51 protein-coding genes and 1 riboswitch (1 of these 52 cut by a window edge) are annotated in these 57,671 nt (G+C 45.1%); of the genes, 46 read left to right on the forward strand and 5 right to left on the reverse strand.

What is annotated here, in order from left to right; all coding sequences use genetic code 11:
• Nucleotides 1–984: the end of an S-layer homology domain-containing protein gene (locus tag MKX60_RS05715; RefSeq protein WP_341059272.1), read on the forward strand. It extends 2,439 nt beyond the left edge of the window; only the last 984 of its 3,423 coding nucleotides appear in the window; its start codon lies beyond the left edge, outside the window; the stop codon is at nucleotides 982–984.
• Between the two features lie 91 nt (nucleotides 985–1,075).
• Here MKX60_RS05715 and moaA read toward each other — a convergent pair whose 3' ends face one another.
• Nucleotides 1,076–2,077 (reverse strand): GTP 3',8-cyclase MoaA, encoded by a 1,002-nt coding sequence (moaA, locus tag MKX60_RS05720; protein ID WP_076285640.1) that lies wholly within the window; start codon nucleotides 2,075–2,077, stop codon nucleotides 1,076–1,078.
• Between the two features lie 415 nt (nucleotides 2,078–2,492).
• On the opposite strand from moaA, the gene MKX60_RS05725 reads away from it, so the two are divergent.
• Nucleotides 2,493–3,185 (forward strand): TorD/DmsD family molecular chaperone, encoded by a 693-nt coding sequence (locus MKX60_RS05725; protein ID WP_042192508.1) that lies wholly within the window; start codon nucleotides 2,493–2,495, stop codon nucleotides 3,183–3,185.
• Between the two features lie 383 nt (nucleotides 3,186–3,568).
• Here MKX60_RS05725 and MKX60_RS05730 read toward each other — a convergent pair whose 3' ends face one another.
• From MKX60_RS05730 to MKX60_RS05740, 3 genes are all read right to left on the reverse strand, one after another.
• Entirely contained in the window at nucleotides 3,569–3,766 is a 198-nt protein-coding gene (locus tag MKX60_RS05730) for a hypothetical protein (RefSeq protein ID WP_341059273.1), read from the reverse strand.
• Nucleotides 3,759–6,914 (reverse strand): efflux RND transporter permease subunit, encoded by a 3,156-nt coding sequence (locus MKX60_RS05735; protein ID WP_341059275.1) that lies wholly within the window; start codon nucleotides 6,912–6,914, stop codon nucleotides 3,759–3,761. The genes MKX60_RS05730 and MKX60_RS05735 overlap by 8 nt, the downstream gene beginning before the upstream one ends.
• Nucleotides 6,915–7,028: 114 nt before the next feature.
• Complete coding sequence (locus tag MKX60_RS05740; RefSeq protein ID WP_341059276.1) at nucleotides 7,029–7,946, reverse strand: TetR/AcrR family transcriptional regulator; 918 nt, start codon at nucleotides 7,944–7,946, stop codon at nucleotides 7,029–7,031.
• A 227-nt stretch (nucleotides 7,947–8,173) separates the two neighbouring features.
• On the opposite strand from MKX60_RS05740, the gene cls reads away from it, so the two are divergent.
• A complete protein-coding gene (cls, locus tag MKX60_RS05745; protein ID WP_076285643.1) occupies nucleotides 8,174–9,682 on the forward strand; it encodes a cardiolipin synthase in 1,509 nt (502 codons plus the stop codon).
• A 57-nt stretch (nucleotides 9,683–9,739) separates the two neighbouring features.
• On the opposite strand, the gene MKX60_RS05750 is transcribed toward cls, so the two are convergent.
• Nucleotides 9,740–11,269, reverse strand: a complete 1,530-nt coding sequence (locus MKX60_RS05750) for a phospholipase D family protein (protein WP_341059277.1) — start codon at nucleotides 11,267–11,269, stop codon at nucleotides 9,740–9,742.
• Nucleotides 11,270–11,456: 187 nt separating this feature from the next.
• On the opposite strand from MKX60_RS05750, the gene fni reads away from it, so the two are divergent.
• From fni to MKX60_RS05965, 43 genes are all read left to right on the forward strand, one after another.
• A complete protein-coding gene (gene fni, locus MKX60_RS05755) occupies nucleotides 11,457–12,596 on the forward strand; it encodes a type 2 isopentenyl-diphosphate Delta-isomerase (protein ID WP_341059278.1) in 1,140 nt (379 codons plus the stop codon).
• Nucleotides 12,597–12,635: 39 nt separating this feature from the next.
• The gene (locus MKX60_RS05760; protein WP_231573354.1) at nucleotides 12,636–13,109 is read left to right on the forward strand and encodes a GNAT family N-acetyltransferase; all 474 of its coding nucleotides are present in this window, start codon (nucleotides 12,636–12,638) and stop codon (nucleotides 13,107–13,109) included.
• Between the two features lie 168 nt (nucleotides 13,110–13,277).
• Nucleotides 13,278–14,630 (forward strand): S41 family peptidase, encoded by a 1,353-nt coding sequence (locus MKX60_RS05765; protein WP_341059279.1) that lies wholly within the window; start codon nucleotides 13,278–13,280, stop codon nucleotides 14,628–14,630.
• A 143-nt stretch (nucleotides 14,631–14,773) separates the two neighbouring features.
• Nucleotides 14,774–15,874: a redox-regulated ATPase YchF gene (gene ychF / locus MKX60_RS05770; RefSeq protein WP_060625988.1), complete on the forward strand. Its 1,101-nt coding sequence runs from the start codon at nucleotides 14,774–14,776 to the stop codon at nucleotides 15,872–15,874.
• Nucleotides 15,875–16,109: 235 nt separating this feature from the next.
• A complete protein-coding gene (gene prfA / locus MKX60_RS05775; RefSeq protein ID WP_042192496.1) occupies nucleotides 16,110–17,183 on the forward strand; it encodes a peptide chain release factor 1 in 1,074 nt (357 codons plus the stop codon).
• Nucleotides 17,176–18,174, forward strand: a complete 999-nt coding sequence (gene prmC, locus MKX60_RS05780) for a peptide chain release factor N(5)-glutamine methyltransferase (RefSeq protein WP_341059280.1) — start codon at nucleotides 17,176–17,178, stop codon at nucleotides 18,172–18,174. The genes prfA and prmC overlap by 8 nt, the downstream gene beginning before the upstream one ends.
• 140 nt (nucleotides 18,175–18,314) lie before the next feature.
• The gene (locus MKX60_RS05785; protein ID WP_076285646.1) at nucleotides 18,315–19,499 is read left to right on the forward strand and encodes an FtsW/RodA/SpoVE family cell cycle protein; all 1,185 of its coding nucleotides are present in this window, start codon (nucleotides 18,315–18,317) and stop codon (nucleotides 19,497–19,499) included.
• A gap of 199 nt (nucleotides 19,500–19,698) precedes the next feature.
• On the forward strand, nucleotides 19,699–20,883 hold the full coding sequence (locus MKX60_RS05790) for an FtsW/RodA/SpoVE family cell cycle protein (RefSeq protein ID WP_076285647.1): 1,185 nt from the start codon (nucleotides 19,699–19,701) through the stop codon (nucleotides 20,881–20,883).
• Nucleotides 20,884–20,966: 83 nt separating this feature from the next.
• On the forward strand, nucleotides 20,967–21,722 hold the full coding sequence (gene spoIIR / locus MKX60_RS05795) for a stage II sporulation protein R (protein WP_081382658.1): 756 nt from the start codon (nucleotides 20,967–20,969) through the stop codon (nucleotides 21,720–21,722).
• Nucleotides 21,723–21,929: 207 nt separating this feature from the next.
• Complete coding sequence (locus tag MKX60_RS05800; protein WP_341060273.1) at nucleotides 21,930–23,171, forward strand: L-threonylcarbamoyladenylate synthase; 1,242 nt, start codon at nucleotides 21,930–21,932, stop codon at nucleotides 23,169–23,171.
• A 127-nt stretch (nucleotides 23,172–23,298) separates the two neighbouring features.
• Nucleotides 23,299–23,871: a manganese efflux pump MntP gene (locus MKX60_RS05805; RefSeq protein WP_042192488.1), complete on the forward strand. Its 573-nt coding sequence runs from the start codon at nucleotides 23,299–23,301 to the stop codon at nucleotides 23,869–23,871.
• 47 nt (nucleotides 23,872–23,918) lie between these two features.
• A complete protein-coding gene (locus MKX60_RS05810) occupies nucleotides 23,919–24,506 on the forward strand; it encodes a low molecular weight protein arginine phosphatase (RefSeq protein WP_076297917.1) in 588 nt (195 codons plus the stop codon).
• 48 nt (nucleotides 24,507–24,554) lie between these two features.
• Nucleotides 24,555–24,637: riboswitch (ZMP/ZTP riboswitch) on the forward strand.
• 74 nt (nucleotides 24,638–24,711) lie between these two features.
• Nucleotides 24,712–25,296 (forward strand): TIGR01440 family protein, encoded by a 585-nt coding sequence (locus MKX60_RS05815; protein WP_149645348.1) that lies wholly within the window; start codon nucleotides 24,712–24,714, stop codon nucleotides 25,294–25,296.
• Between the two features lie 113 nt (nucleotides 25,297–25,409).
• Nucleotides 25,410–26,657: a serine hydroxymethyltransferase gene (glyA, locus tag MKX60_RS05820; protein WP_341059281.1), complete on the forward strand. Its 1,248-nt coding sequence runs from the start codon at nucleotides 25,410–25,412 to the stop codon at nucleotides 26,655–26,657.
• Nucleotides 26,658–27,078: 421 nt separating this feature from the next.
• Nucleotides 27,079–27,708 (forward strand): uracil phosphoribosyltransferase, encoded by a 630-nt coding sequence (gene upp, locus MKX60_RS05825; RefSeq protein WP_042131376.1) that lies wholly within the window; start codon nucleotides 27,079–27,081, stop codon nucleotides 27,706–27,708.
• Nucleotides 27,709–27,768: 60 nt separating this feature from the next.
• Nucleotides 27,769–28,929 carry a non-hydrolyzing UDP-N-acetylglucosamine 2-epimerase gene (gene wecB, locus MKX60_RS05830; protein WP_042192480.1) on the forward strand — a complete coding sequence of 387 codons (1,161 nt, stop codon included), beginning with the start codon at nucleotides 27,769–27,771 and terminating at the stop codon, nucleotides 28,927–28,929.
• A gap of 177 nt (nucleotides 28,930–29,106) precedes the next feature.
• Nucleotides 29,107–29,340, forward strand: a complete 234-nt coding sequence (locus MKX60_RS05835; RefSeq protein WP_042192476.1) for an AtpZ/AtpI family protein — start codon at nucleotides 29,107–29,109, stop codon at nucleotides 29,338–29,340.
• A complete protein-coding gene (locus MKX60_RS05840) occupies nucleotides 29,333–29,710 on the forward strand; it encodes an ATP synthase subunit I (protein WP_076285650.1) in 378 nt (125 codons plus the stop codon). Before MKX60_RS05835 ends, MKX60_RS05840 begins: the two co-directional genes overlap by 8 nt.
• A 29-nt stretch (nucleotides 29,711–29,739) precedes the next feature.
• Nucleotides 29,740–30,507, forward strand: coding sequence for a F0F1 ATP synthase subunit A (atpB, locus tag MKX60_RS05845; RefSeq protein ID WP_042192471.1), 768 nt, complete (start codon nucleotides 29,740–29,742; stop codon nucleotides 30,505–30,507).
• Between the two features lie 104 nt (nucleotides 30,508–30,611).
• Entirely contained in the window at nucleotides 30,612–30,827 is a 216-nt protein-coding gene (gene atpE / locus MKX60_RS05850; RefSeq protein WP_060625974.1) for a F0F1 ATP synthase subunit C, read from the forward strand.
• Nucleotides 30,828–30,924: 97 nt separating this feature from the next.
• A complete protein-coding gene (atpF, locus tag MKX60_RS05855) occupies nucleotides 30,925–31,413 on the forward strand; it encodes a F0F1 ATP synthase subunit B (RefSeq protein ID WP_060625973.1) in 489 nt (162 codons plus the stop codon).
• A complete protein-coding gene (locus MKX60_RS05860; RefSeq protein ID WP_042192468.1) occupies nucleotides 31,410–31,961 on the forward strand; it encodes a F0F1 ATP synthase subunit delta in 552 nt (183 codons plus the stop codon). The genes atpF and MKX60_RS05860 overlap by 4 nt, the downstream gene beginning before the upstream one ends.
• Before the next feature lie 11 nt (nucleotides 31,962–31,972).
• Nucleotides 31,973–33,484, forward strand: coding sequence for a F0F1 ATP synthase subunit alpha (gene atpA / locus MKX60_RS05865; protein ID WP_042131369.1), 1,512 nt, complete (start codon nucleotides 31,973–31,975; stop codon nucleotides 33,482–33,484).
• 153 nt (nucleotides 33,485–33,637) lie between these two features.
• Complete coding sequence (gene atpG / locus MKX60_RS05870) at nucleotides 33,638–34,507, forward strand: ATP synthase F1 subunit gamma (RefSeq protein ID WP_042131368.1); 870 nt, start codon at nucleotides 33,638–33,640, stop codon at nucleotides 34,505–34,507.
• 261 nt (nucleotides 34,508–34,768) lie between these two features.
• Entirely contained in the window at nucleotides 34,769–36,169 is a 1,401-nt protein-coding gene (gene atpD, locus MKX60_RS05875; protein WP_042192466.1) for a F0F1 ATP synthase subunit beta, read from the forward strand.
• Between the two features lie 103 nt (nucleotides 36,170–36,272).
• Complete coding sequence (locus MKX60_RS05880) at nucleotides 36,273–36,689, forward strand: F0F1 ATP synthase subunit epsilon (protein WP_042131365.1); 417 nt, start codon at nucleotides 36,273–36,275, stop codon at nucleotides 36,687–36,689.
• Between the two features lie 196 nt (nucleotides 36,690–36,885).
• Nucleotides 36,886–37,143, forward strand: coding sequence for a DUF1146 family protein (locus MKX60_RS05885; protein WP_076285651.1), 258 nt, complete (start codon nucleotides 36,886–36,888; stop codon nucleotides 37,141–37,143).
• Nucleotides 37,144–37,343: 200 nt separating this feature from the next.
• Nucleotides 37,344–38,720, forward strand: coding sequence for a UDP-N-acetylglucosamine 1-carboxyvinyltransferase (gene murA, locus MKX60_RS05890; protein WP_042192464.1), 1,377 nt, complete (start codon nucleotides 37,344–37,346; stop codon nucleotides 38,718–38,720).
• A 334-nt stretch (nucleotides 38,721–39,054) separates the two neighbouring features.
• A complete protein-coding gene (spoIID, locus tag MKX60_RS05895) occupies nucleotides 39,055–40,206 on the forward strand; it encodes a stage II sporulation protein D (protein WP_341059282.1) in 1,152 nt (383 codons plus the stop codon).
• A 61-nt stretch (nucleotides 40,207–40,267) separates the two neighbouring features.
• The gene (locus MKX60_RS05900) at nucleotides 40,268–41,002 is read left to right on the forward strand and encodes a M23 family metallopeptidase (protein ID WP_042192459.1); all 735 of its coding nucleotides are present in this window, start codon (nucleotides 40,268–40,270) and stop codon (nucleotides 41,000–41,002) included.
• Nucleotides 41,003–41,273: 271 nt separating this feature from the next.
• The gene (gene spoIIID, locus MKX60_RS05905; protein ID WP_019915029.1) at nucleotides 41,274–41,561 is read left to right on the forward strand and encodes a sporulation transcriptional regulator SpoIIID; all 288 of its coding nucleotides are present in this window, start codon (nucleotides 41,274–41,276) and stop codon (nucleotides 41,559–41,561) included.
• 129 nt (nucleotides 41,562–41,690) lie between these two features.
• Nucleotides 41,691–42,689 carry a rod shape-determining protein gene (locus MKX60_RS05910; RefSeq protein WP_042192456.1) on the forward strand — a complete coding sequence of 333 codons (999 nt, stop codon included), beginning with the start codon at nucleotides 41,691–41,693 and terminating at the stop codon, nucleotides 42,687–42,689.
• A gap of 47 nt (nucleotides 42,690–42,736) precedes the next feature.
• Complete coding sequence (locus tag MKX60_RS05915; protein WP_076285653.1) at nucleotides 42,737–43,615, forward strand: flagellar hook-basal body protein; 879 nt, start codon at nucleotides 42,737–42,739, stop codon at nucleotides 43,613–43,615.
• Nucleotides 43,616–43,667: 52 nt separating this feature from the next.
• Nucleotides 43,668–44,489, forward strand: coding sequence for a flagellar hook-basal body protein (locus MKX60_RS05920; RefSeq protein ID WP_076285654.1), 822 nt, complete (start codon nucleotides 43,668–43,670; stop codon nucleotides 44,487–44,489).
• A 10-nt stretch (nucleotides 44,490–44,499) separates the two neighbouring features.
• A complete protein-coding gene (locus MKX60_RS05925) occupies nucleotides 44,500–44,736 on the forward strand; it encodes a DNA-directed RNA polymerase subunit beta (RefSeq protein ID WP_042192450.1) in 237 nt (78 codons plus the stop codon).
• A gap of 257 nt (nucleotides 44,737–44,993) precedes the next feature.
• Nucleotides 44,994–45,416 carry a 3-hydroxyacyl-ACP dehydratase FabZ gene (gene fabZ, locus MKX60_RS05930; protein WP_076285655.1) on the forward strand — a complete coding sequence of 141 codons (423 nt, stop codon included), beginning with the start codon at nucleotides 44,994–44,996 and terminating at the stop codon, nucleotides 45,414–45,416.
• A gap of 47 nt (nucleotides 45,417–45,463) precedes the next feature.
• Nucleotides 45,464–47,185: a phospho-sugar mutase gene (locus MKX60_RS05935; protein WP_341059283.1), complete on the forward strand. Its 1,722-nt coding sequence runs from the start codon at nucleotides 45,464–45,466 to the stop codon at nucleotides 47,183–47,185.
• Nucleotides 47,186–47,319: 134 nt separating this feature from the next.
• Nucleotides 47,320–49,356 (forward strand): DUF5693 family protein, encoded by a 2,037-nt coding sequence (locus MKX60_RS05940; RefSeq protein ID WP_341059284.1) that lies wholly within the window; start codon nucleotides 47,320–47,322, stop codon nucleotides 49,354–49,356.
• Complete coding sequence (csaB, locus tag MKX60_RS05945; protein WP_341051395.1) at nucleotides 49,332–50,468, forward strand: polysaccharide pyruvyl transferase CsaB; 1,137 nt, start codon at nucleotides 49,332–49,334, stop codon at nucleotides 50,466–50,468. Before MKX60_RS05940 ends, csaB begins: the two co-directional genes overlap by 25 nt.
• 6 nt (nucleotides 50,469–50,474) lie before the next feature.
• On the forward strand, nucleotides 50,475–51,230 hold the full coding sequence (locus tag MKX60_RS05950; RefSeq protein WP_042192439.1) for a WecB/TagA/CpsF family glycosyltransferase: 756 nt from the start codon (nucleotides 50,475–50,477) through the stop codon (nucleotides 51,228–51,230).
• A gap of 116 nt (nucleotides 51,231–51,346) precedes the next feature.
• Nucleotides 51,347–52,474 (forward strand): glycosyltransferase family 4 protein, encoded by a 1,128-nt coding sequence (locus MKX60_RS05955; protein WP_042131352.1) that lies wholly within the window; start codon nucleotides 51,347–51,349, stop codon nucleotides 52,472–52,474.
• Between the two features lie 159 nt (nucleotides 52,475–52,633).
• Nucleotides 52,634–56,596: an S-layer homology domain-containing protein gene (locus MKX60_RS05960; RefSeq protein ID WP_341059286.1), complete on the forward strand. Its 3,963-nt coding sequence runs from the start codon at nucleotides 52,634–52,636 to the stop codon at nucleotides 56,594–56,596.
• Nucleotides 56,597–56,815: 219 nt separating this feature from the next.
• The gene (locus MKX60_RS05965; RefSeq protein WP_042131350.1) at nucleotides 56,816–57,157 is read left to right on the forward strand and encodes a hypothetical protein; all 342 of its coding nucleotides are present in this window, start codon (nucleotides 56,816–56,818) and stop codon (nucleotides 57,155–57,157) included.
• The last annotated feature ends 514 nt before the right edge of the window (nucleotides 57,158–57,671 follow it).

Raw genomic sequence — 57,671 nt, forward strand, 5'->3', positions numbered from 1 at the left:
GCGCCATCTCCTACAGAGCAGCCTTCTACAACTCCGCGTGTGGAATTGGAGGTAAAAGCACAGCAGGGAGGAACGGGCACACTTAAAGACGTGGGCAGCTTTACGATTCCGGCTGGAGCGTTGTCTGGTAACAGCGAAATTGCCTTTTCGGTTATTGCTGCTGATGAGACACCAGCAATGGGCGCTCTTCAGGCTGTGAGTACAGCAGTAGAGCTTACTAGTGACAAGGCAGGCATGCTCAATAAGCCTGTGGAACTGTCCCTCAATTACGATGCGGCCAAGATTACATCGGGGAATAAAGCAGCTATCTACTATTACAACGAGCAGCTTAAAAAGTGGATTTATGTTGGTGGTCAGAGTCAAACGGGTGGAACTATAACTGCAAGCTTAAATCAGCTTGCCAAATATGCTGTGTTTAATTATCAGGCCCCATCGATTACCGATTTGAATACTCATTGGTCCACGGCGTTTACAGACCGTCTAATCGGTATGGGCGTCATGAAAGGGTACGAGGATCATACCTTCCGCCCGAATGAGGATGTTACTCGGACACAGTTCGCTTCTATGATTGTACGGGCGCTTGGTTTGCAATCAACAGGTAGCACAGTGAAATTCGCGGATCAAAGTGCGATTCCAGCTTGGGCTGCAGATGATGTAGCAGCGGCGGTAAATGCCGGAATCCTTCGTGGATATGATGTGAACGGCAAAATGTTCTTCGAGCCTTCAGAAAAGATTACCCGTGCCGAAATGTCAGTTATGCTCGCGAATGCTTTGAAGGCTAATGCCCATAAGCAAACGGATAAAGAGGGGGACTTCGCGGATCTTACCTCCATTCCACAATGGGCACAGGCATCTGTAAAAGCGGGTGTTGAAGCGGGTATTTTGGGTGGATTCGAGGATAACACATTCAGATCTGAGAACAATGCTACAAGAGCGGAGGCAGCAACGACGCTTTACAAGCTGCTCGAGGCTCTATATCTATAATAGTGGATGGTGAAGGCTATCCTTTAATCTCTAAATGAAACGCCGCTTTTCCCAGATGGCTTGGGGAAAGCGGCGTTTTTAATGAGACGGACTAGCCTCCAATTTGAGACATACGCCGAGCCGTCGGCGTGTGGCTTTGTGCTTTTTTCTCCAAGGCTAATGCCATTTCGTGGTTATGTGGCTTGTTACCCAGAGCTTTGCGGAATAAGGCCTGCACTGCTGCGGGATCGCTTATTAGGGGACGGACATTGTACTCATCTTCCCAATATAGACAAGCTTTGATATGGCCATCTGCTGTTAGTCTTAGACGATTGCAGTTATCGCAAAAGTGATCGCTTACGGGATGGATTAATCCAAACGTTCCTTGCGCTCCAATAACCCGCCGATTCTGGGAAGGGCCATTACCAGATGGCATCTCAGCTTCCTCGGTTTCCCAACCAGCTGCAGTACAAGCTTCTATAACAGTTTCCAGCGGCAGATAGGATTGGCGCCAAGAATCAGTAGCACTTCCGATGGGCATATATTCAATAAAACGTACATTTAGTGGACTGTTCAACGTAAGGGAGATGAAGTCTTTGATCTCGTCATCATTAATCCCTTTCATCAATACAACGTTAAGCTTGATCGGCTCCAGCCCGGCAGCTTGTGCTGCCTCGATCCCCTTTAGTACCTTGGAGACCTCACCGCCGCGTGTAATCATAGAGAAGCGATCTTGCCGTAAAGAGTCCAGACTGATATTCACCCGTGACAACCCGGCTTCTTTTAGCAGCGCTGCTTTAGCTGGAAGCATTAATCCGTTCGTAGTCAGTGAAATATCGTCGATCCCCGGAATGGCGGATATCATAGTTACTAGCTTCTCCAGGTCTTTGCGTACAAGAGGTTCTCCACCTGTTAGCCGTACCTTGCGTAATCCAAGTGGTGCTAGCGATTCCACAACTGCGGTGATTTCCTCATAGCTCAGAATCTCGTCCTGCGGCTGGAATTCCATCCCTTCCGCTGGCATACAATAAATGCAACGCAGGTTGCAGCGGTCGGTAACCGAAATGCGGATGTAGTCATGTAAACGTCCAAAAGGGTCCGTCAGCGGCTCCATAGCGTTGCTCCCTTCATTTGTTGGTGTTTTGAATGCTTCCCGCCTTAAGAGGAGGCGAAGGTGTTTATACTTGTTTAGAATTTTAAAGATCGCTCGCGGGTACGTCAATGATCAAACTATTGAACGGGTTAAACTCCCCCTATTTGAATAAGGAGGGTTGTGATTTAATTGCATAATAATGGACAAACTAAATAGAATGACAAAGCCGAAATAGACTTGCAAAAATGTGACAAAAGTACGACAAATGAAGAGATTAGTCATAGAATGCTCACGGAAAGCGTTTTTAATATCCGATATAATCTAGGTGCGGATTACTTTTACGTTCACTTTTGCGAAAACAGAAAGGATACCGGAAATTGCACGTCGATCATGTGACGGTGTGTGACCGGGAAACCCAATGAGGAGGATTTGCAAAATGACTATGCAAACTGTTCCATCGCTCGCCGTGCCGGAGGCATTTAGCCATTGGTTGGAAAGTCGGGGATTAATATATCAGCTTTTAGTGGATTTTTTGGGTAGAAAACCATCACTCTCACTTGTGGCTCAGTGGAGCCGCAATCGCAAGATGAGTGTTGCTGCAGAGATGACGGAAGGTGGACGGGAACTGAAGCGCTATCTGAGTCAGGAACCGAATAAGCTACCCCATATATGTGAGAAAGAGACCCAAGAGTATAAACGGCTTATGCACGAACAGACAGTAAGCTCTTTTAAATTACGTGAAGCTGCTATTCTGGGTCGTTCTGAAGATTTCTGCAACGTGCTTGCTGATGTGTATACTTCCGCAGGAATTGTATTTAACAAATGTAATGGTGAAGCTGATGATCATATTGCTATTGAGCTGGAATTTATGGCAGTAATGCATGAGCGGATGTTGTACAATAGCTTCTCAATTAGAAGTGCTATGGATCTACTTGATATTCAGGTAGCCTTTTTGGAAGATCATTTACTGCAATGGACTCCACAGTTCTGTGAGAAGTTAAATGCAGCAACGAATAGTACGTTGTATTTGGGGCTTTCCCATATGCTCGCTGAGTTTCTACCCCTTGATCTGCAGATGCTGCGTTCCTGGAGAGCTTCGCTGGAGAGCAGTGCAACAGCAATGGTATAACAACACTATAATGCAGAGCCCGGCCTATAAATTAGGTCGGGTTTTTCTTGCTGTGGAAGTGTAAATAGTGATTTAATTTAAGCTCAAAGTGGAGCGATGAAATGAAGATCTGAGTGAAGTCCCAAATGACGATCCAAGTGAAGCTCTAGAAGAATAATTAGGGAATTTCTCCCTAAAACTCTGAAATTATTGGTCATAAGACATGTGATTAGGGAAAACCTCCCTATAATTCACCTGATGTGGCGCTAAATCAGGTGAATTAGCTATTTTTTAGGGAGGAATTCCCTAATTTCGTACATTTAGAGTGATTATCGGAAATTTTTAGGGAGTTTTTCCCTAATTAGTTTAGACCTACTGTCCACCGCACAACTACCCATCGCAAATCATGCACCGCCTACCGCACAACCGCCTATCGTCAATGCCCCGCCCGTCCAACCACTCGTCACCCACCTACAAAAGTCTAATGGGTTACTTTGCCCATTCCATAAAAAAGAAGCTGCCCCATAAGTAGTATTCACTACTTTGTAGACAGCTTCTTCATTTAGCATGTTTACTTGATATGCATCAAGTGTTCTAGTCAATTACCTTTTTACTGCGGAATTTCATCAGGAATTCATACACGACTGGCACTACTACAAGTGTCAGTAGCGTGGAGCTGATCAAGCCGCCGATAACGGTAACGCCTAGCCCCTTGGAGATGATCCCTGCACTGTTTTCAAGTCCTGTAACCAGTGGCAGTAATGCACCAATCGTTGCAAGTGCAGTCATCAGGATTGGACGTAAACGTGTGCCGCCTGCTTCAAGCAAGGCTTGACGTGTGGTCATTCCTTCTTTTTCCTTATGAATAACGCGGTCGATGAGGACAATGGCATTCGTGACTACGATACCAATCAACATCAGCGCACCCATGAGGGAGGAGACGTTTAAGGTTTCCCCAGCGATCAGAAGGGCTACGAGTACCCCGATAATGGTGAAAGGAAGTGAGAACAGGATAGCAAATGGAGCTAATCCACCGCCAAACGTAACCACAAGCACGAAGTATACGATGGCAATAGCAGCCGCCATAGCAATACCTAATTGACCAAATGTGTCATTGATCTGCTCGGTTACACCACCGAAGCTAACCGTCACGCCATCTGGTAATTCCATAGCATCTATTTTTTCCTTCACGAGGTTTGAAGCACTATTGACGTCACTTGAAATAATCTCGGCAGTGACATCAACCTTCATCTTACCGTCCATCCGAGTAATCGAGTCAGGGGAAGAGCCGTTTTCAATTTTAGCGACTTGCCCGATTGGCACGGAAATGCCTAGTGGTGAAGTCAATGTAGCCTCTTCCATTTCTTTAATGCTCTTATACGTTTCTTTATCAGTTTCGATATAGACTTTGTAGTTCTTGCCGTCCATTTCTACTTCTGTGAGTACTGGACGTGTACCTGCAGGAGCAAGCTTCATCGCAATTTGTCCCGCTGTAAGTCCAAGGGAGCTAAGCTTTTCTTGATCCGCTACAATCGTATATTGATCGTAAGCTTCTTTGAGACTTGTTTCGCCATCCTTGAAATTAGTGGTGTCAGCCTGTACGATCTTGGCGATCTCATCCGCTACCGGCTTAATTTGATCTAGTTCGTCTCCGAATACATTCACGGTTAACGTGCTTCCACCCATACCTCCGCTCATCATCGCGGACATATCGCCCCACACACCATCTGGGACTTCTGCGGTTAAACCTTCGATCAACTTCTCTTTTACATTTTCAAAATCAGGAGTATTACTATCGTAAACGATGAAAAAGAGTCCTGAGTTGCTGGATCCGCCCATACCCATCGGGCCGCCGCCACCAATGGAATATTGCATTTTATCTACATGCTGCTGCGCTAAAATATATTTCTCAGCTTTCAGGCCTTGTTCTTGAACTTCTTCAGTTCTTTGTCCAGCCTTCGGTGAGTAGGTTAGCATAACCGTTTTATCCTCTTGGGAAGGCATAAAGCTAACGCCGATAGGCTTGATCAGGAACAAGCTGCCCGCCAGGAGCAGAACCGCTACTCCGAATGTAACGAGTTTATGGGAAAGACACCAGTTCAGAATCTTTTGGTAACCGGCAGACATTCTGTCTGGTTTCTCACTATGGGTCTTCTTACCTTTCAATCCGTTGCGGAACAGGGAGTGCGCCATTGCAGGAACCAGGGTAATCGCAACTACCAATGAAGCGAGCAGGGCGAAGACCATGGTTAAAGCGAAAGGCAAGAACAGCTCTCCAACCATACCACTTACTAGAGCAAGCGGTAAGAACACCGCGATGGTTACAATCGTAGAGGACATGATTGGTACGAACATTTCACGAGTGGCTGCACTGATTAATTCCCGGCCTTTTAGCTTCTCGCCAGATAACGAGAGACGCCGGTATATGTTCTCTATGACTACAATCGAGTCATCGACTACCCGTCCAATGGCAACGGTCATCGCACCAAGGGTCATCATATTAAGCGTAATGTCCATTTGACGCAGACATAACACTGCGATCAGCAATGATAAAGGAATAGAGATGATAGAAATGATCGTCGAACGAATATTCCGCAGGAAGACCAAAATGATAATTACTGCGAAAAGGGCGCCAAATACAGCTTTGGACAACATTGTATTTACGGAGTCCTCAATCGGCTTACCTTGGTCAAGCAGAACTGTAAGGTCAATGCCTTTATATTGTGCTTTTAATTCTTCAGTTTTGTCCTTAACACCATTTACGACATCAACAGTGTTGGCATCGTTGGCTTTGACAATCTGGATACCGATCGATTCTTTACCATTCGTACGGGAGATCGATTCAGAATTACCAACAACCTCAATTGTAGCAAGCTCTCCCAGCTTCACGGTTGGCAATCCCATATTTGCAGCTCCGCCAGCAGCGCCTGCACCAGCAGCACTTCCAGCACCTGCATCGGCAGCGCCAGCTCCAGGAGCCCCAGCAGCGCTCGCTGCACCAGTTGGCATAACTGGAATGGTCACGTTTTTAAGATCTTCAACGGTGGTGATGTTGCCATCCACGACAACTGCCTTTTGAGCTTTGTCCATCTCGAACAGTCCTAGTGGAACACGGAGGGAAGAGCCTTGAATGATCCCTTTAACCGTATCTTCGGTCAGTCCGTATTGCTTGAGCTTCTCTTGATTGAACTTAAGCGAAACTTCTTTGACGTATTGTCCAGAGATTTGAATAGAAGCAACACCCTCAACATCTTCAAGGGCAGGGCGAATATCGTTCTCGGCAATACGGGTTAGTTCCTCGAGATCTTCTGAATCCCCATTCGATAAACTAAGGGAGACGACAGGCATTGAGCTAAGGCTAAAACGGGAAATGGAAGGCTTTTGCACATTGTCTGGCAATGAGACCTCATTTAGCGCTTCGCGAACTGCTGCTGTAGCATTATCCAGATTCGTTCCATAATCAAACTCGATTTGGATACTGGAGGCATTCTCCAGAGAAGTGGAGGTGATTGTTTTTACACCATCCACATTGCGTAGCCTTTGCTCCAACGGTTTACTGACGTCATTAACGACGCCTTCTGGTGCAGCCCCCGGATAAATAGTTGTTACGCTAAGATAGGGTATACTAATATTAGGTAAGGTTTCTTGCTTCATTGTCAGTCCGCTATACAAACCGGCAAATACAATAATTATCGTCAGAAGCCAAATGGCAAATTTGTTCCTGAGCGAGAAATTAATTAAGCTTTTCATAAGTGTTGTTTCTGCTCCTCTCGGGCCTTTTCTTTACGAAATAGGGCGCCATTTTGAAAATTTATAATACTCGCTATCCATGTTCTTCTCTCTCACGAACTCTTTATAGAGCAATTAACGAAATAAGCATGAATGATTTGAAAAAGAAGTAACCAGCTTTCTCAATTCTTCCAATGGTGTAGTGAGCTCTGAGCAGGATTGGAGGTTGGACAACATCCCCTGTATGATTGCTTTGCGTGGGTGTGGTAAGAGAACTTCACCTTCTAGAATGTTGAGTGATTCCAGCAAATCGGCTGACTCTTCGGGTGCTATACTATCTAATTTACTGACCGCAGTCTTCATGTCCTTAATGATCTGCAGTGGATTCTTGCGCTTACTCGCCTCATTCTCCTCCATCCAGCTTGCAAGAATGGTAGAGTTGATGAGAGGAGCCTGCTTACTTTTAAGAAGACCAGCTACAATAATATCTAGCAGATTCATTAGATGATCAGCCATAACGGCAAGGGACAAGTGGGTATCCTGACGAAAAATAACCGCAATATATGACTTGATTAGTCCATGACCTACAATACATAAATCTCCGGTATAGGGGATGATGTCTTTTCCATAAAGGGTCTCCATCTTCACCTGAAACCAGCGCAAGAAGGAAGCATTGTTTCTACGCAGCCATTCCGGTACTTCAGTATCAAATCCTTTTCCGGCAACTTCCTGAATTTGACGCTGTAAGAACTCACGTAATTCGTACACATGACTCAGTAGAATTTCTATTTGATTCCTAAGCTTCTCACGCGGTGTTCTTTGGGTTTCTTGTTCTTCACGTAATAAGGGATCACGAATCATTCGGTAACAATAGAGAAAAATACTGCGTTCCAGTTCTTCTTTGGATTTGAATACTAGATACAAGCTTCCCTTCGAAATTCCACATAATTCGGCGATCTCTTGCATGGACGTGGAAGAGGAGCCTTTCACAGCGAATAATTGCATGGCGATCTTAATAATCTGTTCCTGCTTGTCCACAGTTTTATCGCTCATTGGGGGGATAACCTCCTTTCTGACTACCTAGTTCTATAATTGACTAATCGGTCAAAATAATTATATTCGATCCATCTTGTCATTACAAATTTCAGAACAGAAGGGTTACAGTTTTGTTGTAAATAGATTTTTACACAGTAATTGTCTAGGAAGATATAGGTTCTTCATGTAATATATAAAATGTGTCATTTTGGTGTTGCTTTTATGAATAAGAAGGTAGGTACAATATGAGAAGAGGACTTCAATCTATAATTATTATTGGGGCTTTCATAGCATTTTATTATTTTGGTTTTGGTATTTTTGGGAGTACTGCTGGAACAATTATTAGTATTTTCTCCACACTGACAGTCGTTTCAATTAGCTTAGCTATTTTTATGGAGAATCGTAATCCTTCTACTACGATGTCATGGATTCTTTTGCTTGCGTTGATCCCGGTGCTCGGTTTGGTCTTTTATTTTCTATTTGGACAGAATGTATTTAAACGTCGTAAATATGATAAAAAAGCACAAAGAGATCTTATGGCCTATGAGCGGATTGAGAATGACGCTTTGCGTACGCATCAAGATTGGTCGGTCTTTGACCCCTCGCGTCAAAAACTACTATTATTATCCAAGACACTAGCACGTACCCCTATTTCCTTTGCTTCAGAGACGCGTATCCTAACCAATGGTGAAGAGACATTTGGGACATTACTGCTAGAGCTGCGACAAGCGAAGCACCATATACATATGGAGTATTACATCTTCCGTGCAGATCACATTGGAACGCGTATTCAACAGATTCTGATCGCAAAGGCGCGTGCGGGAGTATCTGTCCGATTTATGTATGATGCTGTAGGTAGCTTTCAACTCTCCAGAGCCTTTTTGAAGGAGTTAGTTGACGCTGGAGTACAAGTGGCATCGTACGGTAATTCCACCTCCTTTTTCTCTAGCCGGGTTAATTACCGGAATCACCGAAAAATCGTCGTTATCGACGGTGATGTCGGGTTCATGGGTGGACTGAATGTGGGGGATGAATATTTAAGCCGCAGCAAAACTTATGGATTCTGGCGTGACACCCATATGTTAGTTAGAGGTGAAGCGGTACGGACGATGCAAATCATCTTCTTGCAAGATTGGATGCATACTACAGGTGAAAAAATACTGGAGCAGGATTATCTAACACCACAGCTACACTTTATGACAGGGGACGGAGCAGTACAGATCATAGCGAGTGGGCCGGACAATGAACGCCGTGCACTCAAAAATATATTTTTCTCCATGATCACCTCAGCTGAGAAATCAGTTTGGATTGCCAGCCCTTATTTCATTCCGGACGAGGATATCCTGACTGCGATACGTGTAGCGGCTATATCTGGTTTAGATGTTCGCTTGTTATTCCCTGCTAAGCCAGATAAATGGATTCCGTTTCTGGCTTCGCATTCTTATTTCCCGGCATTGCTGGAGGCTGGAGTGAAGATTTATGAATACGAGAAGGGCTTTATACACTCTAAGCTGTTAATCGTGGATGGTGAAATAGCGACTATTGGTACAGCAAACATGGACATGCGGAGCTTCCATCTTAACTTTGAGGTAAACGCATTGCTTCTTCAGACAGAGAGCGTTACACGAATTGTTGCTGATTTTGAACGGGATTTATTGTCCACCACTCAGATTGTGCATGAGACCTTTATGAATAAACGCATGGTGGTACGTATACTGGAGTCTGCCGCCAGATTAATGTCTCCATTACTATAACTTCATTACAGATTAAACCACCGCGGAGGGTGCTGCCTTCTCTGCGGTGGTTTTTGTTTAAAAAGTAGTAAAGCCCAGGTTAGTCTGCAGCCGGAACAGGATGTACTTGAACCAGGTCACATCGCTCTGGTAGGCCTCAAAGGGTAAAGTGAACGTATGACCCTCGTTATTCCATAGCCGATTAAAGTAGGCTTCCATATCTTTGAACAGCGGCTGATCTCGCTTCATAGAAATCCACAGATCATTCTCGAGATTGTAGTCATCTAGATTGCGTGTGGTGAAATTGGTGGAACCGCCAAGAACGATGGAGCTGCCGGTTTGTTTGGCGATAAAGAGCAGCTTTGGATGATATTGCTCTTTGGTTGTATTGTACCAACGAATAGAGATTTCACCGTTCGAGCGTTTGTTCAGATCCATGGCAACTGGACGGTTGGGGATCCCGATTTTATCGCGCCCGAAGGCGTTCTGATTTGGATCCAGGATTAGGTTTACCTTAGCCCCGCGTGATGTAGCCTCTACCAACGCATCCAGAATGGCATCATCAGCAAGATAAAACATCCCCATCCATACGGTATCCCCCTTCCGTGCGGACCTAATGCCTTGCAGCGCATATTTGTATACCTTTCCTTCTGTTAAATAGCGAACTTCTAGAGCTTCCGCTGATGGTAGGTTCTTTTCTTGGGTGAAATTGGGCTTATGAAGTAGCAATGGACCTGCATCTGAAAGATTGGCTGCCGCCTGCTCGGTCTGGAGAATATCGGCAATAATTGGACCTTGTACCTCCAAAGCAATATTGGAGTGGTAGGCGCTGGCATCGTGAACATTTCCAGAGGAAATTAGTGCAGTGTTCTCACTGACAATGACTTTGCGATGGTTCGCCTTCACATTCAGCAGCTTCAGATAAGATCGAGCGGTAATATCCGGTCCACCACTGGCCATAAGATTGGGGATAAAGCCCTTACCGGATTGTCCGAACCATTGAATGAAGGTGCGCCAGACGGCTGAATAGGCAGGTGTAGAATCTCGCAGGTCATTAACATCGGTCTTGATGACTCGGATCCCCACCGCCTTCATTTCTTCCAGAAGATGATTGGGCGCTGAGTTGTAATTGGTATTGACCTCATCGGTGATGAAGACAATCTCCATTTCGGGATAGGTTTGCTTTTGTGAGATTAATTTATCTGTCAGCATTCGACTGACTGGAGGGAATGACTGATCTTTATGGGTATAATCATTGAACAGGAACAGGTCGATGACTAAGAACTCCCTTGACTCCTCGATGATATGTAGCATTCTCGGAAGAATTTCACTCTCCTGCTTACCTGTGTCCGTACCGTCTGGATAGGTTAGGTCATGCCAGAAGGATACATTGTTCACTTTGTATATGGGACTTTCATAGGAAATCCCAACGGGTAGAGGTTTATGTGTCTGATATATCATGACGCCGATTAACCAGAGAATTAGAATGACGCAAGCCCATATCACTCGTTTGCGGCGTCGTGAAGAGGTGCGTTTCTTTGGAGCAAAAGCATGGGTTCTATCTTGTATCACTTGGGGCTGAACGGGTTGTTCACGATCTGATCTCATCGGAAGTTCCTCCTGAAAGTATTGCAGAGCACTTCCTTTATAATTATTATGCTCCGGCGTGTACCAACCTATTAACACCTAGTGGGTAGAAATGAAGCATCCCTCGTATTTCACTCACTTCATATTGTAAATTCATCTGAAGGGATATGTTATAATAAGTGCAGTTTAGGAATAGGAGGAACGGAGCATGAATCATACGCCAGAAGAGGCCGGACCATATGATGCGAATAGGCAGTCTGGCGCGGATCATGGCAATGACCTACCGACTGTAGAGGTTTCAGATAAGAAGTCTTTATTGCCTGCATCAAGGACAGGTGAACGCAAAATAGAGCATGTACGCCTTTGTCTAAATGAAGAAGTTGGTGGCGTTGGTGTGACTACGGGGTTTGAACATTACCGATTTCGGCATAATGCTCTTCCAGAGCTGAATTTCGATGATATATCATTGCAGACCACGTTCCTGGAACGTGAACTGCGTACACCGCTGCTGATCAGCTCGATGACAGGCGGCAGTGCAGCTACAGGAGCCATCAATGCCCGACTAGCAGAGGCAGCACAGCGTCGTGGATGGGCGCTGGGGGTTGGTTCTGTGCGAGCGGCGGTGGAGCGCTCTGAGCTAACCGAAACATTTTATGTACGGGACAAAGCACCTGATATACCGGTTATCGCTAATATTGGCGCCGTACAGCTGTCCTATGGTTTCGGGATTGAGGAGTGTCGCCGGGCTGTGGATATTGCTGGTGCGGATTTTCTTGTGCTGCATCTCAATGGTCTTCAAGAGGTCTTCCAACCGGAAGGGAATACTGGCTTTGCTTCCTTACTATCGCAGATAGCAAAAGTATGCCGTGCACTTGAGGTTCCTGTAGGTGTAAAAGAAGTCGGCTGGGGCATTGACGGTGATACAGCAGCACATCTTTATAATGCAGGGGTAGCTTTTGTTGATGTAGCGGGTGCAGGTGGAACATCCTGGAGTCAGGTCGAGAAGTTTCGGAGTAGAGACCCTATACGGCGCGCAGCGGCTGAAGCTTTCGCAGACTGGGGTACTCCAACCGCAGATTGCATTGCGGAGGTACGTGCTGTCTCCCCGAAGGGGGCATTGATTGGCAGCGGCGGCTTGAAGCATGGTGTGGATGCGGCGAAGGCATTGGCCCTCGGTGCTGATTTAGCAGGCTTTGGACGCAATCTTTTAGGACCGGCAGTAGATTCTGAAGAGGCGCTAGACGCTGCACTGGCTCAGGTAGAGCTGGAGCTTAAGATAGCAATGTTCGGCATCGGAGCTCCCGATTTAGCAACTTTACGTGGGACTTCCCGTTTAATACGTAAATAAAAGTATATGGTAAATATAGAAGTGAGGAAGTGAAAAAAGATGATGATTAAATTGGTTCATATGGATGAGTCTGCTTTTCAATTTTTCTTAGGTCAAGCTACTCGTGATTACGCTGAAGATAAGATTAAAGCCGGCGCTTGGGACCCTGAAATCGCGATGAAGCTGTCTGAGGAAGCTATAACACAGTCTTTACCTAAAGGGTTGAGCACAGATGGCGCTTATCTATATTCTATAGTAGAAATAAGTAGTGATATCCAGGTAGGATACATCTGGTTTAATGTAAGTGAAGGCCGCAGCGGCCGAGAAGCTTTCATTTATGATTTCTATGTTTTTGAACCGTATCAGAGTAAAGGCTATGGCAAGCAGGCTATGGTCGCACTCGATGAAGAAGCTCGTGAGATGAACGTCACCAAAATCGGGTTACATGTCTTCGGTCAGAACAATCGTGCATTTGAGCTCTACAAAAAAATGGGATATACCGTAACTGACATTACGATGTCTAAAGATTTGTAATACTTAACGTGGAGACCTCGAAGGAGGTCTTTTTTGTGTTGTTCTAAGAAAACTAATGTAAATAATTGTGATAAATATATTTGAATTAGGAGGAATAGAAAAATATGATTATTAAATAAATTCCTGAAAATGGATTCAGCTATATGGAATATTGGAAGGGGGATTAAGGTGAGACCAAGGTTTGTATTACCAGCGGCTTTATCTGTAGCTGCAATACTGTTACTGGTTAGTTGCAACCGTGGGGATTCGCCAGGGAAAAAGCAATCTGCGTCGGGGCAAGTTCAGGCAAGTCCGGTTGCGCCGGTAGCCTCTTCAAAGGTAGCGGGAAAACAGCTAGAAGCGGCGTTGTCTCCATTGACAGTGGAACAAAGATTAGAGGATTTTGATTATATGTGGAAGATTATTGAGGAGAACTACCCTTTCCTAGAGGTAAATAAGCGTCTAAATGGAGAGGATTGGCTTGCGAACAAAGAGGAGTACCGTAATGAAATTGCAGCAGTGAAGACAGATGATGAGTTTTTTAGACGAATGAAATTCGTACTTAGCAGGTTAAATAATGGGCATACCAATTTTTTATCTAAGGAAGAATATCCATGGTTTCTAAACGCCTATGTTCAGGCAGGTTTTGGTTATGAGCCTTGGATCAACGTGTTTCAACAGCCAAATGTGTTGGCTCGTTACAACCAGAAACCTTTAGCGGAGCAGCAAAGCTCTAATGGCATCGTTAACGATATGAATAGTGGTGAGGCAGGGAGTCAGACAGGAAAGACTTCCGGGAATGTAAAAAAGGTTATTATAGAGCCAGAGCAAATAGCGTATCTAGGCATGCGAAGCTTTGCTGGAAGTCTCATGGAGATGGATAGTTCGGAGATTCGTGATTTTTTAATAGAAGTTAAAGATTATAAGACATTAATTCTAGATATCCGCGGAAATGGCGGAGGAAACAGTAATTACTGGAGAGCTCATATTGCTCCTCTGCTGATCAATAAACCTATCGAATACAATACATACTTACTTTATACAAGAGGTAACTATGCTGAGACCTTTATGCAGGCACGTCAGATCACAAGGGGGCAGCAGCCTATTACCAACATCAAAGACGAACAGTTGCCTAATTTACCATCGGAAGCATTAAAAATGTTCAAGACATATAGTAAAAATACAGATGTAGTAATCCCTCAAGAATCCGTTGGTTTTAAAGGAAAGATCTATTTGCTGGTAGATAGCTCTGTGTATTCAGCGTCGGAAGGTTTTGCAGCATTTGCAAAAGGCACCGGGTTTGCGACGGTTGTTGGTGGCAGAACAGGTGGGGACGGACTAGGGATGGATCCACTTGTCGTTGCATTGCCTAATAGCGGTTATGTATTCAGATTTTCCTTTGAGATGGGACTTAACTCTGATGGAAGCTGCAACGAGGAAGTGAAGACAGTCCCTGATGTGGAGGTTGATCCAGATACTTCTAAGCCCCTATTGGATCAGCCGGCGGTGCAAAAAGTATTGGAACTTGCCAAATCCTATTGAAATGGGTTCGCTTGGATAAGGCTGGATTGACACAACTGTAAGACATCCGGTGTTGCTGGAGAATATGTTCTAATATATAATGGTTTAGATCGTATTACTTATTCGGATGATCAATTTAGCTGAAAATAGGAGTTGTCATATAAATGGCTTTGAAAGCGGGAATCGTCGGTCTTCCTAACGTAGGAAAATCCACATTGTTTAATGCAATAACGCAAGCGGGAGCAGAATCCGCAAACTACCCTTTTTGCACGATTGACCCTAACGTTGGTGTCGTTGAAGTTCCGGACGAACGTCTTGATAAACTGACTGAGCTGGTACAACCTAACAAGACTGTACCTACTGCTTTTGAATTTGTTGATATCGCTGGTCTTGTGCGCGGTGCGAGTAAAGGTGAGGGACTAGGCAACAAGTTCCTAGCTCATATTCGCGAAGTAGACGCTATCGTTCATGTCGTTCGTTGTTTTGAAGATGAGAACGTTACCCACGTGGATGGAAAAGTAAATCCGATCAGCGACATTCAGACCATTAATTTGGAACTGATTCTTGCTGACATTGAGAGCATTGAGAAGCGGATTGAGCGTTCCCGTAAGAACATCAAAGGCGGCGACAAGAAATACGCTCAAGAAGTTGAACTGCTTGAACGCGTCAAAGAAGTGCTCTACGAAGATAAACCTGCACGTAGTATAGAATTGTCCGATGACGAGAAGGTTATTATCCGTGATCTTCATTTGTTAACATTGAAGCCTGTGCTGTATGCAGCGAATGTAAGTGAAGAAGAAGTAGCAAGTGCTGAGAATAATCCTTATGTGCAGCAAGTACGTGAATTTGCAGCAACTGAAGGTGCTGAAGTTGTTCCGATCAGTGCTAAAGTAGAAGCTGAAATTGCCGAGCTTGAGGGCGAAGATAAAGCGATGTTCCTAGAAGAACTTGGGCTAGAAGAATCTGGTCTGAACCGCTTGATCAAAGCGGCTTACAAACTTCTAGGCTTGTATACGTATTTCACGGCAGGCGTTCAGGAAGTTCGTGCGTGGACCATTCGTAAGGGAACTAAAGCACCCGGAGCTGCTGGTGTAATTCACACAGATTTTGAACGTGGATTTATCCGTGCTGAGGTAGTGGCTTACGCAGATCTTTTGGCAGCAGGCTCAATGAATGGTGCCAAAGAACGTGGTCAACTGCGTCTAGAAGGTAAAGAGTATTTGGTGCAGGACGGCGACGTTATGCATTTCCGTTTCAACGTTTAAGAGGACTGAAGCATACTAATGATAAGAGGGTCATCTCAGTCGGTAGAGGGTATCTACTGCTGGGATGATCCTTTTTTTAAAATATAAGACATTTATTAAGGGATTTACGCGTACAGAACTGTAGCCATTTCACAATATCTTTGGTATAATATAAAGTCGTATATCTAATTTTATGACATATGTTTTAATCGCTTTATTTGCGAATTTGAAATTGAACTAGGAGAGGTGAATTCCCTTGTTGGACCGATTGCAATCCCTGGCGGACCGCTATGAGAAGCTCAGTGAACTGCTTTGTGATCCGGATGTTGCAAACGACAGTAAGAAACTGAGGGATTATTCCAAAGAACAATCAGACCTACAGCCTGCATTTGAGGCGTATACTGAATATAAGAGTGTAATGGAAGAGCTTGAAGCTGCTAAGCAGATGCAAGGCGAAAAGCTTGATGATGAGATGAAGGAAATGGTCAAGATGGAAATTGACGACCTTTCCAAACGTCAGGTAGAGCTGGAAGAGCAAATCCGCGTATTGCTACTGCCTAAAGACCCGAATGATGATAAGAACGTAATCGTCGAAATTCGTGGTGCAGCGGGTGGAGATGAAGCTGCATTGTTTGCTTCCGACCTTTATCGGATGTACACCCGGTTTGCAGATTCACAAGGCTGGCGCGTGGAGCTAATGGATGTCAACGCGAGCGATCTTGGTGGATTTAAAGAGGTAATCTTCCTTATTAACGGCCGCGGTGCATACAGTAAGTTGAAATACGAAAGTGGTGCGCATCGCGTACAACGTATCCCAGCGACTGAATCCGGTGGACGTATTCATACCTCTACTTCTACAGTATCGGTGATGCCGGAAGCTGAAGCATTTGAGATTGAAATCCATGATAAAGATATTCGTGTGGATACCTTCTGTTCAAGTGGTGCAGGCGGACAGTCTGTAAATACGACCAAGTCTGCAGTACGTGTAACCCATGTACCTACGGGCATCGTTGCTACCTGTCAGGACGGTAAGTCACAGAACTCCAATAAGGAAAAGGCGCTTCAAGTGCTTCGTGCCCGTATCTCCGATATGAAGCGGCAGGAAGAAGAAGCAAAGTATGCTGGTGAACGGAAGAGCAAAGTAGGTACGGGTGATCGTAGTGAGCGTATCCGGACGTATAACTTCCCGCAGAGCCGGGTTACAGATCATCGCATTGGCTTGACACTGCACCGTCTGGAGCAGGTTATGAACGGAGAAATCACTGAAATTATTTCGGCTCTTTCAATTGCTGAACAAGCTGATTTGATGGATAGTATGGACAATGGATAATAATGCTTTGAACGATGGCGTATTTGTCATGTCGGAAGTGAAAAGCATCCGGGAAGCCTTTGCGGAGGCTTCTTCTTTTTTGAGCCAGAGCGGTTGTAATGAACCGCAACGCAGTGCGCAATTACTGCTTGAGCATGTGCTTGGCTTGTCCGGGGCAGCGTATTATATGGCGCTGGCGGATTCTTTTCCAGCTGCGGTCAAGGAAAAGTGGGAGGCGGGAGTTACCCGCCGGAGTAAGGGTGAGCCGGTGCAATATATCATCGGCGAGCAAGAGTTCTACGGGCGTCCTTTTGAAGTGACGCCTGATGTGCTTATTCCACGGCCGGAGACGGAGCTGCTCGTCGAGGCGATTTTGCGGTACGGCGCGGAGCTTTGGCCGGACGGCACGGTTGCGCCGAGTGAACCGGCGCAGGAAGAAGGCGCTGCTTCGTTAGCAGCAGCGCAAGATCGTGCGGGCGGCGCGGAAAGTGGACGCGCCGTACGGCCGCTGACCGCCGTCGATATCGGCGCCGGCAGCGGAGCGATTTCCGTCACGCTGGCGGCGGAAGCGCCGGCGTGGCGGGTCTGCGCCGGCGACATTTCGCCGGCGGCCCTAGCTGTGGCGAAGCGCAATGCGATGCGCTCCGGCACAGCTGTGGACTTTCGGCTCGGCGATCTGCTCGAGCCGTTCGCGGGGATGGAGACGGATATTCTCGTCTCCAACCCGCCGTACATTCCCGGCGAGGATATCGCCGGGCTGCAGCGTGAGGTGCGCGACCATGAGCCGCGCACTGCGCTGGATGGCGGAGCGGACGGGCTGGACCCGTACCGCCGCATGATGGAGCAGCTGGAGCTGCTCCCCGCGCCGCCGCGCCTGATCGGTTTTGAACTCGGCTTCGGACAAGCCGAGCAGGTGGCTGCGCTACTGGAAGCGGCGGGCCGTTGGAAAGAGATCATCACTATTAATGATCTGGCTGGAATTCCACGTCATGTGCTAGGTATAGCACGATAATACTGCATGCTGTGCAGGGGACTCCTGTTGATCGGGGAGTAAAATTGTATTTTCAACCCGACTTCCTTTACAATAGAATTTAACCGGACTTCTTGGTGAAACATAAAAGAAAGCCCAGATTTAGAGTAGGGAGGCAGAACGTGCTTCAGAAGATTAAAAAAATTGATGGTGCTATCGTAGTCGTTCTGTTATTGCTCATGACTGTCAGCATCTTCGCCATATATAGTGTGACTCATGGAAGAGAAAAGCTGGACGGACATCATATCCGTATGATGATGTATTATGCAATTGGCTTTATTGCTTTTATTGGAATGACCTTTTTAGATTACAGAATTTTAGTGAAATACGCGCTATATATTTATTTGTTTGGAATAGGTATCCTGGTCCTCGTCAGCTTTTTGGGCGAGACCAAGAATAATGCCCAAGGCTGGTTGTCCCTCCCTGGAGGACTGAGCCTTCAGCCTGCCGAGCTATTCAAGCTAATATTGATTCTATTTCTGGCAGCGATGCTTGTTCGTAAGAATAAGAGTAAACTCTTGTTTTGGCGGGATGTTGTGCCGCTCGGCCTCTTAACCTTATTTCCGTTTCTTATTGTCCTTACACAGAATGACCTTGGGAATGCCTTGTCTTACATCGTGATTCTTGCAGGTCTGTTGTGGATTGGAAATATTAAGTACACTCACGCATTAATCGCTTTGGTGATTGTAGCAAGCTCTGCGATTGCCGGAATTATGAGTTATATCCATTATCATGACGAAATTAAAACGTTTCTTAACGATATTGGCCGTTCGCACTGGATTGAACGTTTCGACCCATGGCTTGTTCCGGATAAAGCGACAGCGAAAGCTCTTTATCATACCAAAAACGCCAAGCTTGCGATTGCCTCAGGTGGGATGAGTGGAGAAGGCTATATGAACGGTAGCTCTGTTCAGACAGATCGGGTGCCTTATACGTATTCAGACTCTATCTTTGTGCAGATTGCCGAGGAATTTGGCTTTGTCGGTTCTGCATTTGTGCTGCTACTGTATTTTATCCTGATTCACCGAATGATTCTGATTGCGCTGGAAGCCAGAGATCGAGCAGGTCCATTTCTGATCGTCGGCATTGTCGCGATGATGCTGTATCAGATTTTTGAGAATATCGGTGCGTTTATTGGTCTGATGCCTTTGACAGGTATCACATTGCCATTCATCAGCTTCGGAGGTACCTCCCTGCTTATTAACATGGCCAGCATTGGGCTGGTAATGAGCGTGCGTCTGCATGGTCGAGATGTAGAGGAAGATTTGCCTAAGCCTACTCCTTATGCAGCCGCCAAACAGGTTTAATCACTAAATCAAAAGATAACCGTCAGAAACTCATCTTTTAAGGATGGGAACTGGCGGTTTTTTATTATGGGAAGTGAATCTCTGATATCGGGTGTATTACATAAATTTGGAATTGTGGCCTTGAATGCTCTACAATAGAAAGGAGAGACTTTCCTCAGGTGAGGGTGGTTGGAACCTTAATAGAGTAAGGGGTTTGCGTATGCTTAAAAAGCTCAAGAAGATCGATAGCGTGATTCTTATTGTTCTGGTTATGCTGATGGTTATTAGTATTCTTTCGATATACAGCGTGACTAATGGTAGATTAGTTCAGAAACTAGATGGGTTCCATCTACAAATGCTTAAATACTACATTGTAGGGTTTGTAGCGTTTTTTGTGCTTACCTTCGTGGACTATAGGATATTTGTTAAATATGCTCTTTATATTTACATCTTGGGTATTGGTCTGCTAGTGTCGGTTAGTTTTTTTGGTAAGGTAAAGAACGGTGCGCAATTAGGGCTAGAGATAGGTGGACTTAGCTTTCAACCTGCGGAGCTTTTTAAGTTGATATTGATTCTTTTACTCGCGTCCATACTGGTCCGTAAACAAGGAGCCACGCTAACCTTCTGGAAGGGAGTCGTTCCGCTGGCGCTTCTTACATTGCTCCCTTTTGCCATAGTTATTGTACAGAATGATCTCGGAAATGCGCTAAGCTACATCGTAATATTAATCGGTCTTCTATGGATCGGGAATATCAAAATTTCACATGCACTCATCGGATTACTAATCGTTGGCGGATTGGGTCTTGCAGGAATTCTGAGCTATATTCACTATCATGATGAAGCGGTATATTTTTTTGAGGAGACCCTTGGCAGGAAGCATTTAGTGGATCGTTTTGATCCTTGGCTCGTACCTGATTTGGCGTCAGATGATGCAAGCTATCACACGAAAAATGCTAAAGTGGCTATTGCCTCCGGAGGGATGAGTGGCGAGGGGTACATGCAAGGAAGCTCTGTGCAGAGTAACCGTGTTCCATATACCTATTCGGATGCCATATTCGTACAGGTTGCGGAGGAGTTTGGGTTTGTGGGTTCAGCGCTGCTGCTGTTGCTCTTTTTTATTCTTCTTCATCGGATGATACTGATTGCTCTAGAGAGTAGGGAGCGTAGTGGTCCGTTTTTGATTATTGGAATTACGGCAATGCTGCTATATCAAATCTTAGAGAATATTGGAGCTTTTATCGGCCTAATGCCGCTTACGGGAATTACACTTCCGTTCATCAGTTATGGAGGCACATCTCTTTTAATTAATATGGCATGCATGGGGATTGTAATGAGTGTGCATCTTTATGGTCGGGATGTTGAGGAGGATTTGCAGTTGCCTAAGGCGCTTGCTGTAAAATTATAGATTTAATAGATTCATAGGTTTGCAGTCTCTCATCTCTGGACATACTACTAGCATGAGAGTTAAGAGGAGAGGGGCTGCGACAAATGAACGATAATCATATGGATAAAAGAGATTCCTTACGTGTAACTTTTAAGTATACTGCCATTTTAATTTGTTTTTTTATGATCGTTATCATGGCCTGGGAAGGTCAAAAAACCGATGCAGCAGTAGCTGAAGTATCGATTCCACAGGATTCTATCCGGCTGCGTATTCTGGCGAATTCGGACGGAACACAAGATCAACTAGTGAAGCGGCAAATCCGCGATACAATCGTAGAGCAAATGAACCAGTGGGTAACTGCACTTGAGGACCCACAGAGTTTAGAGCAGGCACGCGCTTTAATTAGAACTCATCTACCAGAGCTTAATGCACTAGTTGGATCGGAGCTAGAGAAACGTGGTATTCAATATTCTTATAAAGTTGAGCTGGGTGTAGTTCCTTTTCCGACCAAATTATACGGTGGAACAGTCTATCCGGCCGGAGAATACGAGGCTGTTCGGGTAACGCTGGGTGAGGGAAAAGGGCAAAATTGGTGGTGCGTACTGTTTCCGCCGTTGTGCTTTATCGATGCGGGTTCTGGAGATGCGGCGGCACCTGCTGCTAACAAAGGGGCGAAGACCGTTTCGGCTGCCGGGGCAGATAGCGGAGTTAAGGCGCAACCAGCAGTAGGAACAGCTGTACAAGCAGATTCTTCGGCAAAGGATGTTGCGGCAGCGGATTCCGCAGAGCCAGAGGTACGGTTCTTCGTTTGGGAACTGTTGCAAAACCTTTGGAACTGGATTAGCGGATTATGGTCGTAATGCTGATGTTAGCCCTTTGGTTTTGTGGAAATGGTCTATAGTTTTGAATCTAGATATGTTACTATTTCATAAGCAGATCGACTGCGGCGCCTTCATTGGGGCCGCTTTTTGGTAAGATTAGAGTTAATGAACCTCCAGAGTATTTATCCTAAGATTGCAAGAAAAGCTATTGTTCAATATATATCCTGTAGAAAGCCTGTGATGAGAATGAATGAACCACACGACCCTTTATTCGCCGTTCAGCGGCGGAGTGGAAATAGAAATGAGACTGTATATTGGGAACTGGATTTGCTGGAAGATGCAGCTTCGGATTCCGGTGTACTTCAGCCAAGTGAGGAGAATAAGTTAGCCATCGTGGAGGCGGCAGCCATGCTTCGTGAAGGTGGAACGGTCGCTTTTCCAACCGAAACGGTCTATGGACTTGGAGCGGATGCACGGAATACTGCGGCAGTTGAGGCTGTTTTTGCGGCAAAAGGGCGACCGTCTGACAATCCCCTAATCGTGCATATTGCTGATCCAGGTGCTTTGGACGAGCTGGTTACAGAAGTGCATCCTACGGCTGCGGTATTGATGGATGCTTATTGGCCAGGACCGCTGACAGTTGTTCTTCCTGTTCGTGAGGGTGTTTTGTCATCCTGTGTAACGGCAGGACTGGACACGGTAGGTATTCGTATGCCTGATCATCCGGTAGCTTTGGCGCTGATCAGTGCAGCGGGCTGTCCCGTTGCGGCACCTAGTGCTAACCGTTCCGGTCGTCCGAGTCCGACCTTAGCTTCACATGTGATGGAAGACTTGGCCGGATACATTGGCGGTGTACTTGATGGCGGCGCGGCTGGAGTTGGACTGGAGTCAACTGTGGTGCAGGTGCAGCCTGATGGAAAGGTTGCAGTGCTTCGTCCTGGTGGGATTACTTTGGAGCAGTTAGCTGCTGTAGTGGGAGCAGAAGCCATTGCTGCTGAGCCAGCTGTGGTTAAAGAATTTGGAACTTCCGCAGCAGCGGAAGCTCCAGTAGCCACTGCACCGAAGGAGTGCCACGGTGCAGAAGCTGTTTCCGACAGCTCGGCGCCACGCGCGCCGGGCATGAAGTACACGCACTACGCGCCGCGCGGCTGGCTCGGTGTGGTGAGCGGATCTTCTCCGCAACGTGTTGCGGATGAAGCCGCGAGTCTACTTCAGGCGGCACAGCTGAACGGCGAAGTGACGGGCTTACTCCTCTTCGAGGAGCATAAGCCCCTCTATCCCGCCGATCCTGCCGCCTGCGTTCTTTCCCTCGGCTCGTTATCCTCACCGGAGGAAGGGGCGCGCTCCCTATATGCCGCGCTGCGGCGCTTCGATGAAGCGGGAGCGACTTACATCTTGGCCGAGGCTTGTCCGTATACGGGCCTCGGCGTAGCTATTATGAACCGGCTTATGAAGGCAGCCGGCGGTTCCGTTATTGATGCCGGATAGCCACGGCGACCTTTCTATCCAGCTATAGTATAGGTTCTTCGAATCTGAAATCTCCTATGAAGTCATGATTACCCCCTTGTCCGCATATCGTTGTTGTACAAGATATTTCGGACTTGGGGGGTTAAGCATGGGCATAGGAGATGTATATGCCGGTTGGGGACAGACAGTTACTATTGCTATAATGGCGATTGCATTAGGGATGGATGCCTTTTCGCTCGGCGTAGGGATCGGGATGAAAGGGATTCGTCTGCTGCATATTCTGCAAATGAGTGTGCTCATTGCTTTTTTTCATATGCTGATGCCTCTTCTAGGTTTATTGACTGGAAGTTATGTCGGACATTTGCTAGGTCAAGTAACAACTTATGCCGCAGGAGGGCTACTTGTGCTGTTAGGCGGACATATGGTGTATAACTCCTTTCGTCCGGAAGTGGTAGGTACGCGAGCTATGAATCACCGAACCTTATGGGGAATGCTGCTTCTATCACTCAGTGTAAGTGTGGATTCTTTTTCCGTTGGGGTATCCTTAGGGATGTTTGTGAATGGTGTACTTCTGACTATACTAGCTTTTGGTGCCTGTGGAGGTCTGATGTCAATTATCGGCCTGCTTCTTGGGCGGCATGTCAGTCGTGGACTCGGGGAATATGGGGAAGCACTGGGCGGGGCTATTTTATTGGGGTTTGGCTTGCTATTCATCTTTTGATACAATAACGGCATTACAATATTTTAATTTCATGGGGGTGCAAAAGCATGCTGCATATTTTATTCGTCTGCACCGGTAACACATGCCGTAGTCCTATGGCTGAGGGGCTTTTACGAAAGCTTGCGAAGGAACGCGGAATCGACCTGGAAGTGCGGTCTGCAGGTGTATCTGCCATTTCTGGTACTTCTATATCGAGACATGCTGCAGCTATTTTGCGAGAAGAAGGCATTCATGATCATTTAGAGTCGTCGCAATTAACAGGGCAATTCGTCGCTTGGGCCGATCTTGTACTTACCTTAACCAGTGGACATAAGCAACATTTGCTACAGTATTTTCCGGATGCCGTAACAAAAACATATACATTGAAGGAATACGTGCATAACGAAGAAGCTGTGACTGAGGATATTAAAGAATTGGACAGCCTTTATGCAGATGCTGAGTTAAGCATAGCTCTAGGTGGTGAACCCAACGCAACGGATCTACAACGAATGATTGAAATCCGCCAGCGTATCCCAAGCTTTGATATTTCTGATCCATTCGGGGGTACGCGTGAAGATTATGAGCTTACTGCTGCTGAGATTCGCACTTCGTTGTTTAGTTTATTAGATAAACTGGAATCCTTACGCCATTTGTAAATGGTTGATTTTCAGTCGGCTTTGCTTTAAGATGAAAGTACAACTAATCGGTTCCGATGTAACTGGCGACAAATGTGGATCAAACCACGATGGAGCATCGGAATAAACGGCCGGTCGCCTGGGCAAAAGAGCAAATCCGCAGCTACCTGCGGACTGCTCTTTTTTGTTTAAATGAAGCTTGTTTGAAGCTTGAGGAGGTAGGGTGATGGACAAAGTTGTGGAGTTATCTTTAACTGAAGCTACTGTCACTGTGTTAAGGGAGTTGGCGGAAGCTGGTAACCTTGGATCTGGTAAAATTGTTGTCCTAGGAGTTAGCACAAGTGAGGTCGCTGGTGTCCGTATTGGAACCGGTGGTGCGCTTGAAGTCGCACAGCAACTGCTTGAAGGGGCTCGTTTGGTCGCAGCGGAAAAAGGATTTCATCTCGTTTATCAGTGCTGCGAGCATCTGAATCGTGCGCTTGTAATGGAACGCTCTTTGCTAGAGTCGCTTGGGCTAAATGAAGTTTCAGCTGTACCTATACCTGGTGCTGGCGGTTCGATGGCTGCGGCTGCCTATCGCTCTATGAAAGATCCTGTTCTGGCGGAAACGATAGAAGCGCATGCTGGCTTAGACATTGGTGAGACTCTTATAGGTATGCATTTGCGCCGCGTGGCAGTTCCTTTTCGACCGACCTTACGGTACATTGGAGCAGCTAGAGTGAACGCAGCATGGGCTAGACCTCCGCTTATTGGCGGCGAACGTGCGGTTTACCGCACTCTTGAACAGAGTGGTTCACAGGTTTGTGATTGATGAACTTAGATTTATGTTTTTGCAGAAACGTAGACCTAAAGCTTTTTCGTGGCGGGCAAATCGTTTCTATTTAAATACAACATATCTACACACACTAGGGAGGAAATAAGAACATGGAACAATTACGTAAGAGTGACCCGGCAGTACTGGAAGCAATGGAACTGGAACTGAAACGTCAGCGTGCCAACATTGAGCTTATTGCCTCAGAGAATATCGTTAGCGAAGCCGTAATGGAAGCCATGGGCTCAGTGCTTACGAACAAATATGCAGAAGGCTATCCAGGCAAACGGTATTATGGTGGCTGTGAAGATGTGGATATCGTTGAGAATCTGGCTCGTGATCGTGCAAAAGAATTGTTCGGTGCGGAACATGTCAACGTACAGCCTCACTCTGGAGCACAAGCGAATATGGCTGTATATCTCGCTGCACTTAACCCGGGCGACACGGTTCTTGGCATGAACTTGGCGCATGGCGGACATTTAACGCATGGTAGTCCAGTAAATGCTTCTGGATTACTCTATAACTTCGTAGCTTATGGTGTACAAGAAGATACTTTCCTAATTGATTATGACGAAGTACGCAAAGCAGCCTTCAAGCACCGTCCTAAGTTGATTGTTGCTGGTGCAAGTGCGTATCCGCGCATTATTGATTTCGAAAAACTTGGTGCTATCGCCAATGATGTCGGCGCGTTGTTTATGGTAGATATGGCCCATATCGCAGGTCTTGTTGCTGCTGGTCTTCATCCGAGCCCGGTTCCTCATGCTCATTTCGTTACAACTACAACACATAAGACTTTACGCGGTCCCCGCGGAGGTATGATTATGTGCAGACAGCCATGGGCGGCTGCTATCGATAAAGCCGTATTCCCTGGTTCCCAAGGTGGACCGCTGATGCATGTCATTGCGTCAAAAGCAGTCGCATTCGGCGAAGCTTTGCTGCCATCCTTTAAGACCTATGCTGAGAATGTAGTGAAGAATGCAAATGTTCTTGCAGAAACACTGATAAGCGAAGGGGTTAACATTGTATCCGGTGGTACAGATAACCACTTGATGTTGCTTGATACACGTAACCTGAACATTACCGGAAAAGATGCGGAAAAAGTACTAGATTCCATCGGAATCACTGTGAATAAAAACGCAATTCCATTTGATCCTACAAGTCCTTTCGTAACAAGCGGTATTCGTATTGGTACACCTGCGGTTACTTCCCGTGGTATGGACGAGCAAGCTATGGTGGTTATTGGCCGCATTATAGCTAATGTTCTGAAGAATCCGAAGGATGAATTGAAATTAGCTGAGGCAGCTCGTCAAGTTGCGGATTTGACGGATCAGTACCCACTTTATCCAGAACTGAAATACTAGTTCCTATTCGTATTCATTAATAAATTCACCTCCACCGAGTCCTGATTTTAGGGTTTGGTGGAGGTTTTTTGTTGTTTATTGTTCACAATATTATATGGGTGAATTGATGGAAAATCATGAAATCAATCATGAAAGTTCATGGAACTTTCATAAACAATAGTGAAAAAAATGTGAATAGTATGAAAAATGCAAATTTGCACAACCTAATCAAGGTTTTATTCCTGAAAAGGCAATGGAATTTCCAATCCTTACCTTTATAAGCAAAGGAAAATACAGGGGTAGGGGTTCAATATGGATACATGTGCCTTTCTAGGTGAAATGCGGCGATGGGAATGCTATAATAGACAGGATTTAGCCATAGAGAAGCAAAAGCGCTTTCTAGGGTTATAGACACGACTTACAATTACCGGAGGGACAGGAAATGGGAAAATTGGTGATTTGCGATCATCCTTTAATTCAACACAAACTAACATTTATTCGCGACGTAAGAACAAACACGAAGGATTTCAGAGAGCATGTTGACGAAGTTGCCACATTGATGGCTTATGAGATAACACGTGATATTCCTCTAGAAACCATTACAGTACAAACACCGGTTACTGAAACGGAAAGTAAAGTGATTTCTGGAAGAATGCTTGGGCTTATCCCAATTCTTCGTGCTGGTCTGGGTATGCTTGAGGGCGTTCTGAAGCTTCTTCCTGCTGCTAAAGTAGGACATGTTGGCTTATTCCGTGATCCGGACACGCTTCAACCGGTTGAGTATTACATCAAGCTTCCTACAGATGTACAGGAACGTGAGCTGATCGTAATTGATCCAATGCTAGCTACGGGGGGATCTGCGATTGCTGCTATTACCTCGCTGAAGAAGCGTGGCTGTACACAAATTAAAATGATGAACCTGATTGCAGCTCCAGAAGGTGTTGCTGCCGTTCAAGAGGCTCACCCAGATGTCGATATTTATGTAGCTGCGCTTGATGATCATTTGAATGAGCATGGATATATCGTTCCGGGACTTGGCGATGCTGGAGATCGTTTGTACGGAACTAAGTAAATAGTAATTCGTAATAGGATATAAGAAATTTGTTTATTTTTTGATGAGAGGGTAGGGGTTATGTCCAAAATTAAAGTGATGACTATTTTCGGAGTGCGCCCCGAGGCGATCAAGATGGCTCCTCTAGTTCTTGAACTGAAGAAGCATCCTGAGCACATCGAGTCAATTGTATGTGTAACAGCACAGCACAGGGAGTTGCTCGATCAAGTGTTGGAAGTGTTCAATATCACTCCTGATTACGATCTGGATGTGATGAAGGACCGTCAGACGCTTAATGAGATTACTATTCGAGTGCTTGAAGGCCTGGAACCTGTACTCAGAGAGGTTAAACCTGATCTCGTATTGGTGCACGGGGACACATTAACGACGTTCCTTGCAAGCTATGCCTCTTTCCTGCAGCAAATTCAGGTTGGGCACGTAGAAGCAGGACTTCGGACATGGAACAAATTGTCTCCGTATCCTGAAGAAATGAACCGTCAGCTTACAGGTGTATTAGCAGACCTGCATTTCGCTCCAACGGATTGGTCAGCTAGTAATCTGAGACATGAGAACAAAAAAGAATCAAGTATTTATATCACAGGCAACACTGTAACCGATGTGTTTCAATATACCGTACAGCCTGATTACCGGCATCCTGTTTTGGATTTTGCTTCAGGAAAAAAACTTATTTTGATGACTGCTCACCGTAGAGAATCGCAAGGTGAACCGCATCGGAATATCTTCCGGGCTGTCAAAAGAATCGCTGATGAATTCGAAGATGTAGCCATTGTTTATCCTGTGCATCCGAGTCCTGCCGTTAAGGAACCTGCACATGAAATTTTGGGTGGACATCCAAGAATTAAGCTGATTGATCCGCTGGATGTCGTGGATTTGCATAATTTTTATCCGCATACCCACTTGATATTGACCGATTCTGGCGGTTTACAAGAGGAAGCTCCTTCATACGGAGTACCAGTACTTGTGCTTCGTGATACGACGGAGCGTCCTGAAGGGATAGACGCTGGAACGCTAGAACTTGTGGGCACGGACGAGGAGAAGGTGTATGCACGGACACATGCTCTTTTGACTGATAATGAGCTCTATCAGTCGATGAGTCGGGCCGCCAACCCGTACGGAGATGGCAAAGCCTCCCAACGAATTGTCAATGCGATTTTGCACCATTTTGGTGTAAATAAGGAGCGTCCTGAAGAGTTTCACAGAATGTTCACAAAAAATAAATAATTTCATTTAAAGTAATATCTGATCTGATTAAAATCAACATACAGTGAAACTGTACGGTTTATATGGTTTTGGAACATTTTGCTGTGATTATTTTCATGTTTTCAAGGGTTTTTGGGCAATGTTCAATGAATTGACAAAGACTCCAGAAATTCAGTAAAATTAGTTGGGATTGTAGCCATGAAAGAACAAAATAGCAGGGACAGCTTGTTACAGACCGCGCTTATCATTGGAAGTGCAGGCACTATACTCGCCGCTTACATTGTTATTGGTTTTTTTGCGGCAAGGTGGCTGAAAGACTTGATGGAGGGGCCTAAATATTGGCTCGCTATTGGCACTATAACCGGAATGATTCTGGGAATTGTGAACGTCGTCCTGTTAATTAAAAAATTTTTGGGGGAGCAGAATGGATAATATGACTCCCATGATCAATACCGTCACTAGAGTTACGCTCGTCCTTATGGCAGGACTCTTAATGGGCTGGGCGCTTCATCATGAGACCAGGGATTTTACACTGGGCATGACTCTGGGTCTGGTGGCGGGATTGGTAAACTTTCGTTATCTGGCCGTCAAGGTTCGACGGGTAACGCAGTCGATTGCGAGCAACGAAGGGAATGCCTTCAGCCTCGGTTTTGTTACACGGATTAGCTTCGCAATTTTGGTCACTATGTTCGCGGTCAAAATTGAGCATTTCTCCCTGGTAGCAACTATTTCGGGCGTATTCATTCCTCAGCTTCTCGCCATTCCTGCGGGGATATATCTGAGTGTGAAGAACAAACTTTAACCAGATTAAAGAGAAAGGGGGATGATACTATGCATGAGATGCCGAAAATCTTTGTCGGGGGAATACCGATAGATATATCAGCCGTATTGATGCTTCTGATCAGTTGTACAGTAGTATTTGTACTGGTGATGCTGTCGGTTCGTAAGCTTTCGGTTGAGAATCCATCTAAGCTTCAGAATTTTATGGAATGGGTTGTAGAATTTGTAGAGGGTGTCATAAGCAGTGCCATGGACCTGAAGAAAGGAAAACCTTACATATCTTTGGGGCTAACGTTGATTCTGTTTATCTTTGTTTCCAACCTTCTTGGATTGCCCTTCTCAGTTGTAACTGAAGCACATGGACCTGTAACCGTGTTTGGCCATGTGATTGAAGCAACCAGGAACTTGGCGCATGGTGATCATGTTGAGATCTTATGGTACAAGTCGCCGACTGCTGACATTAATATCACTGCAGGATTGGCAATTATTGTGTTTATACTGATGAACTTCCTGGGCATTAAGCTCAATGGCAAGCATTATTTCAAACACTATATTGAGCCGTTTCCAATCTTTTTGCCACTGAACATTATCGAGAACTTGGCAAAACCAGTAGCTCTGGCAATTCGTCTATTTGCTAACATCTTTGCCGGAGAAGTACTGATTACAGTCATTTTGAAACTGGGGATTCTCAGTATTCCTTTCCTGGCTGTATGGCAAGGCTTCAGTATTTTCGTCGGGGCACTACAGGCGTTTATCTTTACGATACTGACGATGGTTTATATCGCACAGATGACGATTCACGAAGAAGAAGCACATTAATGAACTGCTGCGAAGGGAACGGTTATCGTCTGATTTTCTTTCGCGGGAGATATCTTATATCATTAAACACAATATGAACCAAAATTAAAGGAGGATATTTACAAATGGAATATTTAGCAGCAGCAATAGCGGTTGGTTTGGGTGCACTTGGTGCAGGTCTTGGTAATGGTATGATCGTTAGTAGAACAGTTGAGTCCATCGCTCGTCAACCAGAAGCTCGTAATGCGCTTCAAACAACAATGTTTATCGGTGTAGGTATCGTCGAAGTTATTCCGTTGGCAGCAACAGTTATCGCATTCCTAATCATGTTTTCATCTTAATAAACCGTATTTACGGTTTGGCGGGGACGGCCGATGCCATCCGCGCCTTACTTTTGTATACGTCCGCATGACGCGGTAATGGAAGGGAGTGACCTCAGTGGAAATTGTTTGGACAAACATCTTATTTTCAATTGTAGCCTTTGGGATTCTATATTTCTTGCTCAGTAAGTATGCGTTCAGCAAACTGTTCGCAGTTATGGAGAAACGCCGTGAGCTGGTAATGCAGCAAATGGATGAAGCTGCGAAGACTAGAGAGCAAGCGGTCGCGTATGTGGAAGAGCAGAAGCAGGCGCTGAACAGTGCACGCCAGGAAGCTCAACAGATTATTCAACAATCGCAAATTACTAGTAATCAACAGGTAGAACAAGCTTTGGCGCAAGCTAAAGTTGAAGCTGCACGCGTCAAAGAAGAGGCCGTGCGCGATATCGAGAACGAGAAGAATAAAGCAGTGGAAGAGTTGCGCAGCGAAATTGGAACGGCATCTGTTCGTATTGCTTCTAAACTTCTTAAGAAAGAAGTTAGTGCTAGCAGTGAGCAGGAGCAGCTTGTGAACCAATACCTCAATGAGGTAGGAGGCCGATCATGAGCCGCGATACGGTAGTTGCCAAGCGCTACGCTAAAGCGTTGTACAGTGCAGCGGTAGAGAAGGGGATTACCCTTGAAGTAGAAGAACAGCTCAAGGCAGTGGTCGAAGTTTTACATTTAGACCAAGAGGTACAGCGGTTTATTCTTGCACCACGTATCTCGGAGTCCGACAAGCTGAAAGTGCTGCGCACAGCACTTCAAGATAAGCTCTCTCCTATTGTAATGAACATTGTAGAACTGTTAGTAGAGCGAGGCAGAACCGATATTTTTGCCGAACTGCTGGATACGTATATCAAGATTGAAGGAGACGCTCTTGGCATTGGTGATGCTAAGGTATACTCCGTTTATTCTTTAAGTGAAGAAGAACAAGCGGCTGTAGCTGCAGAATTCGGCCAGCTAGTAAACCGTAAAATTCGGGTTACGAATGTGGTCGATCCAAGCCTGCTGGGAGGACTGAAGGTTTATATCGGCGATACGCTGTATGACGGAAGTCTTTCTAGTAAATTGGAACGTCTCGAGAAATCCTTTAATGATAAGCATAGAAGATAGGGGTGAGGATATTGGGCATCAGACCTGAAGAGATCAGCACTTTGATCAAAAGTCAAATTGAGCAATATAAAGCCGATATCGAAGTTGCCGAAGTGGGCACCGTCATTCAAGTCGGAGACGGTATCGCTCGTGTCTACGGTCTGGAAAACGCAATGGCAGGCGAGTTGCTAGAGTTCTCCAACGGTGTAGTGGGCATGGCGCTCAATCTGGAAGAAAGCAACGTCGGTGTTGTAATTCTGGGTGAGTACAAGGAAATTCGTGAAGGCGATCAAGTAAAACGTACTGGACAAATCATGCAAGTTCCAGTTGGAGAGGCCCTTCTGGGTCGTGTTGTTAACGCACTCGGTATGCCGCTTGACGGTAAAGGCCCAATTCAAACGACGGAGTTCCGTCCGGTTGAGAATAATGCTCCTGGTGTTATCGACCGTAAATCGGTTCATGAGCCAATGCAAACTGGTCTTAAAGCGATTGATGCGATGGTACCAATTGGTCGTGGACAACGCGAACTTATCATTGGTGACCGTCAAACAGGTAAGACTGCAATCGCAATCGATGCGATTATCAACCAAAAAGGCAACGGAATGAAATGTATTTATGTTGCCATTGGACAAAAACAATCCACAGTAGCACAGGTTGTAGAAACTCTCCGCCGTCATGGCGCGTTGGAATATACAATCGTTGTAACTGCTTCGGCTTCAGAGCCATCCCCACTGTTGTATATTGCTCCATACGCAGGTTGCGCAATGGGCGAGTACTTTATGTACAAGGGCGAACACGTATTGATCATTTATGATGACCTTTCAAAACAAGCTTCGGCTTATCGCGAATTGTCCTTGCTGCTTCGTCGTCCACCGGGTCGTGAAGCGTTCCCTGGTGACGTGTTCTACTTGCACTCCCGTCTTTTGGAACGTGCGGCTAAGCTTAGTGATGAGCTTGGTGGTGGTTCATTAACCGCGCTTCCGTTCATCGAAACACAAGCATCTGACGTATCGGCTTACATTCCTACGAACGTAATCTCGATTACAGATGGTCAAATCTTCCTTGAATCCGATCTGTTCTACTCTGGTCAACGTCCGGCGATCAACGTCGGTATCTCCGTTTCCCGTGTAGGGGGCTCCGCTCAGATTAAAGCGATGAAGAAGGTAGCTGGCTCGCTCCGTTTGGATCTTGCTCAATATCGTGAACTTCAAGCTTTCTCACAGTTCGGCTCAGATCTTGATAAATCCACGCTTGCTCGTCTGAATCGCGGAGCACGTATGATGGAAGTTCTGAAACAAGGTGTAAATCAGCCGTTGTCTGTTGAACATCAAGTGCTTAGCTTGTACACAGCTGTAAAAGGATACTTGGATGATATTCCTGTTAAAGACGTAAAACGTTTTGAAAAGGAATTCCTTGCTTACATGGACAGCAGTGCTGCTGAAGTTGCTCAATCCATCAGAGATACCAAGGATTTGACAGCAGATAACGAAGCCGCTCTTAAAGCAGCGATTGATAAATTTAAAAGAGGCTTTGCTACTAGCTAATATAGATCGTACCTAAACGATTCTTACTAAGTGAGCTTTGGCTATGCCGAAGCTCAGGCTATTACTTATAAAGTTGGCTTTGAATTCGTCAAAGCTAAGAAGATGCTTACGAAGTTAGCTTTAACTCCGTTAAAGCTTTAAGGTGGTGAAATCATGGCAAGAAGCATGCGTGATATTAAACGTCAAATTAAGAGTGTTCAAAACACAAGACAGATCACAAAAGCGATGGAAATGGTAGCCGCCTCCAAGCTGAGAAAAGCCCAGGAGAAGGCAATTGCCGCCCGTCCTTATGCTGAGAAGCTGAAAGAGGTTGTATCGAGCATTGCTGCCGGTACAGAAGGCGTTCAGCATCCCATGCTGGTCAGTCGCCCTGTGAAAAAAACTGGTTATCTTATCGTGACCTCTGATAGAGGGCTTGCGGGAGGATACAACGCTAATATTTTACGTAAGGTGACGATGCTCATCGCGGAACGACATAAATCCAAAGATGAGTACGCCTTGTTCGTTATCGGTCGTAAAGGCCGTGACTTCTTACGCCGCCGTGAATATCCGATTGTACAGGAAGTTACTGAGCTATCGGATGCGCCGAAATTTGCTGACATTAAGTCTATTGCTAATTCGGCAGTACAACAGTTTGTAGATGGTACGTATGATGAGTTGTACGTTTGCTACAACCAATTCGTCAATGCGATTACCCAGATCCCAACCGTTGATCGACTGTTGCCTATGGAAGGCGTAGGAAATCATGAGCATCATGAAGCGACTGCAAATTACGAATATGAACCTTCACCAGAAGGCGTACTAGAAGTACTACTTCCGAAATACGCCGAAACTTTGATTTATAGCGCAATTCTGGATGGCAAGGCCAGTGAGCTGGGTGCGAAAATGACAGCGATGGGCAGTGCAACAAAGAACGCGTCGAAAATGATCGGAGAACTTACCCTTACGTACAACCGTGCCCGTCAGGCGGCAATTACGCAGGAAATTACCGAGATCGTGGCCGGAGCGAACGCTCAGTCTTAAAAATACAAGAACAGTTAAGCAGCGTGCTTGACTTGCCTTGTATTTTACGAGAAACAGTGCCGCATGGAGCGATACATAGTATCGCCCGCTTCTGGAGTATGGCTCCTTAAGAACGGCACTGCAGTTCTTCTTAAAATATAAGAAAGTATAGGTTTTACACTATACAAAATGCTTATATTTCTACGAGAAACGGTTGTCATCTTTATATGACGACAACGTCGTTTCTTCTTGATGTAACAGCTTTCGAGGAGGGAAATGAAGATGAACAAAGGACGCGTTGTAAGCATTATGGGTCCGGTTGTCGATATTGAATTTGAACGCGGCCAATTGCCCGAGATATTCAACGCTATCAAAATTGAAACCGTCTTGGACAATGGTCGCCAGATTAACCTAACACTTGAGGTTTCCAATCACTTGGGAGACAATTTGGTACGTTGTATCGCGATGTCTTCTACAGATGGTCTGGTTCGCGGACTGGATGCGATTGACCAAGGTGGTCCTATTTCGGTTCCTGTAGGGGAAGCGACATTAGGCCGGGTATTTAACGTACTTGGAAATCCAATTGATAACGCTGGTGAAGTTGTTGCTGAAATAAAGAACCCGATTCACCGTTTGGCTCCGACATTTGATGAATTGTCGACACAAGCCGAAATTTTGGAAACGGGTATTAAAGTTATCGACTTGCTTGCACCTTACGCTAAAGGCGGTAAAGTTGGTCTGTTCGGCGGTGCCGGTGTAGGTAAAACAGTAACGATTCAAGAATTGATTAATAACATTGCCCAAGAACACGGCGGTATTTCCGTATTCGCGGGTGTGGGTGAACGTACTCGTGAAGGTAATGACCTTTATCACGAAATGACGGACTCCGGCGTTATTAAGAAAACAGCAATGGTGTTCGGACAAATGAATGAGCCCCCAGGCGCGCGTCTACGCGTAGCTTTGACCGGTCTTACAATGGCGGAATATTTCCGTGATGTAGAAGGTCGCGATACGCTGCTCTTTATCGATAATATATTCCGCTTTACCCAAGCGGGTTCCGAAGTATCCGCTCTTCTCGGACGTATGCCGTCCGCGGTAGGTTACCAACCAACCCTGGCTACTGAAATGGGTCAGTTGCAAGAGCGTATCACTTCTACCAAAAAAGGCTCCGTTACTTCCATTCAAGCAATCTACGTACCAGCGGATGACTACACTGACCCTGCTCCGGCAACGGCGTTTGCTCACTTGGATGCAACAACTAACCTTGAGCGTAAGATTTCCGAGAAGGGGATTTTTCCAGCGGTTGATCCACTGGCTTCCAGCTCGCGTCTGCTAGCTCCGGAAATTGTTGGTGAAGAGCATTACAACGTGGCACAAGGTGTTAAACAATTGCTGCAACGTTATACCGAACTTCAAGACATCATTGCCATCTTGGGTATGGATGAATTGAGTGAGGATGATAAGGTTATCGTAGCTCGTGCTCGTAAAGTTGAGCGGTTCCTGTCACAGCCTTTCCACGTAGCTGAACAGTTTACCGGCTTCAAGGGTAAATACGTGCCAATCAAAGAAACTGTACGTAGCTTTAAGGAAATCCTGGATGGTAAGCATGATGATCTTCCAGAAGCAGCGTTCCTTTTTGTGGGTACAATCGAAGAAGCGGTTGAAAAAGCGAAATCGATGTAACACTGAGCTTATTGAATGCTTTCGAAGCGAGCTTTACTTCGTAAAGCTAAGTGTATGCTTTCGATGAGAGCTTTACTTCGTAAAGCTTTAAGGAGGAATGGAAGTGAATACCTTTTTGTTGGAAATTGTCACGCCGGAGCATCTCGTCTATTCTAAACAAGTGAATAGCTTGACAGTACGGGGAGTCGAAGGCGAGTTGGGTATTTTGCCGGGACACATTCCGCTTGTGACTCCACTTCAGGTTGCTCCGTTATCCGTCAAATCGGACGGTGTTACGATCTCCATCGCCGTTCATGGCGGTTTCGTTGAAGTGCATAAGGACAAAGTAACAGTGCTGGCCGAAAGTGCCGAACTGCCAACGGATATTGATGTTGAACGCGCCGAGGCTGCTAGAGAACGCGCTCAGCGCCGTCTCCAGACTCGTAGCAAACAAGATGATATCGATCACCGCCGTGCGGAGTTGGCGCTGCAACGCGCTGTTACACGGATTAAAGTGTCCACTGGTAAAGGACAACAGTAGGATATAAGCGGTCAAGCTCTAAGCTTGACTGCTTTTTTTGTTATAGTAATCTATGTAGTAAAGGTTAAGATTTCTTCATTTTTTTGGATATTGGCATTGAATTGTTTAAAAATTTGTAAAAGTACTGGATTCTTTTGCCCTGCACAAGTATGATATAAGAGTCGATTTCCGAGTAATACGAACACGGAGGGTTAGCATGGGGGATATATTGTCCAATGGATGGTCTAGTGCCGCTGGAACCAGCAGCATGATCTCAATGATTGTTTCTTTGCTCAGTGTTGTATTATCTTGGTGGGCATTGCAGAACCTTAAGCTGGATTTGGTCATAAGATATCCCAAGAGTCCTCAAGGAAGGCTGCTGCACTTGCTTCTGGCTATTGTACTTGGTCGTTTTGTTGCAGGATTCTTTCTGGATTACCTTAGCTGGAGTGGGATGATCCGCTATATGTTTTAGGAATATGTAGTTTGGTTATAAGTGTCATAGGTCGCAATGGTCAAAAAGTGTCGAATAATAAGGTTTTATTATGTCAACACTGAACTTTAAGGAACATGCCCGGCTGAATGGGCGTATTGATGGAGTATGCGAATTTTTTTGCAATTACTTTTAATCTAAAAAATAATTTAAGAAATAATGGACGCGGAGGGAAACCGAAAATGAGCAAATTTATCGTCCGCGGTGGCAACAGATTGACCGGGAGCGTGAAAGTTAGCGGCGCAAAAAATTCCGTATTACCGATCATAGCCGCCTCTCTATTGGCAGAAGAAGGAGTAAGCGTCATTGTGGACGCACCTCCGCTTGATGATGTAATGACGATTTCAAAAATGTTGGAATCTCTGGGTGCAGGGGTTACATATCAAAACGATATTATCCAGGTGGATGCTACAAACATCACTTCCTGTGAAGCACCTTATGAATGGGTACGGAAAATGCGGGCATCTTTTTTAGTCATGGGTCCTCTGTTATCACGGCTTGGTCATACAAGAATTTCTTTGCCTGGTGGCTGCGCCATTGGCACACGACCGATTGATCAGCATTTGAAAGGATTTGAAGCGCTTGGTGCAGAGATTAGTCTCGGCCAGGGCTACATTGAAGCGAAAAGTAACGGTCGCCTGCGCGGAGCCAAAGTGTATTTGGATGTAGCTAGCGTGGGTGCGACCGAAAATATAATGATGGCAGCGGCACTCGCCGAAGGCGTGACCGTGATTGAGAATGCGGCTAAGGAGCCTGAAATTGTCGACCTGGCCAATTATTTGAATGGTATGGGCGGAATCGTTCGCGGTGCGGGTACAGGTGTTATCCGTATTGAAGGCGTAGAACGTCTGCATGGCGTTAAACATCATGTGATTCCTGACCGTATTGAAGCTGGTACCTATATGGCTGCCGCAGCAATTACAGGTGGGGACGTATATGTGGAAGGTGCAATCGCTGATCACTTGGGACCTGTTATTGCTAAGATGGAAGAGATGGGTGTGACCATTATTCCTGATGAGAATGGGGTTCGTGTAATTAGTGACAAACCTCTTAAAGCTGTTGATTTGAAGACTTTGCCGTATCCAGGCTTTCCAACGGATATGCAGTCACAAATGATGGCATTATTGCTGCGCTCTGAAGGAACTAGTGTTGTTACAGAAACTGTATTCGAGAACCGGTTCATGCATGTGGATGAATTCCACAACATGAATGCTGAGATTAAGATCGAAGGTCGCTCAGCAATCGTTACAGGTAATGCGCAATTGGTCGGAGCCAAGGTTTGTGCTACGGATTTACGTGCGGGAGCTGCGCTTATTTTGGCAGGTCTTGTTGCTGAAGGCACTACTGAGGTAAGCGGAACTCATCATATCGACCGTGGATATGTACATTTGGCTGAGAAGCTGTCTGGACTAGGTGCGGAAATATGGCGTATCTCCATGGAAGACACAGCCGCGCAAACGGTGAAGGACGAAACTCTTAAACCAGAAGTAGCCAAGAGCGAATCAAGCAAAAGCGATGAGGTTAAACCTCGCTTTCAGGTTCAAGCAACTTGGGTATAATATCAGTCATTAAGTGAGAACAGGCTGCAGTGATGCGGCCTGTTCTTTTTTTAAATATAAGAGTTTATATGTTCTACGCTATAAATTATCCTTATATTTCTCGTATAAACGCTTACCGTACTTATAGGGACACCGAAGGCGTTTTTGCTTGTATTATTAGAAAGTAAATCTGAATCCTCATCTAATGAGGATTTTTTTCGTTTGTAATTTTTTAACGCGGGGCATAGTGATAGATACGAGAAAGCTACTCTCTTTCTCTCAAATATTGTTCTAGTAGTTGCTGTATATTCATATCTATAAGAATCAACAGTGACTCACGGAAGGAGCCATAGAGATGAAAGATTTCCGCTACTTGCGACGTAACAATTCAACGCGCTGGCACTCGCGTCCCCTTGCTCCCCGGCTCAGGCGCCTCGGTCCCGCCGCCTGGCTCGCAGCGCCTATCCTGGCGGCGCTGCTGATTCCACTGGCGGTTGTCCCGCTGCACCGGGGACAACCGGCACCTCCGGCCTTGCCGACGGTAACGGCCTCACCAGCCGCACCAGCGGGGCCGGAGGCGGCTGCGCAGGAAGCGCCGCAGCCGAAGGTCTCCGTCTATTTGTCGCGTAGCGGACAAATAGAGACGTTGCCGCTGGAGGAATACGTCAGCGGCGTGCTTGCGGCCGAGATGCCGGCCAGCTTTGAGCTTGAAGCGCTCAAAGCGCAGGCCGTAGCGGCCCGCACCTTTATCCTTCGCCGCCTGCTGGCTGGCGACAGAAGCGGCGTCCCCGTTCCGGGGGCGGATGTAACAGATACGGTAAGCCATCAGGCTTACGTATCTAAGGATACGCTGGAACGGAAGTGGAAGCTCGGCGGAAGAAGCGCCGACCTTGCAAAGCTTCAGCGCGCGGTCCTTGAGACGCGCGGTGTCATTATGACCTATAAAGGGCAGCCGATTACGGCCTCCTTTTTCGCCTCCAGTGGAGGATATACCGAGAACTCGGAAGAATACTGGAATGCAGCGATTCCCTATCTGCGCAGTGTAACTAGTCCTTGGGAGAAAGAGATTACCCCAAACTATGCGGTGACATCTACATTCACCATCTCGGAAATACTTACTAGACTTGGGCTAAACGACAGAGTAATTCCTGCTTCAAAAAATACTACCCAATCAGGCATGACAAAAAATATCTCTACTTCCTCTGAATTGCCGGTAGAAGTGTTGTCTCTCACCACTGGACATCGGGTTAAGGAAATCTCTATTGGAGGTACTATTTTTACTGGAAGAGAAGTGCGAGAGAAGCTAGGGTTACGTTCCAGCCAATTCAGTTGGGGGCGAAAAGGGAATAAAATCTATATAACTACCTTCGGAAATGGGCATGGTGTGGGAATGAGTCAGTGGGGAGCTAATGGGATGGCGAAGGAAGGCGGAACGGCTACTCAAATTCTCAAACACTATTACAGTGGTATCTCTTTTACGCAAATCTCAACTCTTCTGAAAAAATAACTTGAAAGATACGTATAAAAGATAGAAGCCCGGTAACACTGGTTACTGAGGTGATAACCATATGAATGAACAAGACAAAAACAAAACAAACCATGATGAATCTCTCAAAAAATCGCAGGGAGATTCAGGTGCTAAACCTTCTTCATGGAGCAAGATGTTATCTAAACGTTGGGTGTTCCCAGCAGTCTACACGGCGGCAGCGGCAATTATACTAACTTTGGTGTGGGTCTATCAGGATGCCGGCCAAAAACCGCTGGACACCGCCGCCACATCACAGCAAGTTGGAGCTTCGACTAACGAAGCTGGTACTGCAAACAGTAATCCAGATGCCCTTGAAGTTCTTGCTTCAGCGGAAAGCTTGGTTTGGCCAGTAGCCAATCCAGGTGAAGTAGAAGTGGTCAAACCGTATTATGATGAGAATGGTACAGAAGACAATCACGTTGCCGCAATGGTGCAGTATAACGACAAATTTATTCCTAATGTCGGTATCGATCTTGCCCGTGAAGACAACAATACGTTCGACGTCAAAGCAGCGCTTAGCGGTGAAGTTACTAGAGTGGACGATGTTGCAGTGTTAGGTAAGGTCATTGAGATTACCCATCAAGGTAATATGAAGACCGTCTACCAAAGTCTTGGCGAAACGAAAGTTAAACAAGGCGATGTTGTGAAGCAAGGAGATACGCTTGCAACCGCAGGTCGCAGTGAAATCGAGAAGGACCTTGGCAATCATGTACACTTTGAAGTGTATAAGGACGGCAAAGTAGTTAATCCATCAGAGTTACTGCCAGGGCGATAAGAATATTTACTGCAGGGGGCTAATGCCCCCTGTTTTTATGTGAAAAAGGCTTTTCGTAAGCAGCATGCTTATAAAGAGCCTTATTTTTCTATGAGAAACGGTTATTGTCTTTGATGAACCAACGACGTTCCGTCTTGCTAATAACACGGCTTCTTGGGTTGTCCATTAAATAAAATGAGCCCTCCCAGGCTTGTCATGTCTTGAAAGCGCGAATATATAAGCCCGCCCCTCATATAATGTACCAAACTATCCACAGTTGGGAGGCGGGAGCGTGCACGATTACATCAAGGAACGTACGATCAAAATCGGACGCTGCATCGTGGAAACCAGGCATACGGTCCGGACCATAGCCAAGGAATTTGGCGTTTCAAAGAGCACGGTGCACAAAGACTTGACGGAGCGTCTGCCAGAGATCAACCCTGATCTGGCCGATCAGGTGAAGCACATTCTTGAATATCACAAATCCATCCGACATCTTCGGGGGGGAGAAGCCACAAAAATTAAATATAAAAAAACGACGGGGAAAAAACGTGAGGTTGCTGTAGCATCAAAGCCATAAGATTTTCGGGAATTTAAGGAAATATTCAGCTTTAAAACATTGTGTAGTTCCCCTAAAGTATGTTATTTTTAAATTTAGTACTAACTGCTGTTTTTTCAATTAAAATAACACTTTGGGGGCTCTTTCATTATGTTTAGCAAGGATATCGGAATCGACCTCGGCACGGCCAATGTGCTCATACATGTTAAGGGAAGGGGAGTCGTTCTGGATGAACCTTCCGTGGTCACACTTGAAAGTGATACGAAGAGAGTCCTTGCGGTGGGAGAACAGGCACGTCGCATGGTTGGACGTACACCCGGAAATATAACAACTATCCGTCCTTTACGGGATGGTGTCATTGCAGATTTTGAAGTCACGGAAATGATGCTGAAGTATTTTATCGACCGTGTTGGCGGTCGCACCTGGTATTCACGGCCTCGCATTCTGATATGCGCCCCTACAAATATTACATCTGTGGAACAAAAGTCCATTCGGGAAGCGGCAGAACGTAGCGGGGCTAAGGAAGTTTTTATGGAAGAAGAGCCAAAGGCCGCTGCGATTGGAGCGGGAATGGACATCTATCAGCCAAGTGGAAACATGGTCGTCGATATCGGTGGCGGAACGACGGATGTAGCCGTACTTTCTATGGGCGACGTCGTTACCGCTTCTTCGATTAAAGTCGCTGGAGACAAGTTCGATGAGGCCATTTTAAGATATATTAAACAAAAGTATAAATTGTTGATCGGTGAACGGACAGCAGAGGATATTAAGGTTACTATTGGTACGGTTCGACCTGGTTTGATGAAGTCCGAAATGGATATTCGTGGCCGGGACATGGTAAGCGGACTTCCCCAAACGCTCACTATTACGGCGGCTGAGGTAAAGGAAGCATTATGGGATCCGGTTTCTTCCATTGTGGCTGCAGCTAAATCGGTACTGGAGCGTACACCACCAGAATTGTCTGCGGACATCATTGACCGGGGTGTGGTTCTTACTGGTGGAGGTGCTTTGCTTAACGGATTGGACGAGCTACTCTCAGAAGAATTACATGTACCTGTTTGGGTAGCGGAAGACCCTATGCACTGTGTGGTAAAAGGAACAGGAATTATGCTGGACAATTTGGACAAGGTCGTTAAGAAAAAGTTCTAAGCAGCCGATATAAAAGGTAGCATTAGATTCGGAAGGAGACTACCTTCATGATAAGAGGTTTATATACGGCCGCTGCAGGTATGGTTGCGCAGCAACGTAGACACGATACGGCAACACAGAACATCGCTAACTTAAATACAACGGGATATAAGCAGGTTGACAGTGTTAATCATGCTTTTCCGGATGTCTTGATCTCGGCTATGATTAATGGCAATACCACGCCGGTGGGGCGCCTTAACACGGGAGTTTTTGCAGAACAGTCAATATCCCAATATTTACAGGGTGATTTAAGGGAGAGCGGCAAGTCTATGGATTTTGCTTTATCTACAGATTTGCAAGTCGCCGACCCTGTGACGGGTCAAAATATAGCCTTTGATGGTTCAGGGAAATATGTAAGTCCTGAGGGTGAGGTTATTTACCGTCCACAGGCTTTCTTTACTGTTCAGGATGCTGAGGGCAATAACTTATTTACCCGAAATGGAAGCTTCTCAGTAAACGCGGCTACGGGAGAAGTGTTGAGCAGTGGAGGCTTCAAGGTTCTGGATTCCACTGGCAAGCCTCTTGTCTTGACAGGAAATCAGGACACCCTTAAAGTGGACGGGCAGGGGAATGTACTAAATCCAGTAACAGGACTTCCGACAGGGACCAAGATTGGTGTGAGTGTAGTTACAAAGCCGCAGGAGCTTGTGCGTGATGGTAAAGGTGTGTTTCACGCTGATGATATAGCGGCGGCAGACATTCGTTACTCCAATGCAACTGATAACTTACAGGTGCGTCAAGGATATTTAGAGGGTTCCAATGTTGACCCTACTCAGGTTACTGTTGATTTGAATGCCGCATACCGGGCGTATGAAGCGAACCAAAAGATCGTCCAATACTATGATAGCAGCTTGCAGAAGGCTGTAACTGAAGTCGGCAGGGTATAAGTGCTGCTTATGAAATGGGTTTTACAGGTACAGCTTATAGGAGGTTTGATCTATGAACAACTCAACGATTAGTGCAGCAGTCTCCATGTCCAGCCTTCAGCAGCGGCTTGATATTATAGCGGATAATCTAGCCAATATGGATACAAATGGTTATAAGAGCAAGAAAGGTTCCTTTGAGGATGTGCTGACTCGTGTGCAGCAGCAATCGGATGACTATGATCAGCCGGGCCGCGCTACACCTCTAGGCTTTAATATCGGTTTTGGGACTTATGTGCCTTCGATTACGACTAATTGGGAAGAAGGCCCCCTTAAAGAAACAGGTAATCCAACCGACTTGGCGCTTCAGGGTAATGGGCTGTTTGGAGTTCAGGTCAATGGAACTACAGCTTATACAAGACAAGGTGACTTTCACTTTACGCCTGACACCACCGATGCAACGAAAATGGTCCTTGTAGATAATACGGGGAATCCGGTACTGAATACAGCAGGTAATCCTTTAACGGTCCCTGTGGGCGTGAATGCAGCTATCGATGAATCCGGTCGTGTATTAACGAAACAGTCAGAGAATGGACCTGTTCGGGTAGCAGGTACTATAATGATTGTAGAACCTAAGACACAGAATGCTTTAAAGGCAGTGGACGGGAATTTCTATATGCTTGCCGATGGAGTTACAGCACAGCAGGCTTTTGTACAAAGAGCGGCAGGTGAGGCGTCTGGAATTGGAGTACGCTCAGGGTGGCTGGAGCAGTCAAATGTCGATATGACCACAGAAATGACAGAAATGATGCAGATTCAACGTACGTATCAACTCGCAGCTCGGGCGCTTTCTTCCAGTGATCAGATGCTAGGTCTGGCCAATAACATGCGCGGGTAGAGGTGAAGGAATGGAACGTCAGAAAAAGGTGAAGTCGGAAGACAAACCAGAAGACAAGAAAGAGCCGAAGCGGCGAGGATTATCAAAATGGACACTCATCCAGTGGATTCTTATTCCTTTGCTTCTCATAGCTGCACTTGGAGGCGGACTGGTTGTCGGTTACGTTGTCCTTGGCAAAAAAGAGTTTAGCGATGTTCTACAATGGAGCACATGGAAACATGTCTATGATTTGGTTTTTGCTCCATAATTTAAGATGATAACGACTCCCTTCTTGCTTAAGGGAGTTTTCTTTTTTATACGGATAAATGTATAATGGTGGGGGGCCTCGGGCAGCAAAAAGGGCCCTCTCCGCCATGCTATCGCATCCGGTGGAGAAAGCCCCTTATCTCAACCTCCACTTCTGCAGGTGGTGAAGGATATATATAGTTTTTACCGAAGCTGCCTAAATTTATGCAGTTCGGCGAAGAATAAATGAAGTAACATCCGAAAGGAGTTTTGTTAATAATGCTGGATATCAACCAAATTCAAGAAATCATCCCCCATCGGCCTCCATTTCTGCTGGTGGACAAGATCACTGAGATTGAAATGGGTAAACGGGCTGTTGGCATTAAAAATGTAACGATCAACGAACCTTTCTTCGTAGGTCATTTTCCAGGTTATCCGGTAATGCCGGGCGTACTGATTACAGAAGCTCTTGCACAAGTTGGTGCGGTTGCTATTTTAGGGGTAGAAGCGAATCGCGGTCGGATTGGCTTTTTAGCCGGGCTCGATGGATTCCGTTTCCGTGGTCAAGTCGTACCGGGAGATACGCTCACTCTTGAAGTGGAGATTACTCGCCTTAAGGGCAGTATTGGAAAAGGACAAGCTACTGCGTCGGTTGAGGGGAAAGTTGTTGCCTCTGGGGAAATTATGTTTGCGCTCAGCTAATATTAATTAGCGAATATATATTATACATGGAGAAGGAGAGATTCTAAATGACTCAATTAAGCCCAAAAGCGGCAGAAACCTTATCTCGCTGGCTGGAGAACGCTTCTGTTGATGACTCTACGAAGGCGGAGCTGCGCGCTCTGGAGAACGAGCCACAGGAGCTCGAGGAACGATTTTATAGAGATCTAGAATTCGGTACAGGTGGTCTACGTGGTGTAATTGGAGCAGGTAGTAATCGTATCAATCGTTATACGGTAGGTAGAGCTACACAAGGTTTCGCTAAATATATTCTGGAGACGCATACTGGAGAGGGAAAACCTTCTGTTGTTATCGCTCATGACTCCCGTCGTTTCTCGCCTGAATTCACACTTGAGGCTGCTCTTGTATTGGCTGCTAATGGCATTGAGGCTCATTTATTCACTTCTCTGCGTTCAACACCCCAATTGTCGTTCAGTGTGCGGCATTTGAAGGCAACGGGCGGTATTGTTATTACTGCAAGTCATAATCCGCCTGAATATAACGGGTATAAGGTTTATAATTCTGAAGGTGGACAGCTTGTCCCTGACGAAGCCGAAAAGGTCATTTCTTACATATTAGGGGTTGACACTTTTGATGGTGTGAAACGGATTTCCCAAGAAGAAGCGGAGCGTCAAGGTCTGCTGCACTGGCTTGGTGAGAAGGATGACGAAGCGTTTACCGATACTGTCGCTGCGGTTAGTCTTGCAAGTGAAGAGATCGCCTCTACGCTTGGAAAAGACTTCAAAATCGTATACACCCCGCTACATGGTACTGGTAACCTGCCAGTCCGCCATGTGCTTGAGAAAATAGGTTTCACACAGGTGCATGTTGTACCTGAGCAAGAACAACCAGATTCCGAATTTTCCACTGTAAAATCACCGAACCCAGAAGAACGCGAAGCCTTTACACTGGCTATGAAGCTGGGCGAAGAGTTGAATGCAGACCTCTTAATTGGCACGGATCCCGATGCAGACCGTATGGGGGCAGTGGTTCGTGACAATGAAGGTAAATTTGTTGTTTTGTCGGGCAATCAATCTGGAGCTTTGATGATTCATTATTATTTGAGCCGTTTACAGGAACAAGGTAAGTTGCCTAGCAATGGTGCAGTTGTGAAGACTATCGTGACGAGCGAGATGGGGGCTGCTGTAGCCTCTCATTATGGTGCAACTGTATTTAATACGCTAACGGGCTTCAAATATATTGGGGAAAAAATGACTCAATTCGAACAATCCGGAGATTACACATATCTTTTCGGTTATGAAGAAAGCTATGGTTATCTTGCAGGTAACTATGCTCGTGATAAGGACGCCGTTCTTGCGGCTATGTTGATCGCTGAAGCAGGTGCTTATTACAAAGCTCAAGGCAAAACATTATATGATGTTCTTCAGGAATTGTATGAGCAGTTCGGATACTTCTTGGAAAGCCTGGAGTCCCGTACACTGAAGGGTAAGGATGGCGTTGCGCAAATTCAAGGTATCATGAATGATTGGCGTACGAATGCACCACAAGAAATTGCGGGATCTGCCGTTACAGAGGTGCTGGATTATTCGCTAGGTTTGAATGGTCTGCCGAAGGAAAATGTACTAAAGTATTTGCTGGCTGACGGTTCATGGTTCTGCCTGCGTCCTTCAGGTACCGAGCCAAAGATTAAAGTTTATTTTGCGGTTGTGGGTGAATCCTTGCGGAATGCTAAGGATAAGGTAGCTACACTATCCAAGCAGGTTATGGCTCGTGTTGACGGGGAACAATAAAATAAGAATATAGATCGCGCTCTATATTGTGAAATTATATTTTTTACGTAGAAACGGGTACCGTCTCTAAAAGGATGACGATCCGTTTCTACTTTTGTAAAAAGAGTTTTGAAGTGAAAGAGGAGGTACTTTTGGTGCAGCAAAAATGGCAACGTTGGAATATTTCTTCCCGAAAGTGGCTGTGGATCATAGTTGTGGTTGGCGTTTTAGCTGCCTTGCCAGTTGTCTATGACCGTCTGCAGACGGAGAAGTCTTCCAAGACAGTGGAATTTGTATTTGATTACCGTGATTTAGTTGAAGTAGCAAGCTATCGTGCAAATCCGCAGGATTATATTTCCGAACAGTTAGATCGTCTAAAAGATGCTGGTGTTCAGAGTATGGCGATTTACGAAAGCACGCTGGAAGATTATCGGAAGGCGCGTCGTCTAATGATGTGGGGTGCGGCTGATATCGCTAATCTTACGGATACAATCATTCCGGTGAATGAGAACTATACTTATGTTCTTTTTACTAATCCTGATTACTACCAGGCCCTGGCGCCTGTCATTAAAGAGGCATTCGGTAATCTTGGGATTACTTCGAAGGAATGGAGTTTCCGCGGACAACAAGGTCTTATTATTGAGACTCCAATAGAAGATGCTACACTGAAGCCACTTCAGCCGGATCCATTTACACTGGAGATGCTGCATGACAAAGGGTTCACCATTGTACCGCGTCTTGTAGATTCTTTGACTTATAATAAAGCAACAGTTAAGAAGCTGTTAGATCGTTATGAAGAATTGGGTGTAAAACGAATCCTATTCGAGGGAGAGTCCGTTAAAGGGTTTAATGATGATGTCGATACGGCTAGTATCACTGACTTTGCAAATCTCCTTAAGGAACGTGGAATCGGAATTGCAGCAATTGAAAATATTAAGAAGCAGCAGAAGGGCTTTAACAAGCTTGCTTATTTGCTGGACTATAACGTAACACGGTTATACTCCCTTAGCGAAGGGGACTCTGCCTTAGATCCAAAAGTGATCTCAGATCGTTTCGCGCTGGCAACAAAGGATCGCAATATCCGAATGATTTATTTAAATACGATTCCTTCGCGAAATACAGCTAAGGCACAGATTACAGATACGCTAGACAACCTTGTCACGAGTCTGAGTGATCCTGGTGGTGCCGTTGAGCAGATCAAAGACAATGGGTTTAAGTTAGGACAAGCTACGGCTTTTGAGGTTGTAGATTCGTCTTATCAGCGTTACTTCAAGTTAGTTGCGGTAGTTGGCGCAGTCTCTTTAGTAGCGCTGCTGATTTCATACTTTATTCCATGGCTTACGATCCCGGCATGGGTGCTAGGATTACTGGGAAGTGCAGGCCTGCTGGTCTTGAAACCAGAGCTATTTGAGCAGGCACTGGCGCTAGCGGCTGCGATAAGTGCACCAACCCTGGCGGTTGTACTTGCCATTCGTAAGGTTAATGAAATGGGACCTCCGCTACGGAACAATACCCTTACCTATAAGGCTATGAGCCCGCAACGTCGGTTTACGCATAGTCTGGTGCTTTATTTGAAGACGTCATTAATTTCTTTGAGCGCTGTGCCATTCGTGATCGCACTGCTCAACAACATAACCTACAGCCTAGTGCTGGACCAGTTCCGTGGTGTTAGTCTGCTCCATATGGCGCCTATCGGCCTTGTAGCACTTTATGTACTCCTCTATCGCGGAGAGTTTGTCTTTAACAAGACAGGTAAGCTGCTGCGTACACCAATCACATTAGCTATGGTTCTTGCCGCTATGGTTCTTGGGGTCGTAGGTATGTATTATTTAAGCCGTACTGGAAATGGTGGTAACGTAACACCTCTAGAAATGGCCTTCCGTACATTCCTAGAGAATACGGTTGGTGTCCGGCCGCGTAATAAAGAGTTTTTGCTCGCACATCCGTTATTAATTCTTGGTGCATTTCTGGCCTTTAGATATCGGAATGCAGCATTTATCATGATCATTGCCGTAATTGGTCAGCTCTCCATGGTGGATACCTTTGCACATATTCATTCACCTGTTCTGATCTCGCTGGTTCGTGGATTGCTCGGTCTTGGACTCGGACTGATCATTGGTGTAATTGCCGTAATCGTATGGCAGATTGCAGAAGGGTGTTGGAAACGATGGTCGCCACTCCTAAAAAGATAGTTATCTCTGGTTACTATGGTTTCCGTAACAGTGGAGATGAGGCGGTGTTGCAGTCCATTCTAATTGCACTGCAGAAACAGTCTCAAGCTTTGGGTATATCCATTGAGCCTATAGTGCTGTCCATTGATCCTGAGTGGACGAGCGCCACATACGGAGTGAAATCCGTGCACCGGATGAAGCTTGTTGAAGTCCGTCAAGCGATTTATGAGAGCGCTGGTCTGATCAGCGGTGGGGGCAGCTTGCTGCAGGATGTCACAGGTAGCAAGAGTATTCCTTACTATTTAGGTATTATCAAGCTTGCGCAGTGGATGGGGAGACCAACCTTTATCTATGCTCAAGGTATCGGGCCAGTGAATCGCAAGCTTTTTCACCCTTTAATCAAATCCGTGTTTCGTAAATGTACTTATATATCTGTGCGGGATGAACAATCCCGCGAGCTTCTCCTATCTATGGGACTGGAACAGAAAAAGATAGAGGTTGTTCCCGACCCGGTTATGGGCTTGTCTTTGCCAGAGGACACGGATGCTACTACACAATCTTCAGAATTATCTGATTCACTTCCGGTGATTGGGATATCGGTACGTTTTTGGGAGCAAGACCGCAGAGAACTGGAGGCTCTTGCACAAGGCTTGATTAAGGCCAACCGTGAGGTTCCGTTACATTTGCGATTTCTCCCTTTTCACACCCCTTCGGACAATGAGGCTTCACGTTATATGATGGAGAAGCTGAAGGGAATCATAATCGAGCATGGTGGGCAGATCAGTATATGTGAGGATGCTATTCACCCGCAGCATATGCTACGGGAAGTGGGACAATGCGATGTTCTGATCGGCATGCGACTTCATAGCTTGATTTACGCGGCTGGAAGACGTGTTCCACTGATTGGTATTTCTTATGATCCAAAGATCGATCATTTTCTGGACAGAATCCAGTGCTATCCTGTTGGAGCAACGAACACACTTGATGCTGAACATGTTGCTGCCGAGATTGTTCATCTTTTGAACACAGGACAGGAATGGAGAGCGGCACGGGAAGATGTCATTTCCAAGTTGATTCAAGAAGCAGAGGCACCAGCTCGGCAAATCGTAGAATATTTTCACCATAAAGGATGATCTAAAGTGAAAGCAGAAAGCGCGGTACCTACAGTTCCTATTTTTGGAATTAGAGTCTCGAAAGTTGATATGGCAGCAACAGTTGCCTATTTGACGGAGGCTGTTCATACCCGTATCCCGCATCAAGTGATTACAGCTAATCCAATTATGGTTATGGCTGCACTGGAAGATCCAGCTTATATGGATATTATGAAATCGGCTGAATTGGTTGTCCCCGATGGGACAGGCGTTGTATGGGCTGCTAATTATTGTAATGAGCCGGTATCAGAACGGGTAGCAGGTTATGATCTGTTACATGAATTGATGCGGCAGGGTGAAAGATATAGTTGGAAGGTATATCTTCTAGGTTCTACGCCTGAAGTGATTCGGGAAACCGCTGAAAGGTTACAATTGCAATATCCGGGTGTTATCATTGCAGGATATCACGACGGTTATTTTGGTCCGGATGCAGATGAAGAAATTGTGGCTGGAATTGTTAAGGCTAATCCTGACTTATTATTTGTTGCCAGAGGTGCGGATAGTCAGGAACCTTGGATTGCTAAATATAAGTCCAAACTGGGCGTTCCGATCATGATGGGGGTCGGCGGTAGCTTTGATGTGATCTCTGGGAAGAGCAAAAGAGCGCCAATAGCCTTCCAAAAAATGAGAATAGAATGGTTGTACCGTCTCCTAAAAGAACCTACACGGTACAAACGAATGCTTGCACTGCCGAAATTCGCATTAAAAGTGGTGCGTGAGAAAGATAAAGTAACAAAAGTCTAGCAAAATGCCGATATTCACCTAGAAAATGAGATAAATAGCCTAAATAAAGGATTGGAATTTGTTTTTGTAACAGCGTATAATTCAATGCGGTAGAGAAATGGGGGTCGACTGATCAAATGTTAATCATATACATCGCTGGATTTATCGTATGCATGGGACTCGCACTTGGCCTCACACCTTTGGTGAAGAAATTCGCCATTAAGATTGGTGCAACAGATGTGCCGAATGCTCGTAAAGTGCACACGAAAATTATGCCCCGCCTTGGCGGATTAGCTATTTTTCTAGCGTTTGTGTTAGGCCTGCTTGCCGTATTGCCGATTATTCCATACGAGTTCACTCCGCGGGAGGTCAACTTCATCAAAGCGCTGCTGTGTGGTGGCGGACTGATTGTACTTATCGGTGCACTCGATGACCGATTCGAATTATCAGCAAAAGTGAAGCTACTGGGCCAAATTATCGCAGCCTGTATCGTTGTTTTCGGCTTTGGTATTACTGTAGATTTTGTGAATATTCCATTTAACAATACGTATTCCTCACTGGAGAGCTGGATTGCTATTCCGCTTACGATTTTCTGGATTGTCGGTGTTACCAATGCCGTTAATCTGATCGACGGGCTGGACGGGCTTGCGGCTGGTGTATCAGGAATTGCAATTGCTACGATTGCGGCAATGGCTTTCGTGATGGGAAACACCATGGTGGCAATGCTGTGTCTGTTGCTTTTGGGTAGCATCATCGGATTCCTGTTCTTTAACTTCCATCCTGCTAAGATTTTCATGGGAGATACGGGTTCGCTGTTCTTAGGCTTTTGCTTGGCATTACTTGCTTTGCTAGGATTTAAACAGATTGCAGTGGTTTCGTTTATTACACCTTTGCTTATTATCGGTGTACCATTGTCGGACACGTTCTTTGCGATCGTGCGCCGTAAGCTGCAAAAGAAACCAATCTTCGCACCAGATAAAGGTCACTTGCATCACTGTCTACGCGAGCTTGGCTTTAGCCACCGCCAGACTGTACTTATTATTTATGGTATTGCTGCGTTTTTCGGTATTCTAGCTGTCATTCAATCATCCGCAGCTCTTTATGAAGCGAACTGGGTTACGTTCGTGGTCATCTGTATCATGCTCTTCTTCCTGCAGATTGGTGCTGAAATCACTGGTTTGATCGGTAAGACTAAACGGCCGCTGATTGATTTCTTTTTAAGAATGCGTATGAAGGCTGATCCAGAAAGAGGCTCTAAGTCCTAAGTGACTAAGCAATTATTCTAAAATTTTCTAAACTTAACAAAACTCATCCGAAATCGGATGAGTTTTTTGTTATTTTCCCTAAAAATATCGCTACTTATGACCGATAAAGAACAAAGTGAAGGTTTACGAGAACTTATACTCAAAGGAGAGATATAACACATGCAACGCTTTAAGAGACCGTTCGTTTGGCTGATGCTGGCGGCTTTGATCGTTTCTATGTTCCCAGGTAAATACACGCCGATAGCGGCAGCGGCTACCACGACATACTTCAGTCCGGATGATCTCACACTGAGAAATACAATTGAGCTGAAACAGGAGATTGTGCCGGATACCGATCCGAATGCCGTATATAATATTTCAAGACAAACCGTTTATAAGACAAGCAATCCGAATTTTTCGATTACCGGTACGTATGCACAGGTAACGACTTCTACAATGAAAGTCACTGTACAGCAATTGACTCAAAGTGGTAGTAAATGGGTTACAGATGCTACCCACTCGACTACCGGCGCAGTAACCACTGATACTACAAATCCTACTAACCGTTTTATTGCTAGTGGGCTCACATTGTTTACAGGATACAATAAGATTACTTTTTCTGGGATGCAAGGTACTTTAGAGCGCTCAGAATCATTTTATGTTCTTTATGATAAGGTTCCTTATATCTCCTCTCTACAAGTTCTTGGAGGTGGACCTTCCGCGATTAATTTGAATGAGGGAACTAAGGTTGTTGTTCCTAATCAACAGATTACGCTACAAGGTAATGTGACCAATGCAACTCGAGTTGGCGTTTCATTGAATGGAGGATCATCACTGCAAACCTCGCTACTTGAGGATGGTACATTTTTCACTCCAGCATTAACGCTTAAATCAGGGGAAAACACTTTGGAGATCGTTGTGCAGAATGCAGCGGACTCGATTACAATAAAACGCTCAATTTATTACTTTAATACAAACAGACCTTTTACTGACTTGCAGATCTATCATGGTGATGGGTCGAACTTTAAAGCTCATAACATTCTTGATAATGTTCCTACACTGACTGCTTCAGATACTACTGCTAATATCATTGGACAAGTTCTTTTACCTTATAGCGCAAGTGATAAATCCTTTGAAGCTGATCATACAGTCAAGATTAATGATCAGGTTGTTCCGGTTAAAGTGTTGAAATCATACACGATTTCGGCAGATGGTGTTTATGTACCAGTGGAAGGTAATGCTGGAGATCAGAAGGAAATAGTTATTCCGGGTCCAGATGGTGTGACTCCTCAATACCGACTGGTTTCTTTCATAACTACATCGCCATTTACCCTTACTTCGGGATCTGGCAACGTGGTACTGTCCATTAAATATGGTTCTTACGAGACTTCAACCAAAGAAAGTTATAAATATCTGAAAGATGAGACTGTGATTACAGATATGTTTTATCTTTCAGGATATAAAGAAGCTGCAAGTGTTGATATTTCTTCCGTTTCAAAACTAGCATTGAATGGTTCTCAGGTTGAAAAACCCGATTTCTACATTTTGGTGAAAACAAATGTTGCCCCAAAAACAGGAGCGACATTGCAGGGTTCTTACCTACCACTGGGTGCTTCGCTAGTCCTTACGGAACAGCCTAATGTCACAGGTTTAAAAGCTAATGAAAAGGTGTATAAAGTTGAAGGGTTCTCAAATGGCCAGCAAAAGGTGAAATTTCAATTTTCGGGGTCTCAATCCTTTTATAATGCCGATATCGCCTATGTTTCTAAGAACTATATCTATGTAGCTAATTTGAATGATGGACAGACCTATACTTTTAATTCTGCTACCAGCTCTAATAGTATGACTATTTCTGGTGAATATATTGGATTTGAAAGCATCGGAAATCCTCAATTTTTTATTAATGGTATATCGAACGATAAAATAAAAACAGATGCACATAAAAATGGATATGAGTTTAATGTAACGCTGACGAATCCGAAGTTTTCTTTTGATTTACCTATTTCTTCCTCGGGTCCACTAGTTTATGGTGAGAACAAGATTGTGTTTGTTGGAACCTCGATGGATAAGGCAAATAATAAAAGGGAAGTTCGAAAAGAACTGCGAATTTATATTATCGATACGAATGTCTCTAATTTGTCACAGTTCCATCCGGCTATATCTAAGGGACGGGTCGATTTTACCCATGATTTAGTGAAGGATTACACTGATAAAGAGCTTAATGACATTCTTGGATTGACTTCTGAGTTCATTTATAAGGATGAAAAATTTGTTACCAGTCAAACTAAATATGATTTGGTGTTAAGAGGCGGGGCGGCTACTAAGCTTAACTTGTACCAAGGATCAGACCTGTTCCTTTCTTTTGGTAGTGAAGTTTTGACTGGAAATGCTTCTGGACACAGGAAGCTAAATGAATTCACCTATAATAATCAAAAATACTATTATGATTTCTCCGGTAACAGCACGGAATTTATGCTTCGAATTCGTGATATCCCAGCAGAAACTGCTGGAAGCATTGTATATAATCTTGAATTAATCAATGACACAGGTGCACGGACGAATCAGCGTCTGGAAGTTGTTCGTGAAGTTTCTCCCTATCGCGTACTGTCCCCGGTGGCAACCGTAGGTGAACAGATCGTTGTTAACAAAAACTTTGTTCGTTTTGATATTGAGGCTGAAGGTGCTACAAAAGTCATTATTGATAAATATGAGGCCGAAAAGCGAACTGATCTGCCGAATCGTTTCACACTGGATTATGTAGGATTAAAAGCAGATAAAGCCACAACAATTAAAATTCAAATTGTTCGCGCTGATTCTACTCTCAGTGATACGATAAGCGTGTATTATGCGAGTGCCGTTCAAGTAGATACGCAGTATATGGCTGAGAAAGTTGCAACGAAGTATAGTGCGTTTAATAAGGGACTAGAACTGAGCTTCCCTAAAGGTACACTTATGAAAGGCTATACTACCTCAGGTGCAGCTAAGTACTATCCAGATACAAAACTATTGTTCGGTATTGCTGATCCATTGGATGGTGTTGTTGAACGTAAAAATGATTATGGCAATACTATTAACGTCGATGCTGATGCACGGACTCCAGGTGGCTTGAGTACGTTGTTGATCCCTTCAGATCTTGTATTACGATTTAACTCAACAGTAGAAACTAATAACTTCTCACGTGTATCCGATATTTATTGGCTTAGCGGAGGTTTGGGAGAAAGAGGTACAAAAGGTACTGCTCTTTATAAACCGGCTACTAACGGGATTGCTCCATACTCAATAGAAGGTAATTTCACACAAATTGAAGCTGAACGCAAGATTGTACCATCCCAGCGAGGTGATCTTACACTAACCTTTAATCCAAATATTGTTGATGAGGTTGGTTCCACAATCACTGTATTCCGTTACACGGACTCAGGACAATGGGAGAATATTGGCGGAGAAGTGGACACAAAGAAACACACAATCACGGTGCCATTTGATCAATTTGGGTATTACACTGTAATGAAGCTTCGTCGTGGATATAACGATATTACCAATCACCCATGGGCAAGAAATATCTTGAATGGTCTTTATTCTAAAGGCATTATGAAGAATTTGCGTTTTGACCAATTTGGTGCTGACAATACAACAACACGTGGAGAATTCGCTACGTTGTTAGTGAAGGGCTTGAGCCTTCCATTGAATTATAATAATAATCAGCAGACGTTCTTCGATATTGTACCTGAAGCAGTTTCTACAACTTGGGACTTCAAACATATTGAGACAGCAGCAAGAGCTGGTATTATTACTGGATTAAGCGATGGTTTCTTTGGTCCGGATCAACCTGTTACGCGAGAACAGGCGGCTGTGATGATCGCTCGGGCACTTAAGCTGAAAATGTCTACAAATGACAATAAGTTGTTAACCAGTCTATCTAAATCTTTTGTAGACACCGGTAATATGGATTTTTACTCTCGGCCAGCTATTGAGGCAGTTTCCAAGGCTAAGATCATGGAAGGCAGTGCAGTGACGATTACAGGGCAAAAGAAGCCAGTATATAATTTTAATCCAAAAGGTAAGCTTACACGTGCAGAGGCTGGTAAGATTGCTGTAGAACTGCTCAAAAAGAGCACAAGTATTTTCCCGAAAACTTTTAATTAAAGCGTTAGGATTAAAAAAACGGCCAATTTCGCAAGAAATATTTGCGGATTGGTCGTTCTTCATTTCATTTAAATGGTTAATCTCAACCAATTTTACAGTTGTATAATAGTCAACTTAGAGAAAAGTGTAAACTTACCAGAGACATATATTTTGTATTCTGCTTCGATTTACGTTACAATAACTTAGAAAATATTATTTTCTGAAAGGTGAAAGCCAACCATGAAACCGATTTTAGCAAAAGCACAGTTGGATTACATGAAAGCCAAGAATATGTTTGAGAATAGAGCAAAAGTGTTGGAGAAGGAAATCGCGGCTAAACGGGCACTACAGGAAATTACACAAGAGGTCATGGAGGAACTTGTGCAGGCTACAGGATTCCATGATTCATACAACGAGCTTGTTGTGGCTGAGAATGCCCTGATCGAATGGTCTCATACTACAATCAAACATGAAAAGAGCTACCGCGAGAACCGCGCAGCTATTGATGCAATGTACGACAATGTAAACTCAAGTCCTGAAAAGCGTCAGGAATTGATCCAGTTATCTATGAAGATTCGTTAGACCCTACTGTAATAGAAGCAAGCGCCGGCAACGGCGCTTTTTTGTTGCGTTCAGCATCATGATGCTGTCTTTAAAGTGGATCTCCGAATGGTGACGGTAAGTAGTGGTCATTAGCTTACGAATCATCAAAGTAATGAACCAGGAGGCTAACCAAGAAAGAACATATTTGATTGAACCTATAAACGAAGGTTTTTAGGTTATAGCTTTAAGAGCTGAAGCTCAGAAGGGGAGCCGCTATATAATCAGCCTACGGTGAATGTGAGTAATCAGGTCTTTCCGCCCCGTTATACTCAAATTTTGTAGGAATGTTTAAATAAATAGCACTAGTGTTAATGATACTTAGTAAATATTGCATAATGACGTTTAGAAAACGACTATGGTATACTATTTTCCGTAGCAACCCATGATTAACAATAGTTAGTAGAACATACATATGTATCTTCTATTGGGATTGTGCCGGAAAACAAAAAAAGAAAAGATTTTTTTGAGAAACCGCAACTTTTCCAAATCTTCT

Source organism: Paenibacillus sp. FSL R5-0914 (assembly GCF_038004525.1).
Classification (GTDB): domain Bacteria; phylum Bacillota; class Bacilli; order Paenibacillales; family Paenibacillaceae; genus Paenibacillus_AQ.

Coding starts and splice junctions, on each gene's coding strand:
- moaA (WP_076285640.1), bottom strand. CDS start 2,077: ATGGAGCCGCTGACGGACCCTTTTGGACGTTTACATGACTACATCCGC.
- MKX60_RS05725 (WP_042192508.1), top strand. CDS start 2,493: ATGACTATGCAAACTGTTCCATCGCTCGCCGTGCCGGAGGCATTTAGC.
- MKX60_RS05735 (WP_341059275.1), bottom strand. CDS start 6,914: ATGAAAAGCTTAATTAATTTCTCGCTCAGGAACAAATTTGCCATTTGG.
- MKX60_RS05740 (WP_341059276.1), bottom strand. CDS start 7,946: ATGAGCGATAAAACTGTGGACAAGCAGGAACAGATTATTAAGATCGCC.
- cls (WP_076285643.1), top strand. CDS start 8,174: ATGAGAAGAGGACTTCAATCTATAATTATTATTGGGGCTTTCATAGCA.
- MKX60_RS05750 (WP_341059277.1), bottom strand. CDS start 11,269: ATGAGATCAGATCGTGAACAACCCGTTCAGCCCCAAGTGATACAAGAT.
- fni (WP_341059278.1), top strand. CDS start 11,457: ATGAATCATACGCCAGAAGAGGCCGGACCATATGATGCGAATAGGCAG.
- MKX60_RS05760 (WP_231573354.1), top strand. CDS start 12,636: ATGATGATTAAATTGGTTCATATGGATGAGTCTGCTTTTCAATTTTTC.
- ychF (WP_060625988.1), top strand. CDS start 14,774: ATGGCTTTGAAAGCGGGAATCGTCGGTCTTCCTAACGTAGGAAAATCC.
- prmC (WP_341059280.1), top strand. CDS start 17,176: ATGGATAATAATGCTTTGAACGATGGCGTATTTGTCATGTCGGAAGTG.
- MKX60_RS05790 (WP_076285647.1), top strand. CDS start 19,699: ATGCTTAAAAAGCTCAAGAAGATCGATAGCGTGATTCTTATTGTTCTG.
- spoIIR (WP_081382658.1), top strand. CDS start 20,967: ATGAACGATAATCATATGGATAAAAGAGATTCCTTACGTGTAACTTTT.
- MKX60_RS05800 (WP_341060273.1), top strand. CDS start 21,930: ATGAATGAACCACACGACCCTTTATTCGCCGTTCAGCGGCGGAGTGGA.
- MKX60_RS05805 (WP_042192488.1), top strand. CDS start 23,299: ATGGGCATAGGAGATGTATATGCCGGTTGGGGACAGACAGTTACTATT.
- MKX60_RS05810 (WP_076297917.1), top strand. CDS start 23,919: ATGCTGCATATTTTATTCGTCTGCACCGGTAACACATGCCGTAGTCCT.
- MKX60_RS05815 (WP_149645348.1), top strand. CDS start 24,712: ATGGACAAAGTTGTGGAGTTATCTTTAACTGAAGCTACTGTCACTGTG.
- glyA (WP_341059281.1), top strand. CDS start 25,410: ATGGAACAATTACGTAAGAGTGACCCGGCAGTACTGGAAGCAATGGAA.
- upp (WP_042131376.1), top strand. CDS start 27,079: ATGGGAAAATTGGTGATTTGCGATCATCCTTTAATTCAACACAAACTA.
- wecB (WP_042192480.1), top strand. CDS start 27,769: ATGTCCAAAATTAAAGTGATGACTATTTTCGGAGTGCGCCCCGAGGCG.
- MKX60_RS05835 (WP_042192476.1), top strand. CDS start 29,107: ATGAAAGAACAAAATAGCAGGGACAGCTTGTTACAGACCGCGCTTATC.
- MKX60_RS05840 (WP_076285650.1), top strand. CDS start 29,333: ATGGATAATATGACTCCCATGATCAATACCGTCACTAGAGTTACGCTC.
- atpB (WP_042192471.1), top strand. CDS start 29,740: ATGCATGAGATGCCGAAAATCTTTGTCGGGGGAATACCGATAGATATA.
- atpE (WP_060625974.1), top strand. CDS start 30,612: ATGGAATATTTAGCAGCAGCAATAGCGGTTGGTTTGGGTGCACTTGGT.
- MKX60_RS05860 (WP_042192468.1), top strand. CDS start 31,410: ATGAGCCGCGATACGGTAGTTGCCAAGCGCTACGCTAAAGCGTTGTAC.
- atpG (WP_042131368.1), top strand. CDS start 33,638: ATGGCAAGAAGCATGCGTGATATTAAACGTCAAATTAAGAGTGTTCAA.
- atpD (WP_042192466.1), top strand. CDS start 34,769: ATGAACAAAGGACGCGTTGTAAGCATTATGGGTCCGGTTGTCGATATT.
- MKX60_RS05885 (WP_076285651.1), top strand. CDS start 36,886: ATGGGGGATATATTGTCCAATGGATGGTCTAGTGCCGCTGGAACCAGC.
- murA (WP_042192464.1), top strand. CDS start 37,344: ATGAGCAAATTTATCGTCCGCGGTGGCAACAGATTGACCGGGAGCGTG.
- spoIID (WP_341059282.1), top strand. CDS start 39,055: ATGAAAGATTTCCGCTACTTGCGACGTAACAATTCAACGCGCTGGCAC.
- MKX60_RS05900 (WP_042192459.1), top strand. CDS start 40,268: ATGAATGAACAAGACAAAAACAAAACAAACCATGATGAATCTCTCAAA.
- MKX60_RS05910 (WP_042192456.1), top strand. CDS start 41,691: ATGTTTAGCAAGGATATCGGAATCGACCTCGGCACGGCCAATGTGCTC.
- MKX60_RS05915 (WP_076285653.1), top strand. CDS start 42,737: ATGATAAGAGGTTTATATACGGCCGCTGCAGGTATGGTTGCGCAGCAA.
- MKX60_RS05920 (WP_076285654.1), top strand. CDS start 43,668: ATGAACAACTCAACGATTAGTGCAGCAGTCTCCATGTCCAGCCTTCAG.
- MKX60_RS05925 (WP_042192450.1), top strand. CDS start 44,500: ATGGAACGTCAGAAAAAGGTGAAGTCGGAAGACAAACCAGAAGACAAG.
- fabZ (WP_076285655.1), top strand. CDS start 44,994: ATGCTGGATATCAACCAAATTCAAGAAATCATCCCCCATCGGCCTCCA.
- MKX60_RS05935 (WP_341059283.1), top strand. CDS start 45,464: ATGACTCAATTAAGCCCAAAAGCGGCAGAAACCTTATCTCGCTGGCTG.
- csaB (WP_341051395.1), top strand. CDS start 49,332: ATGGTCGCCACTCCTAAAAAGATAGTTATCTCTGGTTACTATGGTTTC.
- MKX60_RS05955 (WP_042131352.1), top strand. CDS start 51,347: ATGTTAATCATATACATCGCTGGATTTATCGTATGCATGGGACTCGCA.
- MKX60_RS05960 (WP_341059286.1), top strand. CDS start 52,634: ATGCAACGCTTTAAGAGACCGTTCGTTTGGCTGATGCTGGCGGCTTTG.
- MKX60_RS05965 (WP_042131350.1), top strand. CDS start 56,816: ATGAAACCGATTTTAGCAAAAGCACAGTTGGATTACATGAAAGCCAAG.